Source organism: Streptomyces sp. NPDC006326, from assembly GCF_040612915.1.
Lineage (GTDB): Bacteria > Actinomycetota > Actinomycetes > Streptomycetales > Streptomycetaceae > Streptomyces.
The window spans coordinates 1-44804 of sequence record NZ_JBEXRC010000058.1 but is presented as its reverse complement, the minus strand read 5'-3'; the positions used below and the strand labels follow the sequence as shown (position 1 = coordinate 44804).

The 44804-nt window shown below is 72.9% G+C and carries 40 protein-coding genes and 1 pseudogene; 14 read left to right on the top strand and 27 right to left on the bottom strand.

Going from position 1 to position 44804, the window contains the following annotated elements; genetic code table 11:
- Positions 1–157: 157 nt before the first annotated feature.
- The 11 genes from ABZ128_RS31595 to ABZ128_RS31545 all read right to left on the bottom strand — a co-directional run bounded on the left by ABZ128_RS31595 (position 158) and on the right by ABZ128_RS31545 (position 12761).
- The gene (locus ABZ128_RS31595; RefSeq protein WP_356852832.1) at positions 158–958 is read right to left on the bottom strand and encodes a DUF4239 domain-containing protein; all 801 of its coding nucleotides are present in this window, start codon (positions 956–958) and stop codon (positions 158–160) included.
- A gap of 135 nt (positions 959–1093) precedes the next feature.
- Positions 1094–1390 (bottom strand): hypothetical protein, encoded by a 297-nt coding sequence (locus ABZ128_RS31590; RefSeq protein WP_356852830.1) that lies wholly within the window; start codon positions 1388–1390, stop codon positions 1094–1096.
- 103 nt (positions 1391–1493) lie between these two features.
- Positions 1494–3077, bottom strand: coding sequence for an APC family permease (locus ABZ128_RS31585; RefSeq protein WP_356852829.1), 1584 nt, complete (start codon positions 3075–3077; stop codon positions 1494–1496).
- 327 nt (positions 3078–3404) lie between these two features.
- A complete protein-coding gene (locus ABZ128_RS31580) occupies positions 3405–4874 on the bottom strand; it encodes an aldehyde dehydrogenase family protein (RefSeq protein ID WP_356852827.1) in 1470 nt (489 codons plus the stop codon).
- On the bottom strand, positions 4871–6610 hold the full coding sequence (locus ABZ128_RS31575) for a D-aminoacylase (RefSeq protein ID WP_356852825.1): 1740 nt from the start codon (positions 6608–6610) through the stop codon (positions 4871–4873). Before ABZ128_RS31575 ends, ABZ128_RS31580 begins: the two co-directional genes overlap by 4 nt.
- Before the next feature lie 147 nt (positions 6611–6757).
- Positions 6758–7882, bottom strand: coding sequence for an LLM class flavin-dependent oxidoreductase (locus ABZ128_RS31570; protein ID WP_356852823.1), 1125 nt, complete (start codon positions 7880–7882; stop codon positions 6758–6760).
- Between the two features lie 105 nt (positions 7883–7987).
- Positions 7988–8773 (bottom strand): glucose 1-dehydrogenase, encoded by a 786-nt coding sequence (locus ABZ128_RS31565; protein WP_356852821.1) that lies wholly within the window; start codon positions 8771–8773, stop codon positions 7988–7990.
- 10 nt (positions 8774–8783) lie between these two features.
- Complete coding sequence (locus ABZ128_RS31560) at positions 8784–9731, bottom strand: LLM class F420-dependent oxidoreductase (protein ID WP_356852819.1); 948 nt, start codon at positions 9729–9731, stop codon at positions 8784–8786.
- A 159-nt stretch (positions 9732–9890) separates the two neighbouring features.
- Positions 9891–10676, bottom strand: coding sequence for a L,D-transpeptidase family protein (locus ABZ128_RS31555; protein ID WP_356852817.1), 786 nt, complete (start codon positions 10674–10676; stop codon positions 9891–9893).
- Positions 10677–10788: 112 nt separating this feature from the next.
- Positions 10789–12099: an ATP-binding protein gene (locus ABZ128_RS31550; protein WP_356852815.1), complete on the bottom strand. Its 1311-nt coding sequence runs from the start codon at positions 12097–12099 to the stop codon at positions 10789–10791.
- On the bottom strand, positions 12096–12761 hold the full coding sequence (locus tag ABZ128_RS31545; protein ID WP_356852813.1) for a response regulator transcription factor: 666 nt from the start codon (positions 12759–12761) through the stop codon (positions 12096–12098). Before ABZ128_RS31545 ends, ABZ128_RS31550 begins: the two co-directional genes overlap by 4 nt.
- 90 nt (positions 12762–12851) lie before the next feature.
- Here ABZ128_RS31545 and ABZ128_RS31540 point away from each other — a divergent pair, with 90 nt between their 5' ends.
- The 4 genes from ABZ128_RS31540 (at position 12852) to ABZ128_RS31525 (ending at position 16424) form a co-directional block, all read left to right on the top strand.
- A complete protein-coding gene (locus tag ABZ128_RS31540) occupies positions 12852–13391 on the top strand; it encodes a hypothetical protein (RefSeq protein WP_356852811.1) in 540 nt (179 codons plus the stop codon).
- A complete protein-coding gene (locus ABZ128_RS31535) occupies positions 13373–14503 on the top strand; it encodes a peptidoglycan-binding protein (protein ID WP_356852809.1) in 1131 nt (376 codons plus the stop codon). The genes ABZ128_RS31540 and ABZ128_RS31535 overlap by 19 nt, the downstream gene beginning before the upstream one ends.
- Positions 14500–15207 (top strand): ABC transporter ATP-binding protein, encoded by a 708-nt coding sequence (locus tag ABZ128_RS31530; RefSeq protein WP_356852807.1) that lies wholly within the window; start codon positions 14500–14502, stop codon positions 15205–15207. The genes ABZ128_RS31535 and ABZ128_RS31530 overlap by 4 nt, the downstream gene beginning before the upstream one ends.
- Positions 15208–15308: 101 nt before the next feature.
- Positions 15309–16424: an ABC transporter permease gene (locus ABZ128_RS31525; protein WP_356852838.1), complete on the top strand. Its 1116-nt coding sequence runs from the start codon at positions 15309–15311 to the stop codon at positions 16422–16424.
- Positions 16425–16487: 63 nt separating this feature from the next.
- Here the strand turns inward: ABZ128_RS31525 and ABZ128_RS31520 are convergent, their stop codons facing one another.
- Genes ABZ128_RS31520 through ABZ128_RS31505 form a run of 4 tightly spaced genes read right to left on the bottom strand, consistent with a single transcriptional unit; the run spans position 16488 to position 19269 of the window.
- Complete coding sequence (locus ABZ128_RS31520) at positions 16488–16997, bottom strand: hypothetical protein (protein ID WP_356852805.1); 510 nt, start codon at positions 16995–16997, stop codon at positions 16488–16490.
- Between the two features lie 2 nt (positions 16998–16999).
- Complete coding sequence (locus ABZ128_RS31515; RefSeq protein ID WP_356852804.1) at positions 17000–17494, bottom strand: hypothetical protein; 495 nt, start codon at positions 17492–17494, stop codon at positions 17000–17002.
- Between the two features lie 54 nt (positions 17495–17548).
- Entirely contained in the window at positions 17549–18889 is a 1341-nt protein-coding gene (locus ABZ128_RS31510; RefSeq protein ID WP_356852803.1) for a hypothetical protein, read from the bottom strand.
- A gap of 11 nt (positions 18890–18900) precedes the next feature.
- A complete protein-coding gene (locus ABZ128_RS31505; RefSeq protein ID WP_356852836.1) occupies positions 18901–19269 on the bottom strand; it encodes a hypothetical protein in 369 nt (122 codons plus the stop codon).
- A gap of 289 nt (positions 19270–19558) precedes the next feature.
- Between ABZ128_RS31505 and ABZ128_RS31500 the strand changes: the two genes are divergently transcribed.
- Positions 19559–20038, top strand: a complete 480-nt coding sequence (locus ABZ128_RS31500) for an NUDIX domain-containing protein (protein WP_356852801.1) — start codon at positions 19559–19561, stop codon at positions 20036–20038.
- Positions 20039–20045: 7 nt separating this feature from the next.
- Here the strand turns inward: ABZ128_RS31500 and ABZ128_RS31495 are convergent, their stop codons facing one another.
- Both ABZ128_RS31495 and ABZ128_RS31490 read right to left on the bottom strand, forming a co-directional pair.
- The gene (locus tag ABZ128_RS31495; protein ID WP_356852799.1) at positions 20046–20897 is read right to left on the bottom strand and encodes a trypsin-like serine protease; all 852 of its coding nucleotides are present in this window, start codon (positions 20895–20897) and stop codon (positions 20046–20048) included.
- Positions 20898–20999: 102 nt separating this feature from the next.
- Entirely contained in the window at positions 21000–22220 is a 1221-nt protein-coding gene (locus ABZ128_RS31490) for an amidohydrolase family protein (protein ID WP_356852797.1), read from the bottom strand.
- A gap of 132 nt (positions 22221–22352) precedes the next feature.
- On the opposite strand from ABZ128_RS31490, the gene ABZ128_RS31485 reads away from it, so the two are divergent.
- The 3 genes from ABZ128_RS31485 (at position 22353) to ABZ128_RS31475 (ending at position 27023) form a co-directional block, all read left to right on the top strand.
- Positions 22353–25568: a BTAD domain-containing putative transcriptional regulator gene (locus ABZ128_RS31485; protein WP_356852796.1), complete on the top strand. Its 3216-nt coding sequence runs from the start codon at positions 22353–22355 to the stop codon at positions 25566–25568.
- A gap of 171 nt (positions 25569–25739) precedes the next feature.
- Positions 25740–25964, top strand: a complete 225-nt coding sequence (locus tag ABZ128_RS31480; protein WP_356852795.1) for a hypothetical protein — start codon at positions 25740–25742, stop codon at positions 25962–25964.
- Positions 25965–26261: 297 nt separating this feature from the next.
- Positions 26262–27023 (top strand): class I SAM-dependent methyltransferase, encoded by a 762-nt coding sequence (locus ABZ128_RS31475; RefSeq protein WP_356852793.1) that lies wholly within the window; start codon positions 26262–26264, stop codon positions 27021–27023.
- Positions 27024–28256: 1233 nt separating this feature from the next.
- Here ABZ128_RS31475 and ABZ128_RS31470 read toward each other — a convergent pair.
- Complete coding sequence (locus ABZ128_RS31470) at positions 28257–29885, bottom strand: FadD3 family acyl-CoA ligase (protein ID WP_356852791.1); 1629 nt, start codon at positions 29883–29885, stop codon at positions 28257–28259.
- Between the two features lie 86 nt (positions 29886–29971).
- On the opposite strand from ABZ128_RS31470, the gene ABZ128_RS31465 reads away from it, so the two are divergent.
- Genes ABZ128_RS31465 through ABZ128_RS31455 form a run of 3 tightly spaced genes read left to right on the top strand, consistent with a single transcriptional unit; the run spans position 29972 to position 32362 of the window.
- Positions 29972–31123: a lipid-transfer protein gene (locus ABZ128_RS31465; protein WP_356852789.1), complete on the top strand. Its 1152-nt coding sequence runs from the start codon at positions 29972–29974 to the stop codon at positions 31121–31123.
- Positions 31124–31133: 10 nt separating this feature from the next.
- Positions 31134–31589, top strand: a complete 456-nt coding sequence (locus ABZ128_RS31460; protein WP_356852788.1) for an OB-fold domain-containing protein — start codon at positions 31134–31136, stop codon at positions 31587–31589.
- Entirely contained in the window at positions 31586–32362 is a 777-nt protein-coding gene (locus ABZ128_RS31455; protein ID WP_356852786.1) for an enoyl-CoA hydratase/isomerase family protein, read from the top strand. Before ABZ128_RS31460 ends, ABZ128_RS31455 begins: the two co-directional genes overlap by 4 nt.
- Here ABZ128_RS31455 and ABZ128_RS31450 read toward each other — a convergent pair.
- Positions 32359–32844, bottom strand: coding sequence for a hypothetical protein (locus tag ABZ128_RS31450; protein ID WP_356852785.1), 486 nt, complete (start codon positions 32842–32844; stop codon positions 32359–32361). The two genes, ABZ128_RS31455 and ABZ128_RS31450, sit on opposite strands and share 4 nt — an antisense overlap.
- 114 nt (positions 32845–32958) lie before the next feature.
- On the opposite strand from ABZ128_RS31450, the pseudogene ABZ128_RS31445 reads away from it, so the two are divergent.
- Positions 32959–33372 (top strand): annotated as a pseudogene (locus ABZ128_RS31445) (hypothetical protein); the annotation flags it as partial.
- Positions 33373–33463: 91 nt separating this feature from the next.
- Here ABZ128_RS31445 and ABZ128_RS31440 read toward each other — a convergent pair.
- The 6 genes from ABZ128_RS31440 to ABZ128_RS31415 form a co-directional block, all read right to left on the bottom strand.
- Positions 33464–33919 (bottom strand): hypothetical protein, encoded by a 456-nt coding sequence (locus ABZ128_RS31440; protein ID WP_356852783.1) that lies wholly within the window; start codon positions 33917–33919, stop codon positions 33464–33466.
- A gap of 109 nt (positions 33920–34028) precedes the next feature.
- Entirely contained in the window at positions 34029–35882 is a 1854-nt protein-coding gene (locus tag ABZ128_RS31435; protein WP_356852782.1) for an alpha/beta hydrolase, read from the bottom strand.
- 9 nt (positions 35883–35891) lie between these two features.
- Positions 35892–36338: a hypothetical protein gene (locus ABZ128_RS31430; protein WP_356852781.1), complete on the bottom strand. Its 447-nt coding sequence runs from the start codon at positions 36336–36338 to the stop codon at positions 35892–35894.
- A gap of 149 nt (positions 36339–36487) precedes the next feature.
- Complete coding sequence (locus ABZ128_RS31425) at positions 36488–36982, bottom strand: peptidylprolyl isomerase (protein ID WP_356852779.1); 495 nt, start codon at positions 36980–36982, stop codon at positions 36488–36490.
- Between the two features lie 57 nt (positions 36983–37039).
- A complete protein-coding gene (locus tag ABZ128_RS31420) occupies positions 37040–39454 on the bottom strand; it encodes a PQQ-binding-like beta-propeller repeat protein (protein WP_356852777.1) in 2415 nt (804 codons plus the stop codon).
- A gap of 185 nt (positions 39455–39639) precedes the next feature.
- Entirely contained in the window at positions 39640–40446 is an 807-nt protein-coding gene (locus tag ABZ128_RS31415) for a VOC family protein (protein WP_356852775.1), read from the bottom strand.
- A gap of 358 nt (positions 40447–40804) precedes the next feature.
- Between ABZ128_RS31415 and ABZ128_RS31410 the strand changes: the two genes are divergently transcribed.
- Positions 40805–41452 (top strand): TetR family transcriptional regulator, encoded by a 648-nt coding sequence (locus ABZ128_RS31410; protein ID WP_356852774.1) that lies wholly within the window; start codon positions 40805–40807, stop codon positions 41450–41452.
- A 129-nt stretch (positions 41453–41581) separates the two neighbouring features.
- Here ABZ128_RS31410 and ABZ128_RS31405 read toward each other — a convergent pair whose 3' ends face one another.
- Both ABZ128_RS31405 and ABZ128_RS31400 read right to left on the bottom strand, forming a co-directional pair.
- Positions 41582–42064 (bottom strand): nitroreductase family deazaflavin-dependent oxidoreductase, encoded by a 483-nt coding sequence (locus ABZ128_RS31405; RefSeq protein ID WP_356852834.1) that lies wholly within the window; start codon positions 42062–42064, stop codon positions 41582–41584.
- Between the two features lie 8 nt (positions 42065–42072).
- The gene (locus ABZ128_RS31400) at positions 42073–43284 is read right to left on the bottom strand and encodes an acyl-CoA dehydrogenase family protein (RefSeq protein WP_356852772.1); all 1212 of its coding nucleotides are present in this window, start codon (positions 43282–43284) and stop codon (positions 42073–42075) included.
- A gap of 142 nt (positions 43285–43426) precedes the next feature.
- Here ABZ128_RS31400 and ABZ128_RS31395 point away from each other — a divergent pair, with 142 nt between their 5' ends.
- The gene (locus tag ABZ128_RS31395) at positions 43427–44635 is read left to right on the top strand and encodes an acetyl-CoA acetyltransferase (protein WP_356852771.1); all 1209 of its coding nucleotides are present in this window, start codon (positions 43427–43429) and stop codon (positions 44633–44635) included.
- The last annotated feature ends 169 nt before the right edge of the window (positions 44636–44804 follow it).

Genomic DNA, 44804 nt, shown 5'->3' with positions numbered 1-44804 from the left:
GTCAAGGGTGGCCGAAGGCCATCGCGAAGCGACGCGAACGAAGAGAGCGCCCTTGACGGCCCGGCACGACACGGAAGGACAGTGGACTGACGGGAAGCCCCCGAACCCCCTCCGACCCCGCCCGCGGGAATCCCGACCCCCAAAGCCCCCCGCCCCTCTACCCCCGCCCCCCACCCCAGAACTGCGACAGCGCCCCCTCCTTGTACGGGGCCGGGCTCACGCTCAGTTCGCCCGCGAAGGGGCGGTCCAGGACCATCACCAGCAGCAGGCTGAAGCCGATCAGGGCCGCCACCGCCGAGACGAACAGCAGCTGCATCCGCAGGCTGCGCAGGCCGAACAGGAACGTGAGCGGGAGGATCACCAGCGCGCCCCCGTAGACCAGCACCTGAAGGAGCACCGGCAGGGAGGTCTCGGCCATCGTCACCCGCGCCCGGCGCTGCGCCGCGATGTCGTTGAGGCGGCCGGCGGCTTCGCCGTAGAAGGTCTCGCTGCGCGTGCCGGAGGGCTCGTACGCCTGGAGCGCCTGGTACAGCGCGTGCGTCTGCTCGGAAGTGGCCTCGTAGCTCGGGTGGCCGTCGCGCATGAGCGGCCACTGGACCTCCACGACGGCGTGCGCGTACGCGTCCACCGCCCGGTTCACCCGCTCGCGTTCGGCGGGCGGGAAGGCCTCGGCACTGCGGACGACGAGGGCGAGGTCGGTGGCTTCCGTGGCGACGGTGCTCTGGGTGGTCTCCAGCTGGGTCCACAGGGTGACGACGACGAAGGCGAGGATGATGCCGTAGATCGCGCCGAACATGCCGAGGGCGACACCGACCATCTCGTTGTGCTCGCCGCCCGCCAGGTGCGGGAAGCGGCGGCGGGCGGCGAGGCTGCCGAAGACGGCGAGGGCGACGAAGCCGCCGACGAGGAGCACGCCGAGGGTGAGGGTGCTGAGGGTGTTGAGCAACCAGAGAATCATGCGCTGATCAACGACCGGCCGGGTCCGAGGTCCCCGCTCACCGCACCCCGCGCGGTCTTCGTCACCGCACCCCGCGCGGTCTTCGTCACCGCACCCCGCGCGTCAAACCCCGTCACCGCACCCGGCGCGTCCCCCTCAGCGGACCTTCGGGGCCTTCGGCAGGTTGCCGTGCAGGGAGTGTCCGGCGCCCGTGAGGGAGGAGTTGGTGGCCTTGGTGGCGTTGCCGGCCGCGGAGGCGGTGACGGCGACGGCCGTCTTGGCGTCGTTGACGGCCGACCCGGGGTGGTCGGCGATCTCACCGACGCGGTGGGCGAGCGGCGTGAGGGCGGTGTGGTCGTCGGCGTGGGCGGCGACGGGGGTCAGTACGACGGCGGCGCCACCGGAGAGAACGAGGGCGGCAAGGCTGCGCTTCAGGGCGTTCTTGGCGTTCATGCCGTGCAGAACGACCCGCCCGACCCCCGGTCACCGCGCGCCCCCACTTTGGGGTGACTCCGCGGCGCCTCCCGGGGCCGGACCCGCCCCTCCCCGGGCCGGCTCAGTCCTCGACCACCAGCGCCGGAGTGGACTTGGTCAGGATCTCGCCGCGGAAGAAGGCGGGGCTGCGGCGGGCGGTGACGAGCATGATCACCAGGCCGAGGGCGAGCAGACCGACGCCGATGACGAAGACGCTGCCGACGCCGAGCCCGGGGATGGTGGAGCCGGAGCCGTAGGCCGGGTCCCAGGCGTCGTAGAGGGTCTTGCCGAAGACCGAGGCGAGCAGCAGGCCGCCCAGGACCGGGAAGACCCCCTTGAACAGCAGGTCCCGGGCGGAGCGGCGCAGGTCCCCGCGGAAGTACCAGGCGCAGGCGAAGGCCGTCAGCGAGTAGTAGAAGCAGATCATCAGGCCGAGCGCGAAGATCGTGTCGGTCAGGACGTTCTCGCTGACCAGGGTCATCACCGTGTAGAAGAGTCCGGTGGCGACGCCCGCCATGACCGTGGCGCGGCCGGGGGTCTTGAAGCGCGGGTGGACCTTCGCGTAGGAGGCCGGCAGGGCCTCGTACGTGGACATGGCCAGCACCGTACGGGCGACCGGGATGAAGGTGGTCTGCAGGGAGGCGGCCGCCGAGGCGAGGACCGCGACGAAGAGCAGGATGCCGAGCGCGGGGCCCATGACCGGGCCGGCGAGGGCGGCGAAGACGTTCCCGGAGGTTTCCGGGTTGCCGAGGCCGAGGCCCTTGTCGCCGGAGCCGACGGCCATCTGGGCGGCGACGCCGGTGGCCAGGTAGGAGCCGACCAGGACGACCATCGCGATGAGGGAGGCGCGGCCGGGGGTCTTGGCCGAGCCGATGGTCTCCTCGTTGGCGGTGAGACAGGTGTCCCAGCCCCAGTACATGAAGATCGAGAGGGAGAGCCCGGCGGTGAAGGCCGCCATGGACCCGACCGCGAAGGGGTTCATCCACTGCCAGGAGAAGTCCAGGCCGGTGTCGAAGGTGCCGGCGGAGGCCTTCTGGACGGCCATCGCCACGAAGATCGCCAGGACGGCGAGCTGGAGGCCGACCAAGGTGTACTGGACGCCCTTGGTGGCCGTCATGCCCCGGTAGCTGATGGCGGTGGCGACGGCGATCAGGGTCAGGCAGGTGGCGATGTGGACGAGCTTGTTGTCGTCCAGGGCGGCGATGGACGGATCGCCCGTGATCTCGCCGGCCAGCAGCCAGAAGTAGGACGTGGCGACGCCGGCCAGGTTGGACAGCACGATGATCGTGGCGATCACCAGGCCCCAGCCGCACATCCAGCCGATTCGCGGGCCGAAGGCCTTGACGGTCCAGGTGAAGGAGGTGCCGCAGTCGGGCATCGCCTTGTTGAGCTCGCGGTAGGCGAAGGCGACGAGCAGCATCGGCAGGAAGCCCGCGAGGAAGACCGCCGGCATCTGGACGCCGACCTCACCGGCGGTGGAGCCGAGGGTGGAGGTCAGGCAGTAGACGGGCGCGACGGTGGAGATGCCGATGACGGCACTGCCGACCAGGCCCACGGATCCCTTGCCGAGGCCCTTGCCGCGTACGTCGCCGTCGCCGCCGCTCTCGCCGTCAGCGGCGCCGCTCATCGTGTCCGAGGCCTCGGGCCGCACGTCCAGCTGTGTCATGAGTAAGGACGGTAGAGGCTGCGTTTTCCATATCTGGATGACTTGACTCCGCAACCCAGGCCACCGGGAGGCCTTTTAATCCAAACCGAATCGTCACCGAAAGGCAGGTAATGCAAGGCCCGGCAAGGCAGCCGTCCCCACCATGACAGGACGCGGACACGACGTTCCGGAATGCGGAAACCGCAGCTGTGTCCGTTTTGGGTGTTTCCAAACTTTCCCGTGTGACTTTCCGCCGCCCCACCGACTACGTGAACGACAACTGATCACCGGTGACCGGTCGGGCCCGACACCGGTGACCGGTCAGCCGGTCACGGTCAGCCGGTCACCTCACCCCGCCCAGACGATCGACTGGATCTCGCTGTACGCGTGCAGCGCGTACGAGCCCACGTCCCGGCCGACGCCCGACCGCTTGAAGCCCCCGAACGGCGCCTCCATGTTCCGGCCGATCGTGTTGACGCCGACCCCGCCCGCCCGCAGCCGCCGCGCCACCCGGAAGGCGCGGGCCGCGTCCCCGGACCACACATAGCTCAGCAGGCCGAAGTCGCTGTCGTTGGCCAGCGCCACCGCCTCCTCCTCGCCCCCGTCGAAGGGGACGACCACCACCACCGGCCCGAAGATCTCCTCCCGGACCACCCTCATGTCGTTGGTGCAGTCGACCAGCAGGGTCGGCGCGACGTAGAAGCCTCGCCCCTCCCCCACGACCGGCCGCTCGCCGCCGTACGCGATCCGGGCGCCCTCCTTGCGGCCGAGCTCCACGTACGACTCGACCCGGTCGCGGTGGGCCGCCGAGATCACCGGGCCGACCACCGTGCCCGCCGCCGTGGGGTCGCCGACCTTCATGTAGGCCAGGTAGCCGGTCAGCTTCTCGACCAGCGACGCGTACACGGACCGCTGCACGATCACCCGGGTCGGCGCGGTGCAGATCTGCCCGCTGTAGAAGGAGAAGGTGGTGCCGATCCCCAGCACGGCCGCGTCCAGGTCGGCGTCCTCGAAGACGATCGCCGCTCCCTTGCCGCCGAGCTCCATCAGCTGCCGCTTCATCGACCGGCCGCAGACCTCGGCGATCCGCTGCCCCACCGCGGTCGACCCGGTGAAGGACACCATGTCCACGTGGGCGGAGTCGACGGCCGCCTCGCCCACCTCGACCGACTGCCCGTTCACCACGTTCACCACGCCCGGTGGCACGCCCGCCTCGTCGAGCGCCTGCGCCATCTTGAACACCGACAGCGGGTCCTGCGGGGCAGGCTTGACCACCACCGTGTTGCCCATGGCCAGGGCCGGGGCCACCTTGCCCGCCGGGTTCGCCCACGGGTTGTTGTACGAGGTGATGCAGGTGACCACCCCCACGGGCTGGCGCACCTCCAGCGCTCCCAGGATGCTCGCCCGCCCCATCGGGCCGGCCTCGGTGACCTGCGGCGCGAGCCCCCGCTCCACCGGCTCCAGGGCGCCCTTCGCGTACCGCCGGAAGCGGGCCACGCCGACCCCGACCTGCATCCCGCGCGCGATGCCGGTCGGTGCGCCCGTCTCCGCGCGGGCCAGCTCCGTCCACGGCTCGAACTCCCGCTGCATGATGTCGGCGGCGCGGTCCAGGATCGCCGCCCGCTCCTCGGGCCGGGTGCGGGACCAGGACTCGAAGGCCCCGGCCGCGGCGCGCGCCGCCTCCTCGACCTGGCCGCGCGAGGCCTCCGGGGCGAGGCCCACCACCGATTCGTCCGCCGGGTTGACCACCTCGTAGTGGCCGCCGTCCGGCTCCACCCACGCGCCGCCGATGTAGAGCTCCTGGGGCCGCTGCGTCATCGGGTGCTCACCGTCCTCGTGTCCCGGCCCGACCGGAGCACGATCCCCGGTACGGCACCGGTCACCTCGTCGTCGCGGACGGTCTCCACGCCGTTGACCCGTACGGACACGATCCCGATCGCCCGCGCGTCCAGCCGCGGGCTGTTCCCGGGCAGGTCGTGCACGAGGGTCGCCGGCCCGGCCTCGATCCGCTCCGGGTCGAACAGCACCAGGTCCGCGTGGAAGCCCTCGGCGATCCGGCCGCGCTCGCGCAGCCCGAACAGCTGCGCCGGCTCGTCGGTGAGCATCCGCACCGCCTGCTCCAGCGGCACCAGCTTGCGTCCGCGCAGGCAGTCCCCGAGGAACCGGGTCGTGTACGGGGCCCCGCACATGCGGTCCAGGTGGGCGCCCGCGTCGGAGCCGCCCAGCATGACGTCCTCGTGCTGCCAGGTCTCGGCGCGCAGCGCCCAGCTCGCCGGGTCGTTGTCGGTCGGCATCGGCCACAGCACCGTGCGCAGGTCGTCGTTGGCGCAGATCTCGACCAGGCAGTGGAAGGGGTCCTGGCCGCGCTCGGCCGCGATGTCGTTGACGACGCGGCCGGAGAGGCCCTCGTTCTCCTTGCTGTACGTGTCGCCGATGACGTAGCGCCCGAAGGTGGCCAGGCGGCGGAAGACGCCGGCCTCCTTGCTGTCGGCGCGGCGCAGCATCTCGGCCCGGACGGCCGGGTCGCGGAGCTTTTCGATGCGCTCCGGCACGGGCAGGCCGAGGATCTCGCCCCAGCCGGGGATCAGGTTCAGGGCGCAGAAGGTGCCGAGCGACATGTTCATGGGGGTGAGGATCGGCATCGTGAGGGCGACGATCCGGCCCCCTGCCTTGCGGGCCCGCTCGCTCGGGACCAGCTGGCGCGGCACGCGCTCCGGGACGGCGGCGTCGATGGTGAGGACGTTCCAGTTCAGGGGGCGTCCGGCGGCGGCGCTCATGTCGACGAAGAGGTCGATCTCCTCGTCCGAGAACTGGTCGAGGCAGCCCGCGACGATCGCTTCGAGCTGGGTGCCCTCGTGTTCGGCGACCGCACGGGACAGGGCGAGGAGTTCGGCGGGCCGTGCGTGGCGGGAGGCGACGGGTGCGCCGGAGCCGTCGGAGTGGGTGGAGGACTGGGTGGTGGACAGGCCCCAGGCGCCGGCGTCCATGGCCTGGTGGAAGAGGGCGAGCATCTCCTCCATCTGTGCGGGGGTGGGCTGCCCGCCGACGGCGTCGGCGCCCATCACGTACCGGCGCAGGGCGCAGTGGCCGACCATGAAGCCGGCGTTGACGGCGATCCGCCCTTCCAGGGCGTCGAGGTACTCGCCGAAGGTGGACCAGCTCCAGTCGACGCCCTCTTCGAGGGCCTTGAGGGCCATGCCCTCGACCTTGCTCATCATGCGGCGCGTGTAGTCGGCGTCCTCGGGGCGGTCGGGGTGGAGCGGGGCGAGGGTGAAGCCGCAGTTGCCGCCGGCGACGGTGGTGACGCCGTGGTTCATGGAGGGGGTCGCGTACGGGTCCCAGAACAGCTGGGCGTCGTAGTGCGTGTGCGGGTCGACGAACCCGGGGCACAGGACGAGCCCGTGCGCGTCCTCGCTGGTGCGGGCCCCTTCGGTGACCGTCCCCGGCTCGGCGATGACGGCGATGCGGCCGTCCCGGATGCCGACGTCGGCGATGCGGGCGGGTGAGCCGGTGCCGTCCACGACGGTCGCGCCCTTGATCAGGTGGTCGAGCATGACGTCCCCTCTGACGTGTTCGCGTTGCCCCGGACGCCGCGTGCCCCGGCCGGGGGCCGCCGGGCCGGCCGCGGCCCCGGCACGGCCTCCGGCCGGGGCCGGTACGGGGCGGCGGTCCGGGAAGACGCCGCCCCCGTTCCCCGCCGGCTAGGCGGCGGCCTGGCGGAAGCGCGTGGTGCGGTGCACCGGGTCGGTGTCGATCTTCGGGATCACGTGCTCGCCGATGAGCTTGATGGTGGTCATCGTGTCCTCGTACGAGACCCCGGTCGGCAGGCCGAAGGACAGCTGGTCCGCCCCGGCCTGCTCCCAGCGCTTGCACTGGGCGAGGACCTCGGACGGGTCGCCGCAGATCAGCAGCTCCTCGGCGATGAGCAACTCGATGATCTCGGCGTTGTACTCGGGGAGGGTCTCGGGCCACTGCGGGATGGCCTCGGGCCGCGGGAAGGTGTCGTGGTAGCGGAAGACCAGCGACTGGAAGCGGTTCATGTTGGCGTTGACCGCGATCTCGACGGCCTTGTCGTGGGTCTCGGCGCAGATCGCGGTCGAGGTGACCATGACGTTGTCGTTGACGAAGGCGCCGATGGCCTTGGCCTCCTGGATGGCGGTCTTGTACTGCTCCAGCACCCACTCCATGTCGGAGACCTTCTGGACGCTGAAGCCGAGGACGCCGAGGCCCTTCTTCGCCGCCATGGCGTACGAGGAGGGGGAGCCGGCGGCGTACCACATGGCGGGGTGGGCCTTGCCGTACGGCTTGGGGAAGACCTTGCGCGGGGGCAGCGACCAGTGCTTGCCCTGGAACCCCTCGTATTCCTCCTGGAGGAACATCTTGGGGAACTCGGCGATGGTCTCCTCCCAGATCTCCTTGGTGTGGTTCATGTCCGTGATGCCGGGCAGGAACCCGAGGATCTCGTGGCTGCCCGCGCCGCGGCCGGTGCCGAACTCGAAGCGGCCCTTGGAGAGGTGGTCGAGCATGGCGACCTTCTCGGCCACCTTGACCGGGTGGTTCACCGGGGCGAGGGGGTTGAAGATGCCGGAGCCGAGGTGGATGCGCTCGGTCGCGTGGGCGAGGTAGGCGAGGAAGACCTCGTTGGCCGACAGGTGCGAGTACTCCTCCAGGAAGTGGTGCTCGGAGGCCCAGGCGTACTTGAAGCCGGACTTGTCGGCCTGGATGACGTACTCGGTCTCCTCGATCAGCGCCTTGTGCTCTGCCTCGGGGTCGACCTTGGACCGCGCCTCAGGCACGTATCCCTGCACGAAGAGCCCGAATTCCAAGGGGGTTCACCGTCCTTCGGTTTCTGACGTTGCGTCAGATGAGATGCCCCGACTGTTCCACCGGGGAGGCGGGAGCGTCAATACCTGACGCTCCATCAGATATGGTCAGAGGATGCTGACCCCGGCCATCCACCCGCCGTCGATGACGAACGGCTGACCGGTGATGTACGAGGAGTCCTCGCTGCTCAGGAAGAGGGCGAGCCGCGCGATCTCCTCGGGCCGGCCCACCCGCCCCATCGGCACCACCCGCCGGTAGAGCTCCGCCATCGCGTCCCGGGCCTCGTCGCTCAGGTTCGCCGGGTCCAGCAGCCCGGGGTTGGCCATCGGGGTGTCCACCGCGCCCGGGCACATCGCGTTGACCCGGATGTTCTTCGCCGCCAGCTCCAGGGCCGCGACCCGGGTCAGACCCACGATCGCCGCCTTCGTCGCGGCGTACGAGCCGACGTACGCCATGCCCGTCAGGCCCGTGTAGGAGGAGGTGTTGACGATGGTGCCGCCACCGGCCGCCTCGATCTCGGGGGCGACGGTCTTGATGCCGAGGAAGGCGCCGACCTGGTTGACCTGCACCACCTGCTGGAACTCCTCCAGCGGGGTCGAGACCAGCTCGTTGAACCGCAGGATGCCGGCGTTGTTGACGAGGCCGTCGACCCGGCCGAAGGCCTCCTTGGCCGCGGCGACGGCCGCCGCCCAGCCCTCCTCCCGGCTCACGTCCAGCCGCACGTACCGGGCACGGTCCTCGCCGATCTCCTTGGCGACGGCGGCGCCCTGCTCGTCCAGCACGTCCCCGAGGACCACCTGCGCGCCCTCGGCGGCGAAGAGGCGGGCCTCCTGCTCGCCCTGGCCGCGCGCCGCACCCGTGACGATGACGACGCGCCCGTCCAGCTTGCCCATGCCGGTGCTCCTAGTCGTTGAGGAGGGGGGCCACCTCGGCCCCGAAAGCCGATATCTGGTCGGTCAGTTCGGCCCGGTCCCGGCTGCGGAAGCGCACCTGCACCTGGTCCACCCCGAGGGCCGCGTACTCCCGCAGGGACTCGGCGAGCACCTCCGCCTTGCCGGTCAGGGTGCGGCGGCCGGTGTCCCAGCCGGGCTCGCCGACGTACAGCGCCTCGGTGATCGCCCCGAACTCGACCGGCTCGGTGATCCCGGCTTCCTCGCGCAGCTCCCTGATCCGGGCGATCCCGTGCGGCAGCCGGTCGCGCGGGTCCCCCTGCGGGAGCCAGCCGTCCCCGCGCAGGGCCGTGCGGCGCAGGGCGGCCGGGGAGGAGCCGCCGACCCAGACGGGGATCCGCTCCTGGGCGGGCCGCGGCAGCTGGCCGAGGTCCCGGAAGGAGAACAGCTCGCCCTCGAACCGCGGGAACTCCTCCGGACCGAGGGCGGCGCGCAGGGCGTCGAGGGTCTCGTCGAGGACGGCACCGCGGCGGGCGAAGTCCACCCCGAGGAGCTCGAACTCCTCCTGTACGTGTCCGGCGCCGACCCCGAGGACGAGGCGGCCGCCCGAGAGGTGGTCGACGGTGGCGTACTGCTTGGCGCTGAGCAGCGGATGGCGCAGGCCCAGGATCGCGACGTGGCTCAGCAGGCGCACCCGCTCGGTGATCCCGGCGAGGAAGGCGAGGGTGGCCACCGGGTCGTACCAGACGGTGCTCATGGGGCCGGCGAGGCGGCGCGGGATGGCCACGTGGTCGCAGGTGGCGAGGTAGCCGAAGCCGGCCCGGTCGGCGGCGCGCGCGACCTCGGCGAGGTCGGCGGCGGTGGCCCGGGCCTCCCAGGGTTCGGCGTACAGGGTGCTCTGCGACTGGATCGGGAGCTGCATCCCGTACGCCAGCCGGCCTTCCGCAAACACGCGCGCCATGCCGTCCCCGCCTCGTCCTCGTGTGCCGATCCGTCATGTCGGCGCCGGGGGGACATCGTCGTATCTGACGGTTCGTCAGGCAATAGGGCGGACGGGATCCGGCCTGCGCGGGGCGGGCCGGGGTCCGGGCCGGGGCCGGGGCGGGGCGGGGCGGGGCGGTCAGAAACCCTGCGGGCCCATCACGATGACCGGCTTCGCCGCCGGGTCGAGGGTGGCCAGGATCTTCTTCATGCCCTCCTTCGGGATGCCGACACAGCCCCGCGAGGGCCCGTCGTGGTCCACGTGGAGCCAGATGTAGCCGCCCTTGCCCTCGCCGTCCGGCTGCGTCGGGTCCAGGGGCGAGACCCCCGGCTTGCGGTTGAAGCCGATGGCGACGACATAGTCGAAGGCCCCGTCCAGGGGCTCCCCGTTCACACCGCTGCCCGCGGGGACGAAGGACTCGTCCTGGTCGTACGGGAGCTTCGTGCCCGGCGGCTTCGGCAGCAGACCGCCCGCGTCGGTGAGCGCGAACACGCCCTGCGGGGAGGTCAGGTCCCCGTACCTGCGCTCCGTCGACCAGCCCTTGGCCCCGTTGCGCGCGGGCCAGCTCTCCACCCGGATCCAGTCGGCGCCGGCCGCCGGCCGGGTGTAGAGGGTCGCGGTGGACTCCGAGGAGTTCCTCGCCCTGCCCGTGACGAGGATGAGCTGCCGGGAGGCCGCCGGGATCCTGGCCCGGGTCCGGTCGCTGACGCCGGGCAGCCCCTGCCGGGGTGCCGCGCGCACCACGCGGGCCGGGACCTGCGGGCGTTGCGGGGGCTTCGGAGGCAGCGAGGGCTGCGGGCGGACGTCGGCGGGCCGCGCCTTGGCATCGGCGGCCGCGGAGGCGGAGGCGTCCTGGTGCTGGGCGGTGTAGACCCACCCGGCGCCGAAGGTCAGCAGACCGAGAGCTGCGACGGCGAGGGCCACGGGTCGCGACGCACGGGAGCAACGCGTCCCGTCAGGACGCGGGGCACGGGTACGCGTTCGGACGCGGGCGCGGCGGGGCGTGCTCATCCCCCCGACCGTACACAGGCGATCTTCAGTTCTGTGGCAGGCGGAGGCTGTCGGACGCTGCCGTCGGCCCTTCGGGCAGGGGGAAGCGGACATGGACGGTCAGTCCGCCCACCGGACCGGGATTGGCCTCGGCCGCCAGCCGCGCGCCGTGGGCCCGCGCGATCGAGGCGACGATCGACAGGCCCAGCCCGGCCCCCTCACCTGCGGTGTGCCGCCGCTCGGCGCTGCGCCGGAACGGCTCCAGCAGCCGCGGCACATCGGCCGGATCGATCACCGGCCCGGTGTTCGACACGGTCAGCACCCCGTCGGCGGAGGTCGACAGCTCCAGCCGGCCGCCCGGGCGGTTGTGCCGTACGGCATTGGCCAGCAGGTTGCGCACCAGGTGGCCCAGGAGCGTTGCGTCCCCGGCCACGGTCAGCGGCGCGAGGTCCCGTACGACCGCCAGGTCCCGTACGACCGCCAGGTCCCGGGCTGCGTCGGCCGGGGCGGGGTCCGGTCCCGCCGGAGGGCCCGGTCTCGCCGGGGGGAGCTCCGCCGCGGCGAGCTCCGTGGCGGCCAGGGCCGCCAGGTCCACCGGCCGGGTGCGCTCCAAGCCCTCCTCCGAGACCGCGAGCAGCAGCAGCGACTCGATGAGGTGCTCACTGGAGTCCGCGACCCCGATCAGGCGGCTGCGGATCCGGGCCACCTTCTCCGGCGGCGGGTCCCCGGCGAGCCCGATCTCGGCGGCGGCCCGCTGGACGGCGAGCGGGGTGCGCAGCTCGTGGGCGGCGTTGGCGGCGAACCGGCGCTGCGCGCCGACCAGGTCCTCCATCCGGTCGAGCATCCCGTCGAAGGTGTCGGCCAGCCGCTTGAGCTCGCCGGGCGGGGCCTTCAGGCTGATCCGCTCGTGCAGGTTCTCGCCGGACAGGCGGCGTGCGGTCTCGGTGATCACGCCGAGGGGGCGCAGGACGCGGCCCGCCATCCACCAGGCCAGCCAGATCGAGAGGACGGCGAAGACGGCGAGGGCGATGAGGGAGACGGTGAGCAGCTCGTGGAGGGTGGCCCGTTCGACGGCGGTGGAGAGGTTGCGGGTGACGGCCCACTGGGTGAGCTGCTCGGGGGGGGTGGCGCCCGGCGGGAGGCGCTGGGCGGGGACCGGCAGCGCCTGGCCCTGCACCGGGGCCCGTTCGAAGGCGCTCGCGGGGACTGCGGTGGTGACGGCGCCGCTGATGCGGGTGTGGAGGCCGCCGCGCAGCAGGACGTTGATCAGCGCGATCAGTCCGCCGCCGGCGAGGACGAGCAGGGAGCCGTAGAGCGCGGTGAGACGGGCGCGCTCGGAGTGGAGCACTGCTCTCATCGGGGATCGGCGATCCGGTAACCGGCGCCGGGCACCGTCTCGATCAGCGGCGGCTCGCCCAGCTTCGCGCGCAGCTTGCTGAGGGTGACCCGTACGGCATTGGTCCGGTAGGAGGTGTCCTCCTCCCACACCTGCTCGATCAGGTCGTCATGGCCGACCACGGCCCCCTCGGCCCGCAGCAGCGCCTCCAGGACCGCGAACTCCTTGCGGGAGAGCGCCAGCCGGTGCCCGTCGCGGGTCGCGGTGCGACGGGCCGTGTCGACCGCGATCCCGGCGCGCTCCAGTACGGGCGGCAGGGCCGGCCGGGTACGCCGCCCGAGCGCCAGCACCCGGGCCAGCAGCTCGTCGTAGGCGAAGGGCTTGGTGAGGTAGTCGTCCGCGCCGAGGCCCAGGCCCTCGACCCGGTCCCGTACGGTCCCCGAGGCGGTCAGCATCAGCACCCGCGTCAGCAGCCGCTCGCGCACCACCTGACGGCATACCTCGTCCCCGTGCAGGCCGGGCAGATCGCGGTCGAGGACCAGGACGTCGTACTCGCCGAGGCGCAGCCGCCGCAGCGCCTCCAGGCCGTCGCCGGCCTCGTCGACGGCCAGCGCGTCCCGGCGCAGCCCGTCGGCGATCATCTCCCGGAGGAATTCCTCGTCCTCCACCACCAGCACTCGCATGCCGTCCTCTTTACCCGAGGCGGACCTTTCGGCGTTGTAAGCAAGATCGGTGAGAGAAGCGAAACCCCGTTTCACCGCAAGCTCGGCCGTATGCAGCAGACCAAGAAGACGACCATGACCATGGCCGCGGCCGCGGTGCTCACCGGCCTGACCCTCTTCACCGCGGCGTGCACGGGCGGCGCCGGCTCCTCGGACGGCACGTCCGCCGGGTCCGACGGGAAGAAGGACGGCTCCGCGGGCAATGCCGGCGGCGGCAGCGGCAGCGGCACCACCGGCCAGGACGCCGACAAGGCGCTCAAGGTGCGCAAGTGCCTGCGCGAGCACGGCATCGACGCCCCCGACCCGCAGCCCGGCCAGGATCCGCGCGGGCTGACGCTGGGCTCGGGCAGCGAGGACCCGGAGGCCGTGAAGAAGGCCTTCGAGGCGTGCGGAATGCAGGCTCCCGGCTCGGGCGAGATGCCGCAGGCCGACAAGGACAAGGCCCTGAAGTGGGCCGCGTGCATGCGGGACAACGGCGTGAACGTCCCGGACCCGCAGTTCAAGGGGAACGCGATGAGCGGCATCCAGATCCCCAAGGGGCAGGAGAAGGCCTTCGAGGAGGCCCGGAAGAAGTGCGACACCGCCGCGTGAAGCGGCGCGGCAAGTGGCTGCTCGGCTCGCTGGCCGTCGTCCTCGCCGTCTCGGGCGGCGGGTACGCGGTCACGGCCCAGCCGCGGTCGGATTCCGGCCGGGCGAAGGACCGGCAGGCGGACGGGCTGCCCCGGCAGACGGCACCGGTCCGGCGCGGCGACCTCAGCTCGGGCCTCACGGTGGAGGGCACCCTCGGCTACGCCCGGGAGCGCAAGCTCGGCGCGGGCGGCCCCGGGGTCCTGACCTGGGTGGCGGGGGCGGGCTCCGCGATCGAACGGGACGGGCGGCTGTACGAGGTCAACGGCAGGCCGGTGCGGCTGATGTACGGGACGACGCCCGTGTACCGGCAGATGAAGACCGGGGACAAGGGAGAGGACGTCAGGCAGCTCAAGCGGAACCTGGTGGCTCTCGGGTACGGAACCGGGCTCGACCCGGAGGACGCCACCTTCACCGCGGGCACCGCCACGGCCGTCACACGCTGGCAGAAGGCGCACAAGGCGGCCGAGACCGGCGAGGTCGGCAAGGCCGACATCGCCTTCGCCTCGGGCCCGCAGCGGGTGCAGCGCAACGACACGGCCGTCGGCGACGAGCCGGCGCCGGGCAAACCGGTGCTGACGCTGACCGGGACCGAGCGCATGGTCCGCTTCCAGCTGGACACGGCGAAGGCCGGCTCCGCCAAGGCGGGCGACCCGGTGACCGTGAACCTGCCGGGCGGCGGGACCGCCACCGGCAGGATCGAGTCGGTGGGCAGCACCGCGAACCCGGAGGGCGACGGCCAGGGCTCCGGTGGCGGCCCGGGCGGTGGCGGTGGCGGTGGCGACGGGAAGCCGAAGGTGCAGGTGGAGGTCGTCCTCGACGACGCCGCCGGGATCAAGGGCCCCGACCAGTCCCCGGTGTCGGTCCGGCTGACCGGCGAAACCCGCACGAACGTGCTCTCCGTACCCGTGGGCGCCCTCCTCGCCCTCGCGGGCGGCGGTTTCGGCGTGCAGGTCGTCGAGAACGGTGCCGCACGCGAGGTCCCGGTCGAGCTCGGCATGTTCGGACAGGGCCGGGTCGAGGTCAAGGGCGACGCCCTGAAGGAGGGCATGCAGGTGGGGGTGCCGTCGATATGACACCACGTGAACACGCGCCCGCGGTCGTGGAGCTGGCCGGCGTCACCAAGGAGTACGCGGGCGGGGTCAAAGCCCTCCGCGGGGTGGATCTGACCGTCCTGGACGGGGAACTCCTCGCCATCGTCGGCCCGTCGGGATCGGGGAAGTCCACCCTGCTCCACATCGTCGGCACGCTCGACCGGCCGAGCGCCGGCCGGGTGTCCATCGCCGGGCACGACATCGGCAAGCTGTCGGACCGCGCCCTGTCGGCCCTGCGGTCACGGCACGTCGGCTTCGTCTTCCAGTCCTTCCACCTCGTACCGGGGCTCAGCGCGCAGGCGAACGTCGCGGAGGGGCTGTTGTACTGCGGCCTCTCGCGGGCCGAGCGCGGCCGGCGGGCGGCCCGGGCGCTGGAGCGGGTGGGCCTCGGCGACCGCATGGAGCACCGTCCGCACGAGCTGTCCGGCGGCCAGAAGCAGCGCGTCGCGATCGCCCGGGCCGTGGCCGGGGAGCCGGACCTGCTGCTGGCCGACGAGCCGACGGGCGCGCTGGACACGGCGTCCGGGGAATCCGTGATGGAGCTGCTGCACGAACTGAACCGGGACGGGGCCACCATCGCCGTGATCACCCATGACAGCGAGATCGCGGCGAGCCTGCCGCGGCAGGTCCGGATCCGGGACGGCGAGGTCGTGGCGGACGTCCGGAACACGGCCGGTGCACGGTGAGGGGCGGTGCCGGGCGCTCCCGTCCGCGCCGGCCGGCCCCGCCGCGGCTCTCGCCCCGCGACGTCCTGCACGTGGGCTCGGCGGGACTGCGCTCGCGCCCGATGCGGGTGTTCCTGTCCGCGCTCGGGATCGCCATCGGCATCGCCACCATGATCGCCGTCGTAGGCATCTCCTCCTCCAGCCAGGCCCAACTCCTGCGGGAGCTCGACAAACTGGGCACGAACCTGCTGGTCGCGACCCCGGGCCAGTCGATGTTCGCGGGCCAGGACACCAGGCTGCCGAAGGAGGCCCCGGGCATGATCTCCCGTATCGCAGGGGTCGAATCGGTCGGTACGACCGGTGACGTCGCGGAATCCGTGCGCCGCTCGGAGAACATCCCGAAGGAGGAGACCGGCGGGATCGCGCTGAAGGCGGTCAAGGACGACCTGCTGGAGGTCCTGCGGGCGCGGGTGGGGGCGGGCAGCTGGCTGAACGCGGCCACCGCCCGCTACCCGGCGGTGGTCCTCGGCCACGTCTCGGCCGAGCGCCTCGGCATCACGCAGCCGGGCGGGCAGGTCTTCATCGGCGGCCGGTACTTCACGGTCGTCGGCATCCTGGACCCGGTCCCGCTGGCCCCGGAGATCGAACGCTCGGCGCTGATCGGCTGGGAGGCGGCGCAGCAGCTCCTCGGCTTCGACGGCCACCCCACCGCGGTGTACGAGCGCTCGGCGGACGACCGCGTCGAGGCGGTCCGCGGCCTGATCGCCCCGACGGCCAACCCGCAGTCGCCGAGCACGGTGTCGGTGACCGACCCGTCGGCGGCCCTGCAGGCGAAGGCCGCCACCGAGGGCGCCTTCAGCACCCTGCTGCTGGGGCTGGGCGGCATCGCGTTGCTGGTGGGCGGGGTCGGGGTGGCCAACACCATGATCATCTCGGTCCTGGAACGCCGCCACGAGATCGGCCTGCGCCGGTCGCTGGGCGCGACGAAGGGCCAGATCCGCATCCAGTTCGTCACGGAGTCCCTGCTGCTGTCCGGGCTCGGCGGCCTCGCCGGCATCGCCTTGGGCGCGGCGGCCACGGCGGTCTACGCCCGCGCGGGCGGCCTGCCCTGGGTGGTTCCGCTCTGGGCGGTGACGGGAGGCTTCGCCGCCACCCTCGCGATCGGCACCCTGGCCGGCCTCTACCCGGCCGCGCGCGCCTCCCGCCTGTCGCCGACGCTGGCGCTCCAGGCGGCGTGAGGGGGCATGCCCGGTCGGCGGGGGCACCCGGCCGACCGGGCACCCGGGGGGGCGCGGGGCTCGTCAGAGCCTGTGCACTCCGCGCCAGGTCCAGCCCGCTCCGGTGACCGTGTCCCGCAGGGGGTTCTTCATGTCCCGGGTGTCCAGGCTGAAACTCTCCACCTTGTGGCGGCGGCCGTCGGGCCCCTTCTCGAACGTCCACTCCTTGTGGACCGAGCGCATGGGCCCCCGCCCCCGCTCCCGTCCGACGGTCAGCCCGGGCGGGTTCCCCGCCCGGGTGACCGACCACTGCTCGTCCATGGCCCGTACCACCCGCTCCCCCGGGAGCATCCGCATCCAGATCTTGAGGGTCCGCTCCACCTGGCGGCGGGAGGCGCCACTGCCCGTGGCCGGCTCCAGGACCCGCCATTCCGCCAGCAGGTCGGAACCGGAAGCCCCCGCGTCGCGCACGCCGAACGGCACGCCCGTGCCGTTCAGCGCCAGCAGCGCGGTCCGCAGCTCCATGGTGGGGATCGGCGTGACACCGCTGTCGGGGTGGCGGGTGCCCATGTACTTGTCCCAGAGGCGGCCCATGGCTACCCCTCCTCCCCGGCGTCGGGGCGCACGCTGCGCACGAAGTCCCGGAAGTCCCCGACGACGCTGTCGTGCTGCGCGGTGGTGGCCGTCAGGGCCAGCCGGACCACGGCCCGCTTCTGCGGGTCCCGGGTGTCCGGCAGCGACAGGTACACCTGGGACTGCACGAGCTCGCGGCGCGTGTCCCCGGTGACCGCCGTGAAGGTCAGCCGCTGGGTCAGGGCGGGCGCGTCCTCGGAACCGGCCTCCCTGCGGTCAGCGACGACCACGGACCCGGCGATCACGCCCAGGCGCTGCGCCGACAGGTCGGCGAGCTCGGCGAGCGTCGCCGTCTGCGCCGGGAAGCCGCCGTCGACGGTGATGTTGGCGGCGAAGCCGGCGTCCGGCTGCGGGTGCACCGCCGCGAAGGCCACCCCGGGGTCGAAGCTTCCGGGGCGGGCCGGGAGCCAGCCCTCGGGCAGCCGGAACGCGATCGGCACCGGCAGTTCTACGGGCATGTGGCGCCTCCTTTACGCAAGGAAGTACATCAGTCGGCAGGACCGGCCGCCGACTCAGTCGAACCAGCCGGTGACGCCGTCCTTGACGGAGCCTGCGACGTCACCGACACCGTCGGCGAAATCGCCCACCGCGCCGGCCACGTCACCGGCGGCCTCGGACACCTTCTGGGGGTCGACGGTGATCTCCAGGCCGATCGCGCCGCCGACGATGGGCGAGGCGCCCGCCTTGCCGCCCAGCTTGTAGACGCCGGTCTCCGGGTCCTTCTTGTAGCCCCACCAGGCCTCCGCGCCGGGCCCGGCCCAGCCTTCGGCCGTCAGGCCCACGCCGATGCCGCCGACCTCGGTACCCCCGGCCACGCCGGCCTTGCCGCCGGCGAAGGCCTTGGCCCCGACGGTGACCTCGTCCTTGGTGACCTTGACGTTGCCGCCGACCTCGGCGCCGGCGAAGCCCTCGCCGCGCAGGTAGGCACTCCGGAGCCCGTGCTCCGCCCGGAGCTCGCCCATGGCCCGCAGGCCCACGGAGCCCTCGACCTTGGCCGCGGCGCCCTTCTCGTTGAAGCCCCAGTTGGCGGTGGCCCGGGCCCCGTCGTACACGTCGAACATCCCGGCCAGCCCCAGCGGTCCCCAGTCCCCCTCCTTCTGCCCGGTGACGTGCCAGAGGTCGCCGTAGGCCTTGATCGAGCCCTCTTTGCCGTACTTGGTGCCCGAGATCTTGAAGCCGGCGTCGGGGCCGGTGGCCGTGATGCCGTCGTCCTTCGCGGGCTCCTTCCTGTCGGGCTTGCCGGCCGTCGCCAGGTCGCCGGAGGCGTAGGCGTTGAACCCGTTGAGCTGTTCGTCGGCGCCCTTGCCGAAGTCCTTGTTGCTGTCGGTGACGGCGTGCCCGAGGGCGGTCTTGACGCTCTGGTCGACCTCGTCGAAGGCCTTCACCCGGTCGTCGATGTGGTGCTGCCACTTGGCGACGGCGTCGCTGATCGTCTTCTGGCCGTCGGGGTCGTGGTGCCAGGCGCTGCGCTCGCCGGGCGTGAGCTTGCCCCAGTCGAAGGCGACGTGCCCCTGCTCGGAGACGGTCATGCCGGCGGCGACCGCGTCGGCGCGGGCGCTCTCCAGCTTCTTGCGCAGGTCGGTGAACTTCTCGTGCGCCTCCCGCAGGAGGCTCGCGATGGCCTTGGCCTGGACCTGTGCGGCAGCGTACTCGTACCGGGTCGACGCGAACCGCACGTGCGCGGTCACGGCGCTGACACCGGTCCACGTCTCCCCGCCGAGGGTGATCTTCTGCACGGAATCGCCGTAGCGGGTCTCGACCTTGCCGAACTCGGCCGCCATCGAGTCCCATCTGCCGGCGGCCGTCGTCAGCAGGCCCAGGTCCGTGGTCATGACCTCGTGGTAGTTCAGCACCGCGGCTCCCCCTACACGCCGTTGAGCTTGGAGTCGGACGCCAGGAACTGGCTGCGTATGCCCGTGTCGTTGCCGGTGATGAGGTTGTGGGCGCCGCGCAGGGCGGTCTTCTCCGAGGCCAGACGGGCCATCAGGGACTTGACCTGCTGGTCCCAGGTGTCCGCCACCTTCTTCAGGCCGGCGGCCGTCTCCCAGCCCTCGAAGCCCTTCTGCGCGGTGCTGGTGGCGCTGTCCGCGTGCTCGGCGGCCTTCTTGGTGGCGGGCTCCAGCTCGGTCTCGATCGTGTTGGCGGCCGCCTTCTTCTGCGCCGGCGTCGAGGCGAAGTCCTTGGAGCCGGGCGCGGGGGCGGGTGCGGATCCGCCGGATCCGCCCGGGTCCATGGGCACGTGGTTCAACCGCATGCCCACCTGCTGGTCCTGACCGAATTCCGTCGGCACGTAGCGCCTCCCCCATCGTCGGACGTCGATCATATGACCGGTCCCGACGGCCTTCACCACCTCCCCACGCCGCTCTCACACCCCTCTCGCGCCGTCCAACTCCCGTACACCATCAGCCATATGGCGAACCGGCACGGTCGCCGAGGCCGTGTGGGCGCGGCAGCCGGTCCGGGCGGACGGGTGCCGTGCCGCGGGATCCCCCCGGCCCCCCTCCCCGTCGTACGCTGATCTGATGAGAACTCCTCGGCAGGCTGCGCGCATCGTCATCCTCTCCCCCGCCGGTTCCGTGTTCCTCTTCCGCGAGAACAACGTCGAGGTGGGCATCCACTGGCTGCCGCCCGGCGGGGGGATCGACCCCGGGGAGACCCCGGAGGAGTGCGTACGGCGGGAACTGCGCGAGGAGACGGGGTGGACCGACCTCGAACCGCAGCGGCTCCTGTGCACCTGGGAGCACGACTTCACGCACCAGGGCATCCCGGTCCGCCAGCACGAGCACATCTACGTCACCACCGGGCCCCACCGCGACCCGGTCCCGGAATCCCCCGACGCGCACTGGCGCTGGCTGACGCCCCGGGACCTCGCCGGGCTCGGCGAGCCCCTGTGGCCCCCGCGGCTCGCGGACCTGCTGGCCGACGGCGCCGCCGAGCCGGTCCACCTGGGCCTGGTGGGCAACGGCAACCAGGACAGGAACAGGCCTGGCCGGGGGCGCTGACCGGGGCTCAGCGCCGGTTGCCGGCGGGCGCTCCGGCGGAGGCCGCCGTGGCCTTCGCGTAGAGGGCGGCGGCGTACTCGCCCAGGATCGTGCTCGTCGAGACGTCGTCCGTGTCGCCGCCCGTCAGGATGCCGACGATCTTCCCGTCGCGGGCCAGCCACGCGCTGCCGCTGGTGCCGCCGGGGAAGTCGGCGCAGTCGAAGCGCTGCTGCGCCGGGGTCTCGCGGACCGAGACCGCCGTGCAGGTCCGGGAGACCTTGCGGTCCGCCGGATAGCCGGTGACGGTGATCTCCTCGTCGGAGCGGCCGGTGGTGTCGAGGACCGCCGCGCCCGTCACGTCCTCGATGGAGCGGCCGGTGGCGTCCGGGGCGAGCCGGGCGAAGGCGAGGTCGTAGTCGTCGTCCGTGTCGTCGGACCAGCGGGGGTCCTCGAAGACCTCCTCGACCTTCCAGGAGCCGTACGGGGTCGCGCCGTTCGCGTACGCGGGTGCGAAGACCGCACCCCCGTCGCCCGACTTTCCGGCGAGCAGGCAGTGCCCTGCGGTGACGATGAGGTTGCGGCCGGGGCTGTGCACCACGGTCGCCGTACAGAAGTGGTCGCCCTGCACGCTGCCCGAGAACAGGGCGCCGGTGAAGGCCGCCGGGCTGCCCGCCCTGGGCGTTCCGGTGGTCGAGAGTTGCGGTTGCTTTGCCGCTTGCGATCGCGACGAGGGGCTCGGAGAGGCGGTCGCGGGGGCGGCCGCCTTGGTGCGCGCCTCCGGGCGGCCCTCGGCGGCCGGCACCACCTTCGTCATGACAGCGGACGCGCCCAGCGCCGCCACCGCGCACAACACCCCGGTCACCAGGGTCCGCTTGTCCACCACAGTCGCCCCTCCAGCTTTGCTCTGGCGAAGCATGCCCTGGCGTCCCGTCGGCCGCAAGGGGCGGGGGTGCAGGACGCGGGCCGGGCCCGCGCGGCCGCCCTACGCGCCCGCCCAGAGGCCCTGCGCGGTCAGCCCCAGCAGGTCGATGGCGTTGCCGCGGACGATGCGCTCCACCACGTCCGGGGCCAGGTGGCCCATCTGGGCCTCGCCGACCTCGCGGGACTTCGGCCAGGTGGAGTCCGAGTGGGGGTAGTCCGTCTCGTACAGGACGTTGGCCACGCCGATCGCGTCCAGGTTCCGCAGCCCGAACGCGTCGTCGAAGAAGCAGCCGAAGACGTGCTCCGCGAAGAGCTCCGACGGCGGGCGCAGCACCTTCTCCGCGACGCCGCCCCAGCCGCGGTTCTCCTCCCACACCACGTCCGCGCGTTCGAGGATGTAGGGGATCCAGCCGATCTGGCCCTCGGCGTACATGATCCTCAGGTTCGGGAAGCGTTCGAACTTGCCGCTCATCAGCCAGTCGACCATCGAGAAGCAGCAGTTGGCGAAGGTGATGGTGGAGCCGACCGCGGGCGGGGCGTCCGCGGAGGTCGACGGCATCTTCGAGGAGGAGCCGATGTGCATGGCGATGACCGTGCCGGTCTCGTTGCACGCTTCCAGGAAGGGGTCCCACGCGTCGGTGTGGATGGACGGCAGTCCCAGATGGGGCGGTATCTCGGAGAACGCGACCGCGCGGACGCCCCGCGCCGCGTTGCGGCGGACCTCGGCGGCGGCTAGGCGGGCGTCCCACAGCGGGATCAGGGTGAGCGGGATGAGCCGGCCCTGCGCCTCGGGGCCGCACCACTCCTCCACCATCCAGTCGTTGTACGCCCGCACGCCGAGCAGCCCGAGCTCGCGGTCCTTGGCCTCGGTGAAGGTCTGGCCGCAGAACCGGGGGAAGGTGGGGAAGCAGAGCGCCGACTGGACGTGGTTGGCGTCCATGTCCGCGAGGCGGTCGGGAACCGAGAAGGAGCCCGGGCGCATCTGTTCGTACGTGATCACCTCAAGCCGGATCTCGTCGCGGTCGTAGCCGACGGCGGTGTCGAGGCGGGTCAGCGGCCGGTGGAGGTCCTCGTACACCCACCAGTCGCCGATCGGCCCGTCGTCGCCCTCGGCGCCCATCACGGGGGCGAACTTGCCGCCGAGGAAGGTCATTTCCTTCAGGGGGGCGCGGACGATCCGGGGGCCGGTGTCGCGGTACCTCGACGGGAGCCGGTCCCGCCAGACGTGAGGGGGCTCCACCGTGTGGTCGTCCACCGAGATGATCTTCGGGAAGGTCTCCATGGCTCCCACGGTAGCGTTGATCTGACGAACCGTCAGCTAGTTCGGAGGTGATCGGTCCGACACGGGCTGACGGGTACGAGCTAGACAGGGCAGACTGGCCCTTACACCGACGGAAGGCAGGGGGGACGACAGATGGACGGCATACCGGCCATCCCGCACCAGCGGAACCACCCCGAGACAGCCCGACGCCACCGCGCCGCCGCGCCGAGCACGCCTCCCTGGCCCGGGCCCGGCCCCGCTGCCGCCACGCCGGGGACGCCGGCCGGTGCCCGGCCGGACTCCCGCTCCCAGGCCCCCTCGCCCGCCGAGACCGCCGCGCCCGCCGCCCCCGCACCGGCGGCCCCGGCCGCCGGTTCCGCCGCCCCCGCCCCGGCCTCCTCCGAGGCGGGGGCCGTCCCCGCCACCGCGCCCGTGCCCGCCACCGCGCCCGTGCCCGCGAACGCCGCCGGTTCCCGCTTCGCCGTCCTCGGCCCCATCCGCGCCTGGCGCGGCAGCGAGGCCCTGCCCTCCGGAACCCCCCAGCAGCGCGCCCTGCTCGCCGTCCTGCTGCTGCGCGACGGGCGCACGGCCACCGCACCCGAGCTCATCGACGCCATCTGGGGCGAGGACCCGCCGCAGCAGGCGCTCGCCACCATCCGTACGTACGCCTCCCGCCTGCGCAAGGTCCTCGACCCCGGCATGCTCGTCACGGAGTCCGGGGGCTACGCCATCCACACCCCCACCGGCGCCCTCGACCTCGGCGTCGCCCGCAGCCTGGCCTCCGACGCCGAGCACGCCCGCGCCGCGGGCGACCGGGCGCTCGCCCGCACCCTGCTGGCCCGCGCCCTGGACCTGTGGGACGGGGAGCCCCTCGCCGGGGTGCCCGGCCCGCACGCCGAGACCGAGCGGACCCGGCTCGCCGAATGGCGCCTCCAGCTGCTGGAGACCCGCCTCGACCTCGACCTGGAGGTCGGACACCACGCCGAGGCCGTCTCCGAGCTCACCGCGCTGACCGCCGCCCACCCGCTGCGCGAACGGCTGCGCGAGCTGCTGATGCTCGCCCTGTACCGCAGCGGCCGGCAGGCCGAGGCCCTCGCCGTCTACGCCGACACCCGCCGCCTCCTCGCCGACGAGCTCGGCGTCGACCCCCGCCCCGAGCTCTCCGCGCTCCAGCAGCGCATCCTGCGGGCCGACGCCGAACTGGCCCGCGCGGAGGACTCCGCCCCGGCCGCCGCACCGACCCAGGTCCGGCCCGCGCAACTGCCCGCCACCGTCCCCGACTTCACCGGCCGCTCCAAGCTGGTCTCCGAGCTGGGCGACACCCTCGCCCAGGCCGACGGGCAGGTCATGGCCGTCTCCGCGCTCGCCGGGATCGGCGGCGTCGGCAAGACCACCCTCGCCGTCCACGTCGCGCACGCCGCCCGCCCGCACTTCCCCGACGGGCAGCTCTACGTCGACCTGCAGGGCACCGAGCCCCGCCCGGCCGAGCCCGTGGCCGTCCTCGGCTCCTTCCTGAGGGCGCTGGGCACCCCCGACACGGCCATCCCCGACACCGCCGCCGAGCGGGCCGCGCTCTACCGCTCCACGCTCGACGGCCGGCGCGTGCTGGTCCTGCTCGACAACGCCCGCGACGCCGCCCAGGTCCGGCCGCTGCTGCCGGGGACCGCGGGCTGCGCCGCCCTGGTCACCAGCCGGGTCCGGATGGCGGGACTCGCCGGGGCCCACCTCGTCGACCTCGACGTGATGAGCCCCGAGGAGGCCCTGCAGCTGTTCACCCGGATCGTCGGCGCGGAGCGGGTCGGCGCCGAGCGGCAGGCCGCCCTCGACGTGGTCGGGGCCTGCGGCTTCCTGCCGCTCGCCATCCGCATCGCCGCCTCCCGGCTGGCCGCCCGCCGCACCTGGACCGTGTCCGTGCTCGCCGCGAAGCTCGCCGACGAGCGCCGCCGCCTCGACGAGCTCCAGGCCGGCGACCTCGCCGTCAAGGCCACCTTCGAGCTGGGCTACGGCCAGCTGGAGCCCGCCCAGCAGCGTGCGTTCCGGCTGCTGGGGCTGGCCGACGGCCCCGACATCTCGCTCGCCGCGGCGGCCGCCGCCCTGGACCGGCCCGAGCACGACACCGAGGACCTGCTGGAGGCCCTGGTCGACTGCTCCCTGCTGGAGTCCGCCGCGCCCGGCCGCTACCGCTTCCACGACCTCGTACGCCTGTACGCGCGGGCGTGCGCGGAGCGCGACGAGCAGCCGCCGAGCGAGCGGGACGCCGCCCTGGACCGGCTGCTGGACTTCTACCTGGCGACCGCCTCCGCGGTGTACGCGGTGGAGCGCCCCGGCGACCGGCTCCCCGCGCACCTGTCCGCCACGCACTATCCGGGCCTGCGCTTCTCCGATTCGCGGGCCGCCCTGGACTGGCTGTACGCGGAGGCCGACCCGCTGCTGGCCTGCGTCCGGCAGGCCGCCGTACGCACGACCGGGCAGGCGGACGTACTGCGCCGGGCCGTGGACCTGCTGTGGGCGGCGAAGGACCTCGCCGAGTCGGGGGCCAACTCCAAGCAGTACGAGTCCGCCGCGGTGGCCCTGCGGGACGCGGCGCACGCCGCGAAGGACCCGCACGCCGAGGGCCGCGCCCGCACCACCCTCACCAACGTCCACCTGGTCGCCGGCCGTTTCACCGAGGCCGACGACGAGGCCAGCCGGGCCATGGTCCTCGCCCGCGAGGCCGGCGACCCGCTGCCGAGCTGCTGGGCGCCCAACGACCGCGGGATCATCGCCCTTTACCAGGGGCGCCACGCCGACGGCGAGCGGTACCTGCTGGAGGCCATCGCGAACTTCCGCGCCGACGCCAACCACATCGGGGAGGCCAGCGCGCTGTGCAACCTCTCCCGCATCCACGTGGAGCTGGGCCGGCTGTCCAGCGCCATAGAGCTCGCCGAACAGGGCATCGCCATATACGACCGCATGGGCCTGACCCTGCGCCTGGCCAACGGCCGCTACGCCCTGGGCATCGCCCTCACCGAGGCGGGCCGGCTCGCGGAGGCGCAGGAGCAGCTCACCGAGGCGCTGTCGCTGTTCCACGACAACCGGCAGCCGCTGTGGGAGGGCGTGACGCACTTCCGGCTGGCGGTGGCCCACCTGGCCGCGCAGCGGCCCACCCTGGCGGCCGCCCACGCCGAACAGGCCATCGCGCTGCGCGGGATCGGCGGGGAGTGGCGCCGGGCCACGGTGCTGACGGTCCTCGGCAAGGCGTTGCGGCGGCTGGGCCAGCGTGACCGGGCGCGGGTGTGCTGGCGGGACGCGGAGGCCGTCTTCGCGCAGCTGGGCTCGGCGGAACTGGCCGAGGTGCGCGCCCTGCTGGCGGCGGAAATCCCGGCCTGAGCAGGCGGACGGCCCGATGAACGAGGCATTCATCGTTCGTTTATCGCCGCCCGCCACCATGAGTACATCGACTCACCGCGTCGGGGGCGCGGGAGTCGGCTGGAGGACAACCCGTTCGGCGGTCCGCGGGGGAATCGCCGAACGGGCCCGACCCATCCATCAGGAGATCCGATGACGACGAACGAGAACACCCTGCCGAACGACGGCGACATCAAGCCGCTCGACAACCACGCGTCGGGCATCGAGATCAAGCCGCTCGACAGCCACGCGGGCAACGCCGACATCACGCCGATGGACAACCACGCCTCCGGCATCGAGATCAAGCCGCTCGACAACCACGCCTCGGACGAGGACATCGTGACGCTGGACAACCACGCGTCCGGCCCTCGCCCGTAAGACGTCCCACGGGGGATACGGGGGACAGGTCCCACGGGGGGTACGGGGGTACCGGGACCACAGGGGGGAAGGGGTGCCGACGCGGGTCACGGGGGAACCGCGCCGGCACCACGGGGGAGCACCACGGGGGAGCACAACGGGGGAGCACAACGGGGGAGCACAACGGGGAACGGCGGCCGCGGTGGCCCGGAGGGGGAGCCACCGCGGCCGCCGCATGCCCGCATGCGCGCACGCCCGCACGACTGCATGTCGCAGGTCCGCGGTTCCGCGGGGGCTTCCGCTCATTAGGCTGGGGGTGTGTTCACCTCCCAGGGGCCGACGCTCCGTGAGCTCGCCGTGCAGGCGCTCTCTTCCGTCGAGCGCGGCTACGACCTGCTCGCGCCCACCTTCGACCACACCCCCTTCCGCACCCCGGACCGCATCCTCGACGCCGTGGAGGAGACGCTCGCCCAGCACGAGGGGTCCTTCGGTGCGGGCCTGGACGTCTGCTGCGGCACCGGGGCGGGGATCGCGATGCTGCGGCGGCTGTGCCGCGGGCCGGTGACCGGGGTGGACCTGAGCGCGGGGATGCTGGCCGAGGCCGAGCGGGTGCATGCCGACACGCGGGTCCGCTTCGTACGGGCCGATGCGGGGGCGCTGCCGCCCGAGTTCGAGGACGCGTACGACCTGGCGGTCAGCTTCGGCGCCTTCGGGCACTTCCTGCCGGCCGAGCGGCCCGCCCTCTTCTCGGGGGTGTACCGGGTGCTGCGCCCGGGCGGGCTGTTCGCCTTCCCGATCGGGGCTCCGATCCGGCCCTCCTCACCGGTGTGGTGGGCGGTGGCCGGCTTCGACGCCGTGATGCGGGTGCGCAATGCGGTGTGGCGGCCGCCGTTCGTCATGTACTACCGGACCTTCCCGTTCAGCGGGGTGCGGGCCGATCTGCGGGCGGCCGGTTTCACGGTGGGGACGGTGCCGCTGGAGCACTTCGGCCGCCGAAACGACGGCTCCCCGCGCTGGCGGCTCGTACTGGCCCGCAAGGCGCCCGGGCCACTGCCGCCGCCGGGCCCCTCCCCCGTCTGAGGGAGGCGGCTCCCCCGCGCGGGGGATGTGACGGGGACCCGGGGGGGCGAGCCTGGGGTTGTCAGTCCAGCTCGCGCGGAACCGGAGGCCACCATGGCCGTGTCCAGCCCATTGCAGACGTCTGCCGACGCCGTGCGCACGTGGTTAGGGCGCTGGCCCGCCTGGGTCCCGTACGCGGCCGGGCTGTGGGCCGCGGTGTGCGCCGGGGTCGAGGTCACCTGGGCCGTCTCGGGCGCCACCGTGCCCTGGTCGCCGCACCGCGCGTACGCACCGGCGGCCCAGCTGTCCCTGGCCGCCCTCGCCGTGGCGGCCGCCGGGGCCGCCCTCGCCACCACCCGCAGACTCACCCGACGCGGCCGCAGGCTGGTGGCGGCGGTGCTCGTCCTGGCGGTCCCGGTCTTCGTGACGGGGATGGCCGGCCTGCCCGCGTACGCCGCGATGCTGGTGGCGCTGTCCGGGGTGGAGAGCGCCACCGGCCTGGCACACGAGCTGCTGAGTGCCGTGGGGGCCGGGCTGCTGCTCCTCGTCGCGCTGACGTACCGCCGGCGGCTGCGCGGCAGCTGCCCGCGGTGCGGGCAGCGCCACGCAGGTGGTTTCGACGGTCCGCTCGCCCATCCGGCCCCTTCCGTCGCCTCGAAGCGGACCCGGGTCGTGGTCCACCTGTGCCTGTGCGGGCTCCTGCCGTGGGCGGGGGCCAAGACCGTCTGGACCCTGGGCGGGGATGCCCTCGGCGTGACGGCCCGGGCGTGGCGAGAGGCGAGCGGCGGCTCGTCGGGGTTCGCGAGGGCCCTCGCGTCGGCCGGCATCGACGTGACCGTGCTGGCCGCGGCGGCCGGGGGCTTCCTGCTGCTGGCCCTGCTCTACCCGTGGGGGCAGGCCTTCCCGCGCTGGACACCGGTCGTCGCGGGACGGCGCGTCCCGCGCCTGCTGCCGCTGCTGCCGGCCTGGCTGTGCGCGGTCGGGCTGTCGGCGTACGGGGTCTTCCTCGTGGCCTACGCCCTGCTCACGGCCACCGGGGTGTTGCCGCCGATGGAGCCGTCGGGCGTCTTCACCACCGGGTCAGGGATCACGTGGATGGTGCTGTTCGGCGGTCTCGCCTTCGGCGGCCTGGGCTTCGGCCTGCTGGCGGGCTCCCGTTCGTACGCCGCCCGGACCCGCCCCGTCTGCGCGGCCGCCACGGAGGACGCGGATGCCGCCGGTGTCGCGGGTGCCGGCGGCGCCACGGGCGGCGGGCTACTCGGGCAGGGGCCGGGCCTGCGCGCGCAGTTCGCGCTTGAGGACCTTTCCGCTCGCGTTGCGCGGGAGTTCGGTGACGAACTCGACGGCGCGCGGGACCTTGTAGTTGGCCATCTCCCGCCGCGACCAGGCGATCAGGTCGTCGGCGGTGAGGGTGGAGCCGGGACGGCGTACGGCGTAGGCCTTCCCGACCTCGCCGAGCCGCGGGTCGGGTACGCCGATGACGGCGACGTCCGCGATGTCCGGGTGCAGGCCGATGAGCTGCTCGATCTCGGCGGGGTAGGCGTTGAAGCCGCCGACGATGAACATGTCCTTGATCCGGTCGGTGATGCGGAGGTTGCCGGCTCCGTCGAGCACGCCGACGTCCCCGGTGCGCAGCCAGCCGTCGGCGGTGACGGCCCTGGCGGTCTCGGCCGGGTCCTCGAAGTAGCCGCGCATGACGTGGTGGCCTCGGACCCACACCTCGCCCGCGGTGCCGGCGGGCTGCGCCTGCCCGTCGGGGCCGGCGATCCGTACCTCGGTGCCGGGGATGGCCCGTCCCGAGGTGGAGGCGATGACCTCGTCCGGGTCGCCGCGGCGGCACATGGTGACGATGCCGCTCGCCTCGGAGAGCCCGTACGCGGTGAGGACGGTGGCGATGCGCAGTTCGCCGCGCAGCCGCTCGACGAGCCGCAGCGGGACGACGGCGGCCCCCGTGACGACCAGGCGCAGGGCGGAGAGGTCGTGGTGGTCGCGCTGGGGGTGGTCGAGGAGGGACTGGTGGAGGGTGGGCGGGCCGGGGAGTACCGATATCCGCTCGGCGGCGACGTTCGCGAGGACGGTGTCCACGTTGAAGACGGGCTGGGGGACCATGGTGGCCCCGCGCATCAGGCAGGCGATGATGCCGGCCTTGTAGCCGAAGGTGTGGAAGAAGGGGTTCACGATCAGGTAGCGGTCGCCCTCGCGCAGTCCGGCGAGCTCGCTCCAGACGTCGTAGCAGCGCAGCGACTGGGCGTGGGTGATGACGGCGCCCTTGGGGCTGCCGGTGGTGCCCGAGGTGAAGATGATGTCGGAGGGGTCCTCGGGGCGGATCGATTCGGCGCGCTCGCGCACCGTCCCGGCGCTCACGCCGTCGCCCCCGGCCAGGAAGTCCTTCCAGGTGCGGAAGGACTCGGGGGCGTCCTCGGCGAGGACGACGACCTGTTCGAGGTGCGGCAGCCCCGGCAGCGGTCCGGGGCCGTCCCCCGCGGCGGTGGCCCGGCGCAGGGAGGCGACGTAGGAGGTGCCGAGGAAGGTGCCGGTGATGAACAGGAGCCGGGCCCGGCTGCGCTGCAGGACGTATGCGGCTTCCGCACCCTTGAAACGCGTGTTGAGGGGGACGAGCACGGCGCCTGCCGAGACGGCTCCGAGGGCGCTGACGATCCAGTCCAGGGTATTGGGGGCCCAGACGGCGACCCGGTCGCCCGGTTCGACACCGGCCGCGAGCGTGGCGGCGGCGGCGCGCTCGACGCGTTCGCCGAGCTGCGCGTAGCTGATGCGCACCCGTCCGTCGACGACGGCCTCGCGGTCGGCGTACTGCTCCGCCGCCGCCCGCACCAGTCCCGCGATGCTGCCCCAGCGCAGATCGCCCCGCGCGTCCTCGCCCATCGCACACCCCTCCCACTAGCTGACTATCCGTCAGATTAGCTGTAGCCTTCGCCGCTGTCAGTACTGGCGCAGCCCCGGAGGTGGCGATGGCGGCAACACTCAAGGACGCTACGGCGATAGTCGGGATCGGCCAGACCGCCTTCGCCAAGCGGCTCCCGCAGTCCGAGAAGGAGCTGGCCTGCCGGGCGATCCTCGCCGCTCTCGCGGACGCCGGCATCGCCCCCTCCGAGGTCGACGCCTTCTCCTCGTACACGATGGAGGAGACCGACGAGGTCGAGGTCGCCAAGGCCATCGGCGCGGGCGACGTCACCTTCTTCTCCAAGATCGGCTACGGCGGGGGCGGTTCCTGCGCCACCGTGGGCCACCTCGCCGCCGCCGTCGCCACCGGGCAGGCGAGCGTCGGTGTCGCCTGGCGCTCGCGCAAACGCGGCTCCGGCCCGCGCCCCTGGAAGAACACCACCGTCCAACTGCCCACCCCCGGCCAGTGGACCCGGCCCTTCGGGCTGCTGCGCCCGGCCGACGAGATCGGCATGCTGGCCCGCCGCTACATGCACACGTACGGGGCCACCCGCGAGCACCTGTTCAACGTCGCGATGGCCTGCCGCAACCGGGCCAACGAGAACCCGGCCGCGATGATGTACGAGCGCCCGCTGACCCGCGAGATGTACATGACCTCCCGCATGATCAGCGATCCGCTCTGCCTCTTCGACAACTGCCTGGAGACCGACGGCGCGCTCGCCTGCGTGATCGTGAGCGCCGAACGGGCCCGGGACTGCCGCCAGAAGCCCGTCTACGTGCACTCCGCCGCCCAGGGCCTGCCCGCCCAGCACCACGGCATGGTCAACTACTGGAACGACGACCCGCTCTCCGGGCCCGCCTGGACGGCCGCCCGGCACCTGTGGAAGCACGCCGACTTCGGCCCCCAGGACGTGGACGTGGCCCAGATCTACGACGCCTTCACCCCGCTGATCCCGCTGTCCCTGGAGGGCTACGGCTTCTGCGGACGCGGCGAGGGAGCCGCCTTCACCGAGGGCGGCGCCCTGGAGACCGGCGGCCGGCTCCCCATCAACACGGGCGGCGGGGGCCTGTCGGAGGCCTACGTGCACGGCTTCAACCTGATCAACGAGGGCGTCAAGCAGCTGCGCGGCACCTCCACCGCCCAAGTGCCGGACGCCTCGACCTGCCTGGTGACGGCGGGCGAGGGCGTCCCGACCTCCGCCATCCTGCTGCGAGCCTGAGGAGCCGACCATGACCGCTGCCGCCGAAGACACCGCAGACCTCCTGGTGCCGGTGCCGGACGAGGACGGCGCCCCCTTCTGGGAGTACGCCGCCCGCGGCGAACTGCGCATCCAGGCCTGCACCTCCTGCGGACGGCTCCGCTTCCCGCCGCGCCCGTGCTGCCCGCACTGCCAGTCCTTCGACTCGGAGTGGCGCCCGATGAGCGGCCGCGGCCGCATCTGGTCCTACGTCCTGCCCCACCCGCCGCTGCTGCCCGCGTACGCCGCGCAGGCCCCGTACAACGTGGTCCTCGTCGAGCTGGCCGACGCCCCGCACATCCGCCTCGCGGGCAATCTCGTCACCTCGGCCGACGCCCCGCTGAACTCGGTGGACCCGGCGCGGCTGCGCATCGGCGCACGGGTGCAGGCGGTCTTCACCGAAACCGGCGGCATCACCGTGCCCCGCTGGGTACTGGAGAAGTCATGACGCTGCGGGTGGAGCGGGACAAGGCGAGCGGGGTCGCGGTCGTCACCCTGGACCGGGAGCGCCGGCACAACGCCATCGACCTCGCGACGGCGGCCGAACTGAGCGCCCTGTGGCGGGAGCTGCGCCACGAGGAGGAGGTCCGGGCGGTGGTCCTCACCGGCGCCGGACGGGCCGCCTTCTGCACGGGCATCGACCGCGGCGTGTCCGTTCCCCAGCCCCCCTCCCCCTACTCGGTCGACGATCCGCTGCTCGCGGTGGGGCCGAAGGCCAACGACCTGTGGAAGCCGGTGGTCGCCGCCGTCAACGGCATGGCGTGCGGCGGGGCGTTCTACCTGCTGGGCGAATCGGAGTTCCTGATCGCCGCCCGGACGGCGACCTTCTTCGACCCGCACACCACGTACGGGATGGTCAGCGCCTACGAGGCGGTCTACATGGCGCAGCGGATGCCGTTCGGGGAGGCGGCCCGGATGTCCCTGATGGGGACCGCGGAACGGCTCTCCGCGCAGCGGGCGTACGAGATCGGCCTGGTCTCGGAGCTGGCCGACCCCGAGGAGCTGCTCGCGGCGGCCCTGCGCGCGGCGACGACCCTGGCCGGCCTCCCGCCGGAGGCCGTGCAGGGCACCGTACGGGCCATGTGGTCGGCGAAGCAGGCGGCCCTGCAGCAGGCCCTGGCCCAGGCCCCCGCCCTGATCGCCCTGGGGAACCTCCCCGCGGACCGGCAGGCGGCCCTGTTCACGGCGCGCGGGGAGGCACCGGCGCCGCGGGTGCGCTAGTCGATGATGCCGACGGTGCAGGACGTGGTTTCGGCGGCCTTGTCCTCGTGGACCATCGCGGCCGTGACGGTCTGGGTCTCCCGGGCCTTGAGGGTCACGCGGACGGAGGTGCGGTCGAGAACGCCGCCCGCGCCCTGGAAGACGACCGGTACGTCGACGGTGCGCGTCGTGTCCACGTCGGAGGTGACCCGGAGGACGGCCTTCGGGCTGCCGGGGCCGGCGCAGCTGACGACCTGGGCGTGCGCGGGCGGGCGGGCGCTCTTGGTCGGGGAGGGGGTCGACTTGCCGCTGCCGTTGGTGTTGTTGTTGTCGCTGGTGCTGTGGTAGCTGCTGCGCTTCTTCGAGCTGGAGCATCCGCCGCCACTGCCGCCGCTGCTGCTCTTCCCGCCGTGGCTGCCGTGGCCGCCGTGCGAGAACCCGGTGAGTGCGAACACGACGGCCACCAGCACCGCGGTGAACCTGATACGACGGCCGGCCACCATGACGCGATCCCCTCCCTGGACAACGGCGGGCCACGCTATCACCGGCGTGCGGGGGCCGGGACGAAGGCGTAGCTTCGGACCAGGGACCAGGGACCGCTACCCCGGAGGGCGGGCATGATCCGCAACGTCATCGGTTCGCTGTTGGGCCTGGCCGGAGCGGCGGCCGCCGTCTGGAGCCCGTTCCGCGCCTGGTACGACGGCCGTCCCGGCCGCGACTACCGCCTGCAGGACCTCTTCACCGCCGCCGGCATCACCGACCACGAGGCCGCCCTGCTGGGCTCGCCCCTGCTGCCGTTCCTGGTCGCCGCCGTCCTCACCCTCGGTGCGGTCGTGCTGCGCTCGCGGCTGCTGATGGCGCTGGCCGGGATCATCGTCCTCGGCTTCACGGTGCTCTGGATGGTCCGCCAGGGGCAGGCGGCGGGCAGCCTCTCGGTCAGCGGCGGCGGCCGCGGGATCGGAGACGGGGTGGCCAACGCCTTCGGCGCCGGCGCCCTGCTGCTCCTGGCGGCGGCGGTGATGAGCGGCCGCCCCCGGCGGGAATCCCCGGAACGGGTCGGCCCCCCGCCCGACGAGCACTGGCCCGCGGACGGCGACGGGCACCGCCCGTAACGCGGCCGGGTCAGTACTCGCCGTCGAGGGCGGAGGCGGAGGCCGCGCGGTAACAGGCGGATACGACATTGAAGAGGATCAGCGAGCCGCCGGTGGCCGACTTCTTCATACCCGTGATGTGCACGGCGAACTGCTCGGCCTTGTTCTCGGCGTAGATCTCCGGGTCCTGGGCCTTGCTGTTGGCCTTGCCGTCCTTGGTGATCTTCCAGCCGTTCTCGCCGAGCGCCTTGCGCAGGTTCTGCATGCCCTCCTCGACCTGCTCGTCGGAGATCTCGTACACCGACCACGGGTGGTCCGTGGAGAACAGGTCGTCGCCGTACTCTCTGCAGCGCGAAACGCTCGGGCCGGGCTCGGTCACCTTGCCCTTGATCCCGGTCATCTCCAGCAGGCGGCTGGAGACCTGCTTCGTCTTCGTGCGCGCCGGATCGGGATCCAACCTGACCGGCTTGTAATTCAGTTCTTTCACGTTCGAACACCCCACAGACAACATGGACAGCGATCCGGCAAGAACAAGTGCCAGAGCCGTGGCCTTCAGCGCTCTGGACGTTCTGCGACCACCCGCTGAATTCTTCACGTCAGTCAAGGACGACCTTGTCGTAACGGCCGGCAACCACTCTCGCCTGGTTTTCAAGGCTGAACGAATCCTTTCTCCAGTAGTCGGTGTGACTGTCGGCATCGTTGTCCATGATATTCGCCCCGAAATCCTCGTCAGAGGGTACGTTCTGCCCCCAGATCGCTCCGAACGGCAGCAATTCCTTCCAGAATGGCGTACCGCCGCCGAGCCCTGCGACCTTGCCGCCCGCCGGCACCTGGTCCTTGGTGAAGGAGGCCGCCTCCGACCACACGTGGCCCTCTTCGACGTCCAGGTCCTTGGCATGGCCGACCAGCATGCCTGGGCTGCCGGCCACGAGGATGTCGTCGGCGCGCAGGTCGCCCGCGTTCGATGCCGCACCCACGACCGTACTGCCGTAGCTGTGGCCGATGAGCGTGGTGTGGCTCTTCCCGTCGCCGCCCTGGACCTGCTCCAGACCGGCCATGAAGTGGTTCAGGTCGGGGGCCGCCGCGTGGGCGTACTTCTCCTTCATGGCCTCGGGGGCGATGCTCTGCGGGGCGTCGTAGCCGATCCAGGTGATGGTGGACACGTCCTGACCGGGCACCTGGGCGTGGGTTTTCTTCCACAGTTCGCCCATGTGCCCGATGTAGTCCTCGCTCTTCTCGATGCTGGTGAACGTACCAGGGACGAATACCGCCGTGTGGTCGGCCGTTTCAGGGTTGCCGTTGGCGACGATGGCACGCCCTCCGCCCTTGGTGTCGAAGCCCAGCAGGTAGGCCTCCGGCAGGCCCTCCTTTCCCGTCGCGTCGAACCGGGCCTGGATGGCGTTCATGCCCTTGAGGTTCTTGTCCAGGAACGCCTTGTCCTTCCCGTACTTCCTGTCCCATTCGCGCCACGCAGGGTTGATTGCGGCAGCCGGGTAGTCTCTGCCCGAAGTGTTCCATTTCTGCGGCTCCGGGGGAATCCCGTCCAGCCTGATCTGGAACTGGGCCTTGGTCTCCGCCAGTACGGTGCGGTTGGCCTCGTCGCGGACCACCGAGGGCAGTCCGTCCAGCGCGCCCACCTCCGCCGCGTTCAGGGACAGGTACGCGGACTGCTCGTCCGGTGACAGGCCCTTCCACCAGTCGGCGTTCGCCTTCGGGTCGTCGCCCTTGGGCGGCGGCTTGATGTGGTCCAGGTAGTCCTTCGCGCCCGCGCGGACGTCCGAGGTGTCGCTCTGGACGTCCGCCCAGTCCTTGTCGGAGACGACCAGGTCGTCGTCGGCCTTGAGCTTGCGGAGCTTGGGTGCCCACAGGGTGTCGGCCTCGGTGGCCTCGGCGACGGCCTGGGCGATGCGGTTGGCGATCTCCACCGCCTTGCCGAAGTTCGGGTTGGGGTGGATGTTCGCCGCCTGCCGCTCCAGGGCGTCGGCCAGGTTGTTGGCGTCCCGCGTCGGGTCGATCACGTTGCCGGAGGGCTTGCCCTTGGCGCTGCCGGTGACGGTGCCGCCCTCGGGCACCTTCCCGTCCTTCTCCTCGCCGCCGGGCGGGTAGCTCACCGAACCGTCCGCGCCCACCGTGAACTTCGCGTGCGCGGCGTCTTCGAGGGCTGCTTCCAGCTTCTTCTTCGCGTCCGTCATCGCGGCCGCGAGGGCCTTCAGGGAGGTGGCGGCCAGTCCGCATTCCACCTGTACGTAGTGGAAGTTCTTCGCCAGGTCCCGGAGCGATCCCAGCGCCGCCTCCACGGCCACGCCCTTGAGACCGGCCCGGAGTCGCGCCGAGATCTGGCCCTCCGCGTCCCCGTAGCCGTGGTCGGCCATGTCGCTGACGGCCTTGTAGCCGTCGGCGGCCTCGGTGAACTCGGACGGCTTGAGGGCCTTGAGTGCTGCGTAATCCATCGCTCAGGCTCACCGGCCCCCGCCGCTGCCGCCGGTGGCGGGCGTGTCCTTGTACTGGCCGTTGATCTGGGCGAAACCGCCCTTGATGTCCTCGTCGTTCGCGTACTGACCCTTGCCCGCCTTCTCCAGCGGGCCCTGGAGGGACGTGCACTTGCCCGACAGCCCCTCCAGGTACGTCTTCCAGGACTGGTACAGCTCTGCCTGGGCCGTCGCGCTCTCCACACCGGTCAGCGCGGCGCCCTTCTGCCCCGTCTCCAGTGCCCCCAGGGCGCCCTTGATGCTCCTCGACAGGCCGCCGAGGTCCTGACTGGCCCGGTTCCAGACCGCCTTGTCGGACGTCAGGTCACCGTCGCCGCCGCCACCGCCGTCGGTTGCCGCGGTACTGGCGAGGTGCATCTGCGGCCCGCCCGCCGCCTGTTGTTTGAGCCCGGCCCACTCCGTGTCGAACGACGCCATGCCGAATCGGCCCCCGTACTCCCGCTTACCGTGATCGAAGGATCATCCTATGAGCACGTGCATCGGGCCCGGGCACAGGTCCCGGACATGGCGGCGGCCCCGTTCCGGAACAAGCGGAACGGGGCCGGCCTGCCGGAGCGGCGGGGTGATCAGCCCTCGACGACGCCCGAGGCGGCGACCTCGATCTTGCCGCGGGTGGCGCCCGACGGGGTGCCGAGCTTCTCGATCTGGTCCACCACGTCCTGGCCCTCGACGACCTCGCCGAAGACGACGTGCTTGCCGTCCAGCCACGGGGTGACGACGGTGGTGATGAAGAACTGCGAGCCGTTGGTGTTGCGGCCGGCGTTCGCCATCGACAGCAGGTACGGGCGGTCGTGCTTCAGCTGGAAGTTCTCGTCGGCGAACTTCTCGCCGTAGATGCTCTTGCCGCCGGTGCCGTTCTGGTTGGTGAAGTCACCGCCCTGCAGCATGAACTGCGGGATGACGCGGTGGAACGGGGAGCCCGCGTAGCCGAAGCCGTGCTGGCCGGTGGCGAGCTCGCGGAAGTTCTGGGCGGTCTTCGGGACGACCTCGTCGAAGAGGTTGAAGACGATACGGCCGGCAGGCTGGCCGTCGATGGTGATGTCGAAGTAGACGTTGCTCATGGGGTCCATCCTGTCACTCCCGGTGCCGTACGCGACCCGGCGGGGCCGGAAACGGGCTCAGCCGGCCGTACGGGTGCCCGTTCCCTTCGCCGCGTCCAGGGCGTACACGCAGCGGTCCTTGCTGCACGCGTAGACCACGCCCGCCTCGGCGACCGGGGCGCCGGTGATCTCCCCGCCCGTGGCCAGCTTCCACCGCAGTTGGCCGCCCGCCGCGTCCAGCGTGTACAGGCAGTGGTCCGCCGAGCCGAAGTGCACGCGGCCGTCCGCGACCGCCGGCAGGCCGGTGATCTCGCCGCCCGCCGCGAACCGCCACTTCGGGGTGCCCGTCACCGCGTCCAGCGTGTACAGGGCGCTGCCCGCCCCCAGGTGGACGTTGCCGTGGGCGACCACCACCGGGTCCGCGGAGGACCGCGGCTCGGTCGCGATGCGCCAGCGGTCCTTGCCGGTGGCCGCGTCGAGGGCGTAGACGGTGCCCAGGTAGTCCGCGAGGTAGACGCCGCCGCCCGTGACCGCCGCGCCGGGCGCGAAGGCGGGGGGAGCCAGGAAGACCGCGGGGGCCTCGAAGTGCCAGCGGACCCGGCCCGAGGCCCGGTCGACGGACAGGACACGGGTGCCCGCTGCGACGTACACGTTGCCGTCCGGCGCCGGGGTGACCCGCACGGGCACGTTCCCGCAGGAGGCCGCGTCGCCGACCGGGTACGACCACGACTCCCGGCCGGAGCGGGCGTCCAGCGCGCGCAGCCGCGCGTCCTGCCACACGTACACCGTCCCGTCGTGCAGGACGGGTGCCGCCTCCGGGGTCTCGAAGTCGCTCTGGGCGCCGGTCAGCTCCCACAGCTTCTGGCCGTTCGAGGCCTCCCAGGCCTGTACGCCGCCGCCGCGCGTGACGGAGACGACGGTGCCCCGCTCGGCGCGCAGCGCGTACACCCAGGCGTCGGTGGACAGCCGCCACCGCTCGGAGCCGTCGGAGGCGTCCAGGGCGTAGAGGGAGGGGCCGTCGGAGGCGTGGATGCGGCCGTCGGCCACCGCCATGGACCAGGCCACGTCGCGCGTCTTGAACTGGCGGCGGCCGCTGGCCACGTCCAGGGCGTGCACCTCGAAGGAGGTGACGTAGAGCAGGTCACCGGCGACGGCCGGGGTGCCCCAGACCTCGTTCGACATGCGGAAGCGCCAGGGGCGCCAGCGGCCGCTGTCCGGGGACGGGCCGGGGTTCGGCACGGCCGCGGCCGCTCCCGCGGCGTGGACGGCCGCGGAGGAGCCCGCCCCCGCACCCCCCGGCGGCCGGACCCAGCCGGTCGCCGAGTCCGCGCCCGGGGCGTGCGCCGCGGGCGCCGAGGCGGTCGCCCGCGGTCCGGGCCCGATCGGCACCGGGGAGCCGCCGAGGCGGACCGGCTCGCCGGAGGGCGCGGAGGACACCTGCCTCGGCGGGTGCTGGGGGCGCTGCGGCACGGGCTGGCCGGTCCGCGGGTCCACCCAGGGGTCGGCGCCGCGGGGCTCGCGGCGGTGCGTGGCGGGGCTGGAGCCGGGTCCCGCGGCGCCCCGCGGCCCCGGCGCCGGGACGGCGGCGGCCGCCGTACGCTGGCCGGCCCGCCGGGCCTCGATCATCGCGACGGCCCGGCCGGGCAGCCACGCGGACGCCGTCCCGCTGTCGTCACCGCCGTCGAAGAGGTGCGGGGCCAGCTGCGCCTGGAGGTCCGCCGGGGTCGGCCGCAGGGCCGCGTCCATCTGCATGCAGGACTCGATCAGCGGCCGCAGCTCCTCGGGCAGCCCCTCCAGGTTGGGGCCCTCCCGCAGCAGCATGAACACCGTCTCCACCGGGTTGGCCCCGTGGTAGGGCGGGTGCCCGGTCGCCGCGAACACCAGCGTCGAGCCGAGCGAGAAGACGTCGCTGGCGCCCTTGACGCTGCGCGAGTCCTTCGCCTGCTCGGGCGACATGTAGGCGGGCGTGCCCACGGCGACGTTCGTCATGGTCAGGCGCGTGTTGGAGACGCCGCTCGCGATGCCGAAGTCGATCACGCGCGGGCCGTCCTCGACGACGAGCACGTTGGACGGCTTCAGGTCGCGGTGGACGAGCCCGGCCCCGTGGATGGACTGCAGCGCCTCCGCGATGCCGGCGGCCAGCCACCGTACGGCCTGGGCGGGCATCGGGCCGCACTCGTTGACGATCTCCTCCAGGGAGGGCGCCGGGACGTACGCGGTCGCCAGCCACGGCACCGCGGCCCGCGGGTCCGCGTCGACGACGGCCGCGGTGTAGAAGCCGGAGACGGCGCGCGCCGCCTCCACCTCACGCGTGAAGCGCACCCGGAACAGCTGGTCCTCGGCGAGCTCGGTGCGCACCGTCTTGATCGCCACCCGGCGCCCGGATGCCGACCGTGCGAGATAGACCAGCCCCATGCCGCCGGCGCCGAGCCGTCCCAGCACCTCGAAGGGGCCGATCCGTCTCGGGTCGTGCTGCGTCAGCTGCTCCACCACTCGCCTCACACCTCCCCGTACGGGCCCTTGCCGGGCCCGTTTCCACCTGCACGCGCGCCGGCACGGCGGTCGGCCCCGTGCAGCGTCTCATCCCGGGCGCCGCCCGGGGTCGCGCAACCCCGATTCTGTCAGGCCCGCGCCGAGGCCGTGTCGCCCCACGGCAGCCGCCGGGCCCCTCGTGCGGATCAGGACCCCTGGGCGGGCTGCTCCGTGCCGTGCTCCGAGAGCAGCGCGAAGACCGCGCCCTGGTTGTCGGCGACGACCGCGATCCGGCCGTACGGCGTGTCGACGGGGTCGGCGGTGACCCGGCCGCCGAGCCGCTGCACCACCCCGACCGACCGGTCGCAGTCGGGGACGGCGAAGTAGGCGAGGAAGTGCGCGGGCATGATGTCGGGGAAGGCGTCGGTGATCAGGCTGCGGCCGAGGACGGCGGTCTCGGCGCCCGGCGCGCTGCCGGGCGGGGACCACAGGCGGTATTCGAAGCCGCTGCCGTCGTCGTCCTGGTCCTCGGGGACGTAGCCGAAGACGTTGGCGTAGAAGACGTCGACGGCGTCGCGGGCCCGCGTGTAGAGCTCGCTCCAGCAGTAGGTGTACGGCTCCTGCTGCGCCTCGAAGCCGTGGTGGGTGCCGGGCTGCCACAGGCCGAAGACGGCCCCGCCGGGGTCGGCGGCCAGGGCGGCGGTGCCGTACGGGCCCACGGGCTGCGGATCCATCACCATCTGGCCGCCGGAGGCGCGGATGCGGGCGGCGCAGGCGTAGGCGTCGGAGGTGTAGAGGTAGATCCCCCAGACGGTGGGCATGCGGCCGTCGGGCTTGGGGGCGAGGGCGGCGACGTTGCGGCCGCGGCTGTAGGCCTGGGTGTAGTGGCCGTACTCGCCGGCGCCCTCCCCGAAGGTCCACCCGAAGAGCTCACCGTAGAAGCGCTTGCCCGCCTCGACGTCCGGAAGGGAGGCGTCCACCCAGCAGGGTGTGCCCTCCGCGAATGCGGCCATGGCCCGTTTCCTTCCGTTGTGCGGGGGTGCGTACCCTCCCCCTCGGCCATGATCCGCCCGAGGTCTTGTCCACACCCTGTTGATAAGACTAATCGGGGGATATGGAGAGGAAGCGGGCGGGCCGGGGTCCGGGGGCGGGAGGGGCGCGGGACGGGCACCGGGTGCGCGCCAGGACAGGCACCGGGTGCGCGCCAGGACGGGCGCCGGGTGCGCACCCGGCGGGCGCCGGCGGCATGCGGTCGGCCGGAATCCTTCGGGAAGCACCCACGGGGGCGGCTCACGCCCAGGCCAGGAGCCCCGTCACCCCATTTGCAGGCGGCCGAATCGCGCCCGGATCACCCCTCGGTAAGCTGACGGCATGACAGGACAAGTACGCACCGTCGACGGCCGCGTTGCCGGTCGGCGCGGTCAGGCGACGCGGCAGAAGCTGCTCGACTGCCTCGGCGAGATGCTCAGCTCCTCGCCGTACCGCGACGTGAAGGTGATCGATGTCGCCCGCAAGGCCGGCACGTCCCCCGCGACCTTCTACCAGTACTTCCCGGACGTCGAGGGCGCCGTCCTGGAGATCGCCGAGGAAATGGCCACCGAGGGCGCGCAGTTGACGACGCTCGTCGAGGGCCGCAACTGGGTCGGCAAGGCGGGCTGGCAGGCCGCCGAGGAACTCGTCGAGGGATTCCTGGACTTCTGGCGGCGCAACGACGCCATCCTGCGGGTCGTCGACCTCGGCGCGGCCGAGGGCGACAAACGCTTCTACAAGATCCGCATGAAGATCCTGAATTCCGTCACCAACTCCCTCACGGAGTCGATGAAGGAGCTCCAGGCCAAGGGCAAGGTCGACAAGGACCTCAGCCCGGCGGCGATGGCCGGTTCGCTGGTCGCCATGCTGGCCGCGGTCGCCTCGCACCAGAAGGGCTTCCAGACCTGGGGCGTCAAGCAGGCCGAGCTCAAGCCGAACCTGGCGCTGCTCGTCCACCTGGGCATCACCGGCAAGAAGCCGACCAGGTAACGGCGGACCCCGCCCGGGTCCGCCGCGCGCCGGCCGGCCGCTCCCCCTTCGGCCGCCTCCCCTCCTCGGCCGCCCCTTCCCTCCCTTCGCCCCTCCGGGGTCACCTCCCCCTTCGGTCGTCCGCCGCGATCAGCGACGCTCCAGGCGGAACAGCCGGATTTCGCGCTCGATGCGCGCCTGGTACGTCGCGTACGGCGGCCAGAACCGCAGCACCGCCCGCCACGCCGCCGCGCGCTCCTCGCCCTCCAGCAGCCGAGCCCGTACGGCGATGTCCTGGCCCTTCCAACTCACCTGCGCTTCCGGGTGCTTGAGCAGGTTCGCGGTCCAGGCCGGATGACCGGGACGGCCGAAGTTGGAGCCGATCAGGATCCAGCTCGCGCCCCCTTCCTCCGGCATGCAGGCGAGCGGCGTGGTACGCGGCTCGCCCGTTTTCGCGCCCTTGGCGGTGAGGATCACGCCGGGGAGCATCTGGGCGCTGAGGATGACCTTGCCGCGGGTCAGCCTGTGCACGGCCTTGTCGAGGGCGGGGATGAAGTGCGGTGCGATCCTGGCGAAGACCAGGGTCGAGGAGATCTTCTGCATGAGCCTGACGCCGGGAGCCGGCCCGGCCATCGGAGTCTTCACGCGGTCACCCTTTCGGTGTCGCTGTCGCTGTGGTCGGTCGTGGCGGGGGCGGCGAACAGGCCCGCCCGGTGAGCGGCGTGCGCGCGCAGCCGGTGGACCGGGCCGAACAGGAGCTCGTCGGCCGCCGCCCGCTTGAAGTAGAGGTGGGCCTCGTGCTCCCAGGTGAAGCCGATGCCGCCGTGCAGCTGGATCGCCTCGCCCGCGGTCAGCCGGAGGGCGTCCAGGGCCTGCGCGAGGGCCAGAGCGCCCTGCCGGGGGTCCCAGGCGGCGTAGTAGGCCGCCGAGCGGGCCGCCTGCACCTGTACGTACAGGTCGGCGAGGCGGTGCTTGACCGCCTGGAACGATCCGATCGCCCGGCCGAACTGCTCCCGTTGGCGGACGTGCTCCACCGTGCGGGCCAGCGCCTGTCCGGCCGCGCCGACCGCCTCGGCGGCCAGGACCGCGGCGGCGGTGCGCCCGGTGGCGGCGAGCGCGCCGAGCACGTCCTCCCCGCCGGTTCCCAGCAACTCTGCCGGTACGTCGCGCAGTTGGACCCGGGCCTGCGGGCGGGTCTCGTCCAGGGTGGCCTGCCGCGACCGTACGAGGCCGGGCGCGTCCTCCCGTACGAGGAACAGCAGGGTCCGGCTGCGGGCGAAACCGCCGGCGTGTGCGGCGACGACCAGCACGGAGGCGCTGTGCCCGTCGAGCACCTGGGCCACCTCCCCGTACAGCCGCCAGCCGCCGTCCTCGCCCGTGCGGGCCTGCACCCCGCCGGCCCGGCCCCCGCCGGACCACTCTCCGGCGGCGTTGTCGCCGGTCAGCGCGAGGGCGGTGGCCAGCGCCGGGCCCGCGACGGCCAGGGCGGCCGTGAGCCCGCCGACCGCGAGCCGGGGAAGCAGGGCGGCGCGCTGCGGGGCGCTGCCGAGGGCGGTGATCAGCGGCACCGCGAGGGACGCGGTGGCGAACAGCGGCGAGGGCAGCAGCACCCGCCCGGTCTCCTCGCAGGCCAGCGCCAGGTCGGCGGGGGTGCAGCCCACTCCTCCGTACTCCTCGGCGATGGCGAGGCCCGGCAGGCCGAGCCGCTGCGACAGCTGCTGCCACAGCTCCCGGTCGTAGCCGGCGGCGGTGCGGACGGCGGCCTTGACCTCGTCCGGTCCGCAGCGTTTGCCCAGGATCTCGTGCAGGGTGCGGCGTACCTCGTCCTGCTCCGCGGTGAAGGCGGCGTCCATCGGCGGGCTCCTCCCCGTATCTGACGGGCCGTCATGTTAGGGCGGCCGGCCGCGGATGCACAGGGGGGCGGGCGCGGGGATCCGGGCACTGCGCGCGATCGCGCCCTAGCATCTGACGTTGCGTCAGATGTACCGTCGGGCCATGCCTGGACCCCTCAGCGGACCCGCCTCCGCCCAGCCTCCCGCCGCCCGCCGCAGGGTGGCGGTCGTCGGCATCGCCCTCTCGGACTGCGGCCGCGTGGACGGCCCCACCCCGTACGCCCTGCACGCACAGGCCGCCCGCAGGGCACTGGCCGACTCCGGCCTGGACCGCGCGGTCATCGACGGCTTCGCCTCGGCGGGCCTCGGCACGCTCGCACCCGTCGAAGTCGCCGAGTACCTGGGACTGCGCCCCGCCTGGGTCGACTCCACCTCCGTGGGCGGCTCGACCTGGGAGGTCATGGCGGCCCACGCGGCGGACGCCATCGCCGCCGGGCACGCCAACGCAGTGCTCCTGGTGTACGGCTCCACGGCCCGCGCGGACATCAAGGCCCGGCGCCGCACCTCGAACCTGTCCTTCGGCGCGCGGGGACCGCTGCAGTTCGAGGTGCCGTACGGGCACACCCTGGTCTCCAAGTACGCGATGGCCGCGCGGCGCCACATGCACGCGTACGGGACGACCCTGGAGCAGCTCGCCGCGGTGGCCGTCCAGGCCCGGGCGAACGCGGCCGCCAACCCGGACGCCATGTTCCGCGACCCGATCACCGTGGAGGACGTGCTGTCGGGGGAGATGATCGCCGACCCCTTCACCAAGCTGCACTGCTGCATCCGCTCGGACGGGGGCTGCGCGGTGCTGCTGGCGGCGGAGGACTACGTCCCCGACACCGCCAAGGCTCCCGTCTGGATCCTGGGCTCGGGTACGTCCGTCTCCCACACCACCATGTCGGAATGGGAGGACTTCACCGTGTCCCCCGCGGCGGTCTCGGGCCGCCTGGCCTTCGAGCGGGCGGGGCTCACCCCGGCGGACGTGGACGTCGCCGAGATCTACGACGCCTTCACCTACATGACGCTGGTGACCCTGGAGGACCTCGGCTTCTGCGCGAAGGGCGAGGGCGGAGCCTTCGTGGAGAAGGGCCGGCTCCTGCGGGACGGCGAGCTCCCGGTGAACACCGACGGCGGCGGCCTCTCGGCGTGCCACCCCGGCATGCGCGGCCTGTTCCTCCTGGTGGAGGCGGTCCGCCAACTCCGCGGCGAAGCGGGCCCGGACCGCCAGGTCACCAAGCGGAACGGCGCCCTACCGGAGATCGCCCTGGCCTCGGGCACGGGCGGCTGGTTCTGCTCGTCGGGAACGGTGCTGTTGGGGCGGGGGTAGGGGGCGGGGTTGGCGGGGGGGGTGGGGGTGGGAGGGGGCGGGGGCTTCGGGGGGCGGGATTCCCGGGGGCGGGGTCGGAGAAGTTCCGGGGGCGTCCCGTCAGTCCACTGTCCTTCCGTGTCGTGCCGGGCCGTCAAGGGCGCTCTCTTCGTTCGCGTCGCTTCGCGAT

Coding starts and splice junctions, on each gene's coding strand:
- ABZ128_RS31595 (WP_356852832.1), bottom strand. CDS start 958: ATGATTCTCTGGTTGCTCAACACCCTCAGCACCCTCACCCTCGGCGTG.
- ABZ128_RS31590 (WP_356852830.1), bottom strand. CDS start 1,390: ATGAACGCCAAGAACGCCCTGAAGCGCAGCCTTGCCGCCCTCGTTCTC.
- ABZ128_RS31585 (WP_356852829.1), bottom strand. CDS start 3,077: ATGACACAGCTGGACGTGCGGCCCGAGGCCTCGGACACGATGAGCGGC.
- ABZ128_RS31580 (WP_356852827.1), bottom strand. CDS start 4,874: ATGACGCAGCGGCCCCAGGAGCTCTACATCGGCGGCGCGTGGGTGGAG.
- ABZ128_RS31575 (WP_356852825.1), bottom strand. CDS start 6,610: ATGCTCGACCACCTGATCAAGGGCGCGACCGTCGTGGACGGCACCGGC.
- ABZ128_RS31565 (WP_356852821.1), bottom strand. CDS start 8,773: ATGGGCAAGCTGGACGGGCGCGTCGTCATCGTCACGGGTGCGGCGCGC.
- ABZ128_RS31560 (WP_356852819.1), bottom strand. CDS start 9,731: ATGGCGCGCGTGTTTGCGGAAGGCCGGCTGGCGTACGGGATGCAGCTC.
- ABZ128_RS31550 (WP_356852815.1), bottom strand. CDS start 12,099: ATGAGAGCAGTGCTCCACTCCGAGCGCGCCCGTCTCACCGCGCTCTAC.
- ABZ128_RS31545 (WP_356852813.1), bottom strand. CDS start 12,761: ATGCGAGTGCTGGTGGTGGAGGACGAGGAATTCCTCCGGGAGATGATC.
- ABZ128_RS31540 (WP_356852811.1), top strand. CDS start 12,852: ATGCAGCAGACCAAGAAGACGACCATGACCATGGCCGCGGCCGCGGTG.
- ABZ128_RS31530 (WP_356852807.1), top strand. CDS start 14,500: ATGACACCACGTGAACACGCGCCCGCGGTCGTGGAGCTGGCCGGCGTC.
- ABZ128_RS31525 (WP_356852838.1), top strand. CDS start 15,309: ATGCGGGTGTTCCTGTCCGCGCTCGGGATCGCCATCGGCATCGCCACC.
- ABZ128_RS31520 (WP_356852805.1), bottom strand. CDS start 16,997: ATGGGCCGCCTCTGGGACAAGTACATGGGCACCCGCCACCCCGACAGC.
- ABZ128_RS31515 (WP_356852804.1), bottom strand. CDS start 17,494: ATGCCCGTAGAACTGCCGGTGCCGATCGCGTTCCGGCTGCCCGAGGGC.
- ABZ128_RS31505 (WP_356852836.1), bottom strand. CDS start 19,269: ATGGACCCGGGCGGATCCGGCGGATCCGCACCCGCCCCCGCGCCCGGC.
- ABZ128_RS31500 (WP_356852801.1), top strand. CDS start 19,559: ATGAGAACTCCTCGGCAGGCTGCGCGCATCGTCATCCTCTCCCCCGCC.
- ABZ128_RS31490 (WP_356852797.1), bottom strand. CDS start 22,220: ATGGAGACCTTCCCGAAGATCATCTCGGTGGACGACCACACGGTGGAG.
- ABZ128_RS31485 (WP_356852796.1), top strand. CDS start 22,353: ATGGACGGCATACCGGCCATCCCGCACCAGCGGAACCACCCCGAGACA.
- ABZ128_RS31480 (WP_356852795.1), top strand. CDS start 25,740: ATGACGACGAACGAGAACACCCTGCCGAACGACGGCGACATCAAGCCG.
- ABZ128_RS31470 (WP_356852791.1), bottom strand. CDS start 29,885: ATGGGCGAGGACGCGCGGGGCGATCTGCGCTGGGGCAGCATCGCGGGA.
- ABZ128_RS31465 (WP_356852789.1), top strand. CDS start 29,972: ATGGCGGCAACACTCAAGGACGCTACGGCGATAGTCGGGATCGGCCAG.
- ABZ128_RS31460 (WP_356852788.1), top strand. CDS start 31,134: ATGACCGCTGCCGCCGAAGACACCGCAGACCTCCTGGTGCCGGTGCCG.
- ABZ128_RS31455 (WP_356852786.1), top strand. CDS start 31,586: ATGACGCTGCGGGTGGAGCGGGACAAGGCGAGCGGGGTCGCGGTCGTC.
- ABZ128_RS31450 (WP_356852785.1), bottom strand. CDS start 32,844: ATGGTGGCCGGCCGTCGTATCAGGTTCACCGCGGTGCTGGTGGCCGTC.
- ABZ128_RS31435 (WP_356852782.1), bottom strand. CDS start 35,882: ATGGATTACGCAGCACTCAAGGCCCTCAAGCCGTCCGAGTTCACCGAG.
- ABZ128_RS31430 (WP_356852781.1), bottom strand. CDS start 36,338: ATGGCGTCGTTCGACACGGAGTGGGCCGGGCTCAAACAACAGGCGGCG.
- ABZ128_RS31425 (WP_356852779.1), bottom strand. CDS start 36,982: ATGAGCAACGTCTACTTCGACATCACCATCGACGGCCAGCCTGCCGGC.
- ABZ128_RS31415 (WP_356852775.1), bottom strand. CDS start 40,446: ATGGCCGCATTCGCGGAGGGCACACCCTGCTGGGTGGACGCCTCCCTT.
- ABZ128_RS31410 (WP_356852774.1), top strand. CDS start 40,805: ATGACAGGACAAGTACGCACCGTCGACGGCCGCGTTGCCGGTCGGCGC.
- ABZ128_RS31405 (WP_356852834.1), bottom strand. CDS start 42,064: ATGGCCGGGCCGGCTCCCGGCGTCAGGCTCATGCAGAAGATCTCCTCG.
- ABZ128_RS31400 (WP_356852772.1), bottom strand. CDS start 43,284: ATGGACGCCGCCTTCACCGCGGAGCAGGACGAGGTACGCCGCACCCTG.
- ABZ128_RS31395 (WP_356852771.1), top strand. CDS start 43,427: ATGCCTGGACCCCTCAGCGGACCCGCCTCCGCCCAGCCTCCCGCCGCC.